This window comes from Streptomyces purpurogeneiscleroticus, assembly GCF_020024005.1.
GTDB classification, from domain to species: Bacteria; Actinomycetota; Actinomycetes; order Streptomycetales; family Streptomycetaceae; genus Streptomyces; species Streptomyces purpurogeneiscleroticus.
Window position 1 is genome coordinate 1 of sequence record NZ_NHSG01000368.1, and the last position, 56747, is coordinate 56747.

General features: G+C 72.2%; 49 protein-coding genes (1 of these 49 running past the window's edge). 24 read left to right on the forward strand and 25 right to left on the reverse strand.

What is annotated here, in order from left to right; all coding sequences use genetic code 11:
• Positions 1–117: 117 nt before the first annotated feature.
• Positions 118–1821: an amidohydrolase gene (locus tag CCS38_RS25870; protein ID WP_223735724.1), complete on the reverse strand. Its 1704-nt coding sequence runs from the start codon at positions 1819–1821 to the stop codon at positions 118–120.
• Positions 1822–1984: 163 nt separating this feature from the next.
• On the opposite strand from CCS38_RS25870, the gene CCS38_RS25875 reads away from it, so the two are divergent.
• The 3 genes from CCS38_RS25875 (at position 1985) to CCS38_RS25885 (ending at position 4808) form a co-directional block, all read left to right on the forward strand.
• Positions 1985–2980 carry a LysR family transcriptional regulator gene (locus tag CCS38_RS25875; RefSeq protein WP_223735725.1) on the forward strand — a complete coding sequence of 332 codons (996 nt, stop codon included), beginning with the start codon at positions 1985–1987 and terminating at the stop codon, positions 2978–2980.
• 113 nt (positions 2981–3093) lie between these two features.
• Positions 3094–4179 carry an S-(hydroxymethyl)mycothiol dehydrogenase gene (locus tag CCS38_RS25880; protein ID WP_223735726.1) on the forward strand — a complete coding sequence of 362 codons (1086 nt, stop codon included), beginning with the start codon at positions 3094–3096 and terminating at the stop codon, positions 4177–4179.
• Entirely contained in the window at positions 4179–4808 is a 630-nt protein-coding gene (locus tag CCS38_RS25885; RefSeq protein WP_223735727.1) for an MBL fold metallo-hydrolase, read from the forward strand. Before CCS38_RS25880 ends, CCS38_RS25885 begins: the two co-directional genes overlap by 1 nt.
• A 54-nt stretch (positions 4809–4862) precedes the next feature.
• Here CCS38_RS25885 and CCS38_RS25890 read toward each other — a convergent pair whose 3' ends face one another.
• Positions 4863–5801 carry a TIGR03619 family F420-dependent LLM class oxidoreductase gene (locus tag CCS38_RS25890; RefSeq protein ID WP_308050874.1) on the reverse strand — a complete coding sequence of 313 codons (939 nt, stop codon included), beginning with the start codon at positions 5799–5801 and terminating at the stop codon, positions 4863–4865.
• Positions 5802–5928: 127 nt separating this feature from the next.
• Between CCS38_RS25890 and CCS38_RS25895 the strand changes: the two genes are divergently transcribed.
• From CCS38_RS25895 to CCS38_RS25905, 3 genes are all read left to right on the forward strand, one after another.
• Positions 5929–6663 carry a type 1 glutamine amidotransferase gene (locus CCS38_RS25895; protein WP_223735728.1) on the forward strand — a complete coding sequence of 245 codons (735 nt, stop codon included), beginning with the start codon at positions 5929–5931 and terminating at the stop codon, positions 6661–6663.
• Positions 6664–7007: 344 nt separating this feature from the next.
• On the forward strand, positions 7008–9791 hold the full coding sequence (ppdK, locus tag CCS38_RS25900) for a pyruvate, phosphate dikinase (RefSeq protein ID WP_223735729.1): 2784 nt from the start codon (positions 7008–7010) through the stop codon (positions 9789–9791).
• Between the two features lie 482 nt (positions 9792–10273).
• Positions 10274–11281, forward strand: coding sequence for an ArsR/SmtB family transcription factor (locus tag CCS38_RS25905; RefSeq protein ID WP_223735730.1), 1008 nt, complete (start codon positions 10274–10276; stop codon positions 11279–11281).
• Here CCS38_RS25905 and CCS38_RS25910 read toward each other — a convergent pair.
• The 11 genes from CCS38_RS25910 to CCS38_RS25960 form a co-directional block, all read right to left on the reverse strand.
• Positions 11259–12419, reverse strand: coding sequence for an alkaline phosphatase PhoX (locus CCS38_RS25910; RefSeq protein ID WP_223735731.1), 1161 nt, complete (start codon positions 12417–12419; stop codon positions 11259–11261). The genes CCS38_RS25905 and CCS38_RS25910 overlap by 23 nt on opposite strands.
• A 141-nt stretch (positions 12420–12560) precedes the next feature.
• The gene (locus tag CCS38_RS25915) at positions 12561–13499 is read right to left on the reverse strand and encodes a TauD/TfdA dioxygenase family protein (protein ID WP_223735732.1); all 939 of its coding nucleotides are present in this window, start codon (positions 13497–13499) and stop codon (positions 12561–12563) included.
• 233 nt (positions 13500–13732) lie between these two features.
• On the reverse strand, positions 13733–14569 hold the full coding sequence (locus CCS38_RS25920; RefSeq protein WP_223735733.1) for a carbohydrate ABC transporter permease: 837 nt from the start codon (positions 14567–14569) through the stop codon (positions 13733–13735).
• A gap of 3 nt (positions 14570–14572) precedes the next feature.
• Positions 14573–15487 carry a carbohydrate ABC transporter permease gene (locus CCS38_RS25925; protein WP_223735734.1) on the reverse strand — a complete coding sequence of 305 codons (915 nt, stop codon included), beginning with the start codon at positions 15485–15487 and terminating at the stop codon, positions 14573–14575.
• Positions 15484–16752, reverse strand: a complete 1269-nt coding sequence (locus CCS38_RS25930; RefSeq protein WP_223735794.1) for an ABC transporter substrate-binding protein — start codon at positions 16750–16752, stop codon at positions 15484–15486. Before CCS38_RS25930 ends, CCS38_RS25925 begins: the two co-directional genes overlap by 4 nt.
• Before the next feature lie 139 nt (positions 16753–16891).
• Positions 16892–18067: a bifunctional 3-oxoadipate enol-lactonase/4-carboxymuconolactone decarboxylase PcaDC gene (pcaDC, locus tag CCS38_RS25935; protein ID WP_223735735.1), complete on the reverse strand. Its 1176-nt coding sequence runs from the start codon at positions 18065–18067 to the stop codon at positions 16892–16894.
• A 69-nt stretch (positions 18068–18136) separates the two neighbouring features.
• Positions 18137–19537 carry a 3-carboxy-cis,cis-muconate cycloisomerase gene (pcaB, locus tag CCS38_RS25940; RefSeq protein ID WP_223735736.1) on the reverse strand — a complete coding sequence of 467 codons (1401 nt, stop codon included), beginning with the start codon at positions 19535–19537 and terminating at the stop codon, positions 18137–18139.
• Entirely contained in the window at positions 19524–20102 is a 579-nt protein-coding gene (gene pcaG, locus CCS38_RS25945; RefSeq protein ID WP_223735737.1) for a protocatechuate 3,4-dioxygenase subunit alpha, read from the reverse strand. The genes pcaB and pcaG overlap by 14 nt, the downstream gene beginning before the upstream one ends.
• Positions 20102–20869, reverse strand: coding sequence for a protocatechuate 3,4-dioxygenase subunit beta (gene pcaH, locus CCS38_RS25950; RefSeq protein ID WP_223735738.1), 768 nt, complete (start codon positions 20867–20869; stop codon positions 20102–20104). Before pcaH ends, pcaG begins: the two co-directional genes overlap by 1 nt.
• Before the next feature lie 9 nt (positions 20870–20878).
• Positions 20879–21667 (reverse strand): CoA-transferase subunit beta, encoded by a 789-nt coding sequence (locus tag CCS38_RS25955; protein WP_223735739.1) that lies wholly within the window; start codon positions 21665–21667, stop codon positions 20879–20881.
• Complete coding sequence (locus tag CCS38_RS25960) at positions 21667–22509, reverse strand: CoA transferase subunit A (RefSeq protein WP_223735740.1); 843 nt, start codon at positions 22507–22509, stop codon at positions 21667–21669. Before CCS38_RS25960 ends, CCS38_RS25955 begins: the two co-directional genes overlap by 1 nt.
• A 118-nt stretch (positions 22510–22627) precedes the next feature.
• Between CCS38_RS25960 and CCS38_RS25965 the strand changes: the two genes are divergently transcribed.
• On the forward strand, positions 22628–23065 hold the full coding sequence (locus CCS38_RS25965) for a MarR family winged helix-turn-helix transcriptional regulator (protein WP_223735741.1): 438 nt from the start codon (positions 22628–22630) through the stop codon (positions 23063–23065).
• 67 nt (positions 23066–23132) lie between these two features.
• Here the strand turns inward: CCS38_RS25965 and CCS38_RS25970 are convergent, their stop codons facing one another.
• The gene (locus CCS38_RS25970; RefSeq protein WP_223735742.1) at positions 23133–23885 is read right to left on the reverse strand and encodes an IclR family transcriptional regulator; all 753 of its coding nucleotides are present in this window, start codon (positions 23883–23885) and stop codon (positions 23133–23135) included.
• Positions 23886–24080: 195 nt separating this feature from the next.
• On the opposite strand from CCS38_RS25970, the gene CCS38_RS25975 reads away from it, so the two are divergent.
• From CCS38_RS25975 to CCS38_RS26005, 7 genes are all read left to right on the forward strand, one after another.
• Positions 24081–25430: an MFS transporter gene (locus CCS38_RS25975; protein WP_223735743.1), complete on the forward strand. Its 1350-nt coding sequence runs from the start codon at positions 24081–24083 to the stop codon at positions 25428–25430.
• Between the two features lie 185 nt (positions 25431–25615).
• Positions 25616–27016 (forward strand): condensation domain-containing protein, encoded by a 1401-nt coding sequence (locus tag CCS38_RS25980; protein ID WP_223735744.1) that lies wholly within the window; start codon positions 25616–25618, stop codon positions 27014–27016.
• 71 nt (positions 27017–27087) lie between these two features.
• On the forward strand, positions 27088–27417 hold the full coding sequence (locus tag CCS38_RS25985; protein WP_223735745.1) for a hypothetical protein: 330 nt from the start codon (positions 27088–27090) through the stop codon (positions 27415–27417).
• 162 nt (positions 27418–27579) lie between these two features.
• Complete coding sequence (locus tag CCS38_RS25990) at positions 27580–28737, forward strand: acyl-CoA dehydrogenase family protein (RefSeq protein ID WP_223735746.1); 1158 nt, start codon at positions 27580–27582, stop codon at positions 28735–28737.
• An 11-nt stretch (positions 28738–28748) separates the two neighbouring features.
• Positions 28749–30362 carry a thiamine pyrophosphate-binding protein gene (locus tag CCS38_RS25995; RefSeq protein WP_223735747.1) on the forward strand — a complete coding sequence of 538 codons (1614 nt, stop codon included), beginning with the start codon at positions 28749–28751 and terminating at the stop codon, positions 30360–30362.
• A complete protein-coding gene (locus CCS38_RS26000) occupies positions 30359–31543 on the forward strand; it encodes a glutamate dehydrogenase (protein WP_223735748.1) in 1185 nt (394 codons plus the stop codon). Before CCS38_RS25995 ends, CCS38_RS26000 begins: the two co-directional genes overlap by 4 nt.
• Positions 31540–33747, forward strand: coding sequence for an acetate--CoA ligase family protein (locus CCS38_RS26005; RefSeq protein WP_223735749.1), 2208 nt, complete (start codon positions 31540–31542; stop codon positions 33745–33747). The genes CCS38_RS26000 and CCS38_RS26005 overlap by 4 nt, the downstream gene beginning before the upstream one ends.
• A 75-nt stretch (positions 33748–33822) precedes the next feature.
• On the opposite strand, the gene CCS38_RS26010 is transcribed toward CCS38_RS26005, so the two are convergent.
• Positions 33823–35388, reverse strand: a complete 1566-nt coding sequence (locus tag CCS38_RS26010; RefSeq protein ID WP_308050875.1) for an APC family permease — start codon at positions 35386–35388, stop codon at positions 33823–33825.
• Positions 35389–35535: 147 nt separating this feature from the next.
• On the opposite strand from CCS38_RS26010, the gene CCS38_RS26015 reads away from it, so the two are divergent.
• Complete coding sequence (locus CCS38_RS26015) at positions 35536–36144, forward strand: TetR/AcrR family transcriptional regulator (RefSeq protein WP_223735750.1); 609 nt, start codon at positions 35536–35538, stop codon at positions 36142–36144.
• Between the two features lie 229 nt (positions 36145–36373).
• Positions 36374–37759 (forward strand): FAD-binding oxidoreductase, encoded by a 1386-nt coding sequence (locus CCS38_RS26020; RefSeq protein ID WP_223735751.1) that lies wholly within the window; start codon positions 36374–36376, stop codon positions 37757–37759.
• Here the strand turns inward: CCS38_RS26020 and CCS38_RS26025 are convergent.
• The 6 genes from CCS38_RS26025 to CCS38_RS26050 all read right to left on the reverse strand — a co-directional run bounded on the left by CCS38_RS26025 (position 37737) and on the right by CCS38_RS26050 (position 45740).
• The gene (locus CCS38_RS26025; protein WP_223735752.1) at positions 37737–38675 is read right to left on the reverse strand and encodes an oxidoreductase; all 939 of its coding nucleotides are present in this window, start codon (positions 38673–38675) and stop codon (positions 37737–37739) included. The genes CCS38_RS26020 and CCS38_RS26025 overlap by 23 nt on opposite strands.
• Positions 38676–38864: 189 nt before the next feature.
• Complete coding sequence (gene nirD, locus CCS38_RS26030) at positions 38865–39242, reverse strand: nitrite reductase small subunit NirD (RefSeq protein WP_223735753.1); 378 nt, start codon at positions 39240–39242, stop codon at positions 38865–38867.
• The gene (nirB, locus tag CCS38_RS26035; protein ID WP_223735754.1) at positions 39239–41836 is read right to left on the reverse strand and encodes a nitrite reductase large subunit NirB; all 2598 of its coding nucleotides are present in this window, start codon (positions 41834–41836) and stop codon (positions 39239–39241) included. The genes nirD and nirB overlap by 4 nt, the downstream gene beginning before the upstream one ends.
• A gap of 2 nt (positions 41837–41838) precedes the next feature.
• On the reverse strand, positions 41839–43104 hold the full coding sequence (locus CCS38_RS26040; protein WP_223735755.1) for an NAD(P)/FAD-dependent oxidoreductase: 1266 nt from the start codon (positions 43102–43104) through the stop codon (positions 41839–41841).
• 110 nt (positions 43105–43214) lie between these two features.
• On the reverse strand, positions 43215–44408 hold the full coding sequence (locus tag CCS38_RS26045; protein ID WP_223735756.1) for a M20 metallopeptidase family protein: 1194 nt from the start codon (positions 44406–44408) through the stop codon (positions 43215–43217).
• Between the two features lie 30 nt (positions 44409–44438).
• Complete coding sequence (locus tag CCS38_RS26050; RefSeq protein WP_223735757.1) at positions 44439–45740, reverse strand: MFS transporter; 1302 nt, start codon at positions 45738–45740, stop codon at positions 44439–44441.
• A gap of 160 nt (positions 45741–45900) precedes the next feature.
• Between CCS38_RS26050 and CCS38_RS26055 the strand changes: the two genes are divergently transcribed.
• A complete protein-coding gene (locus CCS38_RS26055) occupies positions 45901–46917 on the forward strand; it encodes an Lrp/AsnC family transcriptional regulator (RefSeq protein ID WP_223735796.1) in 1017 nt (338 codons plus the stop codon).
• A 43-nt stretch (positions 46918–46960) separates the two neighbouring features.
• On the opposite strand, the gene CCS38_RS26060 is transcribed toward CCS38_RS26055, so the two are convergent.
• The gene (locus tag CCS38_RS26060; protein ID WP_223735758.1) at positions 46961–47833 is read right to left on the reverse strand and encodes an aldo/keto reductase; all 873 of its coding nucleotides are present in this window, start codon (positions 47831–47833) and stop codon (positions 46961–46963) included.
• A 71-nt stretch (positions 47834–47904) separates the two neighbouring features.
• Between CCS38_RS26060 and CCS38_RS26065 the strand changes: the two genes are divergently transcribed.
• On the forward strand, positions 47905–48690 hold the full coding sequence (locus CCS38_RS26065; protein WP_223735797.1) for a TSUP family transporter: 786 nt from the start codon (positions 47905–47907) through the stop codon (positions 48688–48690).
• 27 nt (positions 48691–48717) lie between these two features.
• Here CCS38_RS26065 and CCS38_RS26070 read toward each other — a convergent pair whose 3' ends face one another.
• Together CCS38_RS26070 and CCS38_RS26075 are read right to left on the reverse strand one after the other, a co-directional pair.
• On the reverse strand, positions 48718–49374 hold the full coding sequence (locus CCS38_RS26070) for a hypothetical protein (protein WP_223735759.1): 657 nt from the start codon (positions 49372–49374) through the stop codon (positions 48718–48720).
• 106 nt (positions 49375–49480) lie between these two features.
• Positions 49481–49810, reverse strand: coding sequence for a cupin domain-containing protein (locus CCS38_RS26075; protein ID WP_223735760.1), 330 nt, complete (start codon positions 49808–49810; stop codon positions 49481–49483).
• Positions 49811–49970: 160 nt separating this feature from the next.
• Here CCS38_RS26075 and cutA point away from each other — a divergent pair, with 160 nt between their 5' ends.
• The 4 genes from cutA (at position 49971) to CCS38_RS26095 (ending at position 52481) form a co-directional block, all read left to right on the forward strand.
• Positions 49971–50315, forward strand: coding sequence for a divalent-cation tolerance protein CutA (gene cutA / locus CCS38_RS26080; RefSeq protein ID WP_223735761.1), 345 nt, complete (start codon positions 49971–49973; stop codon positions 50313–50315).
• A gap of 96 nt (positions 50316–50411) precedes the next feature.
• A complete protein-coding gene (locus CCS38_RS26085; protein ID WP_223735762.1) occupies positions 50412–50924 on the forward strand; it encodes a gamma-glutamylcyclotransferase family protein in 513 nt (170 codons plus the stop codon).
• Positions 50925–50931: 7 nt separating this feature from the next.
• Entirely contained in the window at positions 50932–51933 is a 1002-nt protein-coding gene (locus CCS38_RS26090) for an adenosine deaminase (protein WP_223735763.1), read from the forward strand.
• Between the two features lie 92 nt (positions 51934–52025).
• Positions 52026–52481, forward strand: a complete 456-nt coding sequence (locus CCS38_RS26095) for a MarR family winged helix-turn-helix transcriptional regulator (RefSeq protein WP_223735764.1) — start codon at positions 52026–52028, stop codon at positions 52479–52481.
• Between the two features lie 33 nt (positions 52482–52514).
• Here the strand turns inward: CCS38_RS26095 and CCS38_RS26100 are convergent, their stop codons facing one another.
• Entirely contained in the window at positions 52515–54596 is a 2082-nt protein-coding gene (locus CCS38_RS26100) for a molybdopterin oxidoreductase family protein (RefSeq protein ID WP_223735765.1), read from the reverse strand.
• A gap of 219 nt (positions 54597–54815) precedes the next feature.
• Here CCS38_RS26100 and CCS38_RS26105 point away from each other — a divergent pair, with 219 nt between their 5' ends.
• Both CCS38_RS26105 and CCS38_RS26110 read left to right on the forward strand, forming a co-directional pair.
• Positions 54816–55643, forward strand: a complete 828-nt coding sequence (locus tag CCS38_RS26105) for a sirohydrochlorin chelatase (protein ID WP_308050876.1) — start codon at positions 54816–54818, stop codon at positions 55641–55643.
• A protein-coding gene (locus tag CCS38_RS26110) for a deoxyguanosinetriphosphate triphosphohydrolase (RefSeq protein WP_223735767.1) crosses the window boundary here: on the forward strand, positions 55640–56747 show its 5' portion. 329 nt of this gene lie beyond the right edge of the window; only the first 1108 of its 1437 coding nucleotides appear in the window; its start codon is at positions 55640–55642; its stop codon lies off the right edge, out of view. The genes CCS38_RS26105 and CCS38_RS26110 overlap by 4 nt, the downstream gene beginning before the upstream one ends.

Consider the following 56747-nt stretch of genomic DNA (forward strand, 5'->3'; position numbering starts at 1 on the left):
CGATGCCGCCCCGACGGCACGATCCCTCGGGCGACCCGCACCCAGTCCTCATAACTGCTGTCGAGCGTGGGGCTCATTGCGGCCTCCTTGTCTGGTGGTGGTGCTGCCGCGGCGCGGTCAGTGGGTGGTGTGGACGATCTCGCCGTTGAAGACGGTCATGGTGATCGGGAGGGAGGGGATGTCTTCCGGGGGTGTGTGGAGGAGGTCGCCTGCCAGGACGCAGAGGTCGGCGGATTTGGTGGGTTCCAAGGAGCCCTTCCAGGATTCGGCGAAGTCCTGGTGGGCGGCGTAGGTGGTGTAGGCGCGGAGGGCCGTTTGGAGGTCTACGCACTGGTCGGGGCCGCTGGGGCGGCCGGTGGCCTTGGAGCGGCGGAGGAGCATGGAGGAGACGCCGGCGCGCCAGTTCGGGTAGGTGATGGGGGCGTCGGAGCTGGCCGTGACGGGGATGCCGGCGTCGACGGCGCTGCGTACGGGCCATTGGTACGCCGAGCGTTCCGGGCCGACGACGGTGTCCATCAGGTCGGCTATGGCGTCCTTGACGCCGGGGTTCATGTTGGCGCCCCAGCCGTGTTTCGCGAGGGTGGCCAGGGCTCGGGGGGACGCGAAGTCGCCGTGGATGATGTAGTGGCGGGCGTCCGGGCGCGGGTGGTCGAGCTGGGCGGCGGCGAAGGCGTCCACGACGGCGTCGATGCCCGCGTCGCCGGTGATGTGGACGCCGAGTTGGTGACCCCTGATATGCGCCTGGCGGACGATCGCGCGGAGTTCGCCGACGCGCTGGGCGTGGGTGTGGCCGTGCAGGCAGAGGCTGCCGTGGCCGCCGCCGGTCGCGTACTCCTCGGACATCCAGGCCGTACGGCTGGGCGGTACCCCGTCGGCGAAGAGCTTGACGCCGAGGACGGAGAGGAGCCGGGGGTCGGCGCCGTCGCAGAGTCCTTCGAGGGCGGCCAGGCGGTCGGGGAGGTCGGCGGCCGCGCCGCCCATTTCGAGGGGGAGGAGCAGGACGCTGACACGGGCGCGGAGTTGACCCTCGCGTGCCATTCGCGCGTACACCTTCAGCGTCGCGGTGTCGGCCGAGCCGAGAAAGAGGCTCTTGCCGCCGGGGCCGAGGCCCGGCTCGGTGAAGCTGGTGATGCCCTCGGCGTGGCAGACGTCGATCGCGGCCCGGATCGCGGCCTCGCGGGCCGCCTCGGTCATGGCCGGGATGACGGTGTTGACCAGCTCCTGGGCGCTCTCGCGGAGGATGCCGGTGAGGGCGCCGTCGGCGCGCCGCTCGATGACGCCGCCGGGCGGTACGCCGGTGTCCTCGGTGATGCCCGCCGCCGCCAGGGCGCGGGAGTTGAGCCAGGCGGTGTGCCCGGAGAACTCGTACAGGAGGACCGGGTGGTCGGGGGAGACCTCGTCCAGGTCCCAGCGGGTGGGCGTGCGGGCGCCGTCCTTGCGGCACTCGTCGAGGTAGCCGATGTCCCAGCCGTTGCCGAAGATCCAGGTTCCGGGCGGCTGCCGGTCCGCCTGGGCGCGTACGGCCTCCCGGATGTCCGCGAGCGAGGAGACGGCGGGGGCCGAGACGTCGACGGCGAGCGGCGGGCGGGTGGCGCCGAACGCGCAGCCGTGGAGGTGCGAGTCGTTGATGCCGGGGAGGACGGTGCCGCCGGCGAGGTCGACGACCTCCGTACGCGGGCCGATGAGCGGGCGCAGCTCGGCGGTGGTCCCGGTGGCGGCGATGACGCCGCCGCGCACGGCGACCGCCTCGGCCGTACGGAACGCGGCGTCGAGGGTGAGGACCTGGCCGTTGAGGAGGACGAGATCGGCGGGAGCGGGCACGGCAGCTCCTTGTGGTGGCGTTCGTTTGGGGTCAAACTTAATGCGAGAGTGCGGGGGAGGCGCAAGAGGGCGGCAGGGGATTTTGGTGGGGCGCCGAGTGCCGTACGCTGCGGCATGCGCAACCCGTTCCGTCATGAGGTCCCAGCACCTACAGTGCTTAATCGTGGAACTCAGGCACCTGGAACACTTCGTCGCCGTCTCCGAGGAACAGCACTTCACGCGCGCCGCCGAACGGCTGCACATCGCCCAGTCCGGCCTCTCCGCCTCCGTACGCGCCCTGGAACGCGAACTCGGCGCCGATCTCTTCGCCCGCACCACCCGCCGCGTCCAGCTCACCGCCGCGGGGCGGGCCTTCCTCGTGGAGGCGCGCCGCACGCTGGCCGGCGCCGCGGCGGCGCGGGAGGCGGTTGCGGCCGTACGCGGCCTCTTCACCGGCACCCTCGCCGTCGGTACCGAGCAGTGCATGGGCATCGTCGACCCGGTCTCGCTCCTGGCCGACCTGCGCGGACGCCACCCCGGCGTCGAGGTCCACATGGTCCAGTCCGGCTCGGCGCACCTGCTGGGGGAGGTCCGTCGCGGCGCCCTGGACCTGGCGTTCGTCGTGTACGAAGGGCACGAGGAGGGCGTGCGCATCCGGCCCGTGGCGACCGAGCCGATGATGCTGCTGTGCCGCCCGGACCACCCGCTGGCCGCCGACGGCATCGTCGCCCCGGCCGTCGGGCCGGCCTCCGGCCCGCAACCGCTCGTCACCTCCGGCCCGCAGCCGCTCGCCACCTCCGGCCCGCAGCCGCTCGTCTCCCCGGCCCCGGCCCCGCAACCGCTCGCTCCCCAAGCACTCGCCGGCGAGGTCTTCGTGGACCTGCACCGCGACTGGGGCGCCCGGCGGGCCGCCGACGCGCTGTTCGCCGCCGCGGGCACGCGCCGCACGGTGGCGATGGAGGTCAACGACGTCTACACGCTCCTCGACCTGGTCGCGCGCGGGATGGGCGTGGCGGTCGTGCCCCGCCCGGTCACGCACAAGGACCAGGCGCGCGGGCTCGCCTCGGTGCCGCTCGCCGCCGACACGGTGTGGAACGTGGGCATCGCCGTGCCCCGCAGCGGCCGGCTCTCGCCCGCGGCCGAGGCGCTGCTGGCTTCCATTGAGCACGACAAGCGATGAATGCGATCAGAACTGGATGTTGGACGCGGTACCCGCGCGAGCGCGAGGGTGGTCCCGGGCGGGCAGGACAGGAGTCCCGTCCCAGCGAACTGACGTGGCGAAAGGCTGCTCCCATGGCGCAGGAAGTACGCGGAGTCATCGCACCGGGGAAGAACGAGCCGGTACGGGTGGAGACGATCGTGATCCCGGATCCCGGCCCCGGTGAGGCGGTCGTGCAGATCCAGGCGTGCGGGGTGTGCCATACGGATCTGCATTACAAGCAGGGCGGGATCAACGATGAGTTTCCGTTCCTGCTGGGGCACGAGGCCGCTGGTGTCGTGGAATCGGTCGGTGAGGGCGTTACGGATGTGGAGCCCGGCGACTTTGTCGTTCTGAATTGGCGTGCGGTGTGTGGGCAGTGTCGGGCGTGTCTGCGGGGGCGTCCGCAGTACTGCTTCGATACGCACAACGCCAAGCAGAAGATGACGCTGACGGATGGCACCGAGCTGTCGCCCGCCCTCGGCATTGGCGCGTTCGCGGAGAAGACGCTGGTGGCGGCGGGGCAGTGCACGAAGGTGGACCCGGGTGTCTCGCCTGCGGTGGCGGGGTTGCTGGGCTGCGGTGTGATGGCGGGTATCGGTGCGGCGATCAATACCGGCAATGTCGGGCGGGGCGACTCGGTTGCGGTGATCGGCTGTGGTGGGGTCGGTGACGCGGCGATCGCGGGAGCCCGGCTCGCCGGTGCCGCGAAAATCATCGCGGTGGACATCGACGACCGGAAGCTGGCGACCGCCGAGACGATCGGCGCCACGCACACGGTGAACTCCAAGGCCGCGGACCCGGTCGAGGCGATCCGCGAGCTGACCGGCGGCTTCGGCGCGGATGTGGTCATCGAGGCGGTGGGCCGTCCGGAGACGTACAAGCAGGCGTTCTACGCCCGTGACCTGGCCGGGACGGTGGTCCTGGTGGGCGTGCCGACGCCGGAGATGACGCTGGAGCTGCCGCTGCTGGACGTCTTCGGGCGCGGCGGGGCCCTCAAGTCGTCCTGGTACGGCGACTGCCTGCCCTCCCGTGACTTCCCGATGCTGGTCGATCTGCACCAGCAGGGACGGATCGACCTCGGCGCGTTCGTGACCGAGACGATCGGCATCGGCGACGTGGAGAAGGCGTTCGCGCGGATGCACGAAGGCGACGTTCTCCGCTCGGTGGTGGTGCTGTGATGGCGGCGCGCATCGAGCACCTGGTCACCTCCGGGACGTTCTCCCTCGACGGCGGTACCTGGGACGTCGACAACAACGTGTGGATCATCGGGGACGACAAGGAAGCAGTCGTCATCGACGCCGCGCACGACGCCGAGGCCATCCTGGGTGCCGTCGGGGACCGTCGCCTGCTGGCGATCATCTCCACGCACGCGCACAACGACCACATCGACGCCGCGCCGGAACTCGCGGACCGGGCCGCCTCCCCGGTCCTGCTGCACCCGGACGACTGGCCGCTGTGGAAGCTGACCCACCCCGAGCGGCTGCCGGACGGTGAGCTGGAGGACGGGCAGGTCTTCACGGTCGCCGGTACGGAGCTCACCGTGCTGCACACGCCGGGGCACGCGCCCGGCGCGGTCTGCCTGTACGCGCCGGCGCTGGAGGCCGTGTTCACCGGGGACACCCTGTTCGCGGGCGGCCCCGGCGCGACCGGCCGGTCGTTCTCCGACTTCCCGACCATCGTCGAGTCGATCAAGGAACGGCTGCTCGGCCTGCCGCCGCAGACGAAGGTGTTCACCGGCCACGGCGACAGCACCACCATCGGCGACGAGGCCCCGCACCTGGAGGAGTGGATCGCCCGCGGCCACTGAGCCGCCACCGCTCACCGCACACGGCCCCGCAGCACGAGCCCTCAGTACGGCCCCTCAGGACGTCAGCCGCTCCACCCGCCGCATCACCTCGCGGCAGAAGCGGCCGACGTCCTGCGGGTCGTCGGTGAACTGCGACGGCTTGATGCAGAACGTGCCGAAGCCCTGCGCCATCTGCTCCGGCACGCTCTCCAGCGCGCGGCCCAGGTCGGCGACCGCGTCCGGGCCGGGGAACACCGCCCGCGTACCGCCGATCATCTCCAGCTCGTCCATCGAGCGGCCGGCCTCCGCCATCGCCGCGCGCAGCTTCTCCAGCTCCTCGGGGGCCGGCCGGCCCAGTGGGTTGAAGCCGTGGCCGTAGCGGACCAGGCGGCGCAGCAGTGGTCCGTGCAGCGAGCCGCCCCCGAACCACAGCTCCGGGCCGCCGGGCCGGTACGGTTTGGGCTCCAGGTGGACGTCGGAGAAGGCGTAGTGCTCGCCCTCGTACGTCGCGGGGGAGGGGCGCCAGAGCGTTTCCCACGCCGCAAGGTGCTCGTCCAGCAGCTTGCCGCGCTTCCCGAACGGTACGCCCAGCGCCGCGTACTCGTCCCGGCTCCAGCTCACCGTCGGCAGGACGACCAGCCGCCCCTTGCTGAGCAGGTCCAGGGTGGCCAGCTCCTTGGCGAGGACGAGCGGGTGGCGGAGCGGGGCGAGGATCGCGCCGGCGACCAGCCGCAGGCGTGCGGTCACGGCCGCGATGGCGCTGAGCAGGACGATCGAGTTGGGCCAGGGGGTGCCCGGGTCCTGGTTGCCGGGGAGCGCGTACTCGCGGGGGTTGGGCATCACGCCGAGTGCGCCGGAGTCGGGGCCGAGGACAAGGTGCTCGCTGAGCATGACCGAGTCGAAGCCCGCGTCCTCGGCCTCGCGGGCCCAGCGGATCAGCGCTTCCAGGTCGCAGCGGCCGCCGGTCATGGTCCAGTTCTCGCTGAGGACGAGCAGCATGCGGGGGGACGGCACAGTGCCTCCAGGTCGGTCGGCGAGGGTTCTCCGGTGCCGTCCGACGTTATTGTTTGAGATCAAACGACACAAGAGGCCGGTGCCGGAACGGCGCGCGGCCGCAGGTCCCGAACCGAACGAGGTCTCCATGACGAAGCGCGCCCTGGTCATCGCCCACGACCACCTCTCCGCCGCCGGCCATGTCGGCGACCGGCTGGCGCAGCGCGGATACGCGCTCGACGAACTGCTCGTGGTCCCCGCCGAGCGGTACGCGACTCCGGACGTCGAGCCCCGGTTTCCGGCGGCCGCCGAATATGACCTGATCCTGTCGCTCGGCGCGCCCTGGTCGGTGAATCGCATGAACGAGTGGATACGGGCGGAGCTGGACCTGCTGCGGGACGCGCGGCGGTGGGGCATACCCGTGCTCGGCATCTGCTTCGGCGGGCAGCTGCTGGCCGCCTCGCTCGGGGGCTCAATTGAGCGCGCCCCGCGCTTCGAGCTCGGCTGGACGGAGGTCGAGGCGGACGAGCCGGAGCTGGTCGGGCCGGGGCCGTGGTTCCAGTTCCACGGGGACCGGTGGCTGCTCCCGGAGGCCGTACCGGACGAGGGTGGCGCCGGTCTGCCGCTCCGCGAACTCGCGCGCAACGAGGTCGCGTCGCAGGCGTTCGTCTGCGGGCGGTCGCTGGGGGTGCAGTTCCATCCGGAGCTGACGCCGGAGGTGCTGCGGGCCTGGTTCGACGGCGATGACACGGGTGTCGCGGAGTCGCTCGGCGCCGACCCCGATGCGCTGGTCAAGGAGGTGCGGGCGGCACTTCCCGAGGCGCGGGAGCGGGCGTACGCGCTCGTGGACGCCTTCCTGGAGCGGGTCGCGGCGGCGGGGTGACAGCGGTGTTACGTGTCCGCCGGCGGGTCCGAATCGTGGGATCGGAGGGCCTCGCGGCGCGTGATTCTCGCCACCCTTGATAAGGGTCGCGCTCAGATGAGCGATTCATCGGGGTTCTATGTCTCCAAAGCTGGCACTGGGTGCCATGAGTCTTGAGTTCAAGTGATCAAGAGAACCGTCGCGCTCCGTGCGGAACCGGCCATGATCACCCGCACCTTTCGGAGTCATGAGTTCAGAAGATGAATGCATGAGGCCGACATAGGCAACTTTCGATCTGTTGGCTGACGCCGGGTTACGGGCGTATGTCGACCGAGTGGACGTACCCATGCGCCTTCGATCTGGGTATGTTCCTCGCCGTCAGGGCAGCCCGTCCGCGAGGAGTCAGTCCCGTGTCGGAAACACAAGATCCCCACGTATCCCCGTCCGCCGACGCGGTGAAGTTCGTCTACGACTTCACCGAGGGCAACAAGGACCTGAAGGATCTGCTCGGCGGGAAGGGTGCGAACCTCGCCGAGATGACCAATCTGGGACTTCCCGTCCCGCCCGGTTTCACCATCACCACCGAGGCGTGCAAGGAGTACCTGGAGAGCGGCGAGGAGCCAGCGGCACTGCGTGCCGAGGTCACCGCGCATCTGGACGCGCTGGAGCGCCAGATGGGCAAGAAGCTCGGGCAGGCGGACAACCCGCTGCTCGTATCGGTCCGTTCCGGTGCGAAGTTCTCGATGCCCGGCATGATGGACACCGTGCTGAACATCGGGCTCTCGGACGAGTCGGTGAACGGCCTCGCGGAGCAGGCCGGTTCCGAGCGCTTCGCGTGGGACTCGTACCGCCGCCTCATCCAGATGTTCGGTAAGACCGTGCTCGGCGTGGACGGTGACCTCTTCGAGGAGTCGCTGGACGAGGCCAAGAAGGCCAAGGGCGTCAAGGTCGACGTCGAGCTGGACGCGGCCGACATGAAGAAGCTGGTCGGCCAGTTCAAGGAGATCGTCTCCAAGGAGACGGGCCGCGACTTCCCGCAGGACCCGCGCGAGCAGATGGACCTCGCGGTCCGCGCGGTCTTCGACTCGTGGAACACCGACCGGGCCAAGCTGTACCGGCGCCAGGAGCGCATCCCGGGCGACCTCGGCACGGCGGTCAACGTCTGCTCGATGGTCTTCGGCAACCTCGGCCCGGACTCCGGTACCGGCGTCGCCTTCACCCGCGACCCCGCCAGCGGCCACCAGGGCGTGTACGGCGACTACCTGCAGAACGCGCAGGGCGAGGACGTCGTCGCCGGTATCCGCAACACCGTTCCGCTCGCGGAGCTGGAGCAGCTCGACAAGAAGTCGTACGACGAGCTGATGCAGATCATGGAGACGCTCGAAACGCACTACAAGGACCTGTGCGACATCGAGTTCACCATCGAGCGCGGCAAGCTGTGGATGCTGCAGACCCGCGTCGGCAAGCGGACCGCCGGTGCGGCCTTCCGTATCGCGACCCAGCTGGTCGACCAGGGCCTGATCGACGAGGCCGAGGCGCTGCAGCGGGTCAACGGCGCGCAGCTCGCGCAGCTGATGTTCCCGCGCTTCGACGAGAAGGCGAAGACCGAGCTGCTCGGCCGCGGCATCGCCGCCTCGCCGGGCGCGGCCGTCGGCAAGGCCGTCTTCGACTCGTACACCGCGGTGAAGTGGTCGCGTTCGGGCGAGAAGGTCATCCTGATCCGCCGCGAGACCAACCCCGACGACCTCAACGGCATGATCGCCGCCGAGGGCATCCTGACCTCGCGCGGCGGCAAGACCTCGCACGCGGCCGTCGTCGCCCGCGGCATGGGCAAGACCTGTGTCTGCGGCGCCGAGGAGCTGGAGGTCGACACCAAGCGGCGCTGCCTGACCGCGCCCGGCGGCGTGGTCATCGAGGAGGGCGACGTCGTCTCCATCGACGGCTCGACCGGCAAGGTCTACCTCGGTGAGGTCCCGGTCGTCCCGTCCCCGGTCGTCGAGTACTTCGAGGGCCGGATGCACGCCGGTGCCGATGACGCCGACGAGCTGGTCAAGGCCGTGCACCGGGTCATGGCGTACGCGGACCGGGTGCGCCGGCTGCGGGTACGCGCCAACGCCGACAACGCCGAGGACGCCGCGCGCGCCCGCCGGTTCGGCGCCCAGGGCATCGGCCTGTGCCGCACCGAGCACATGTTCCTCGGTGAGCGGCGCGAGATGGTCGAGCGGCTGATCCTCGCGGACACCGGCGAGGAGCGCGAGGCGGCCCTCGCCGAGCTGCTGCCGCTCCAGAAGGGCGACTTCGTCGAGCTCTTCGAGTCGATGGACGGGCTGCCGGTGACGGTGCGGCTGCTGGATCCGCCGCTGCACGAGTTCCTGCCCGACATCACCGAGCTGTCGGTGCGCGTCGCGCTCGCCGAGTCCCGCAAGGACTCCAACGAGAACGACCTGCGGCTCCTCCAGGCCGTGCACCGGCTGCACGAGCAGAACCCGATGCTGGGTCTGCGCGGCGTCCGCCTCGGCCTGGTCATCCCCGGCCTGTTCGCCATGCAGGTACGGGCGATCGCGGAGGCCGCGGCCGACCGCCGGGCCGCCAACGGCGACCCGCGTGCGGAGATCATGATCCCGCTGGTGGGCACCGTCCAGGAGCTGGAGATCGTCCGCGAGGAGGCCGAGCAGATCATCGCCGAGGTCGAGCGCGCCCGCGGCGTGGACCTGGGGCTCAGCCTCGGCACGATGATCGAGCTGCCCCGTGCGGCCCTCACCGCCGGGCAGATCGCCGAGTCCGCCGACTTCTTCTCCTTCGGCACGAACGACCTCACGCAGACCGTGTGGGGCTTCTCCCGGGACGACGTGGAGGCCAGCTTCTTCACCGCGTACCTGGAGAAGGGCATCTTCGGCGTCAGCCCGTTCGAGACGATCGACAAGGACGGCGTGGGCTCGCTCGTACGGAACGCCGCCGAGGCCGGCCGGGCCACCCGCCCCGACCTCAAGCTCGGCGTGTGCGGCGAGCACGGCGGCGACCCCGAGTCGGTGCACTTCTTCCACGAGGTGGGCCTGGACTACGTGTCCTGCTCGCCGTTCCGCATCCCCGTGGCGCGCCTGGAGGCGGGCCGCGCGGCGGCGGAGTCCAAGGGCAGCGACAGCCGCTGACCCGAGCCGGGGCGCGGGCACAGACCTGACCCCCTGAGCGCGTCTGCCGGCCGGTGCACGAAACACCGGTCGGCAGGCGGTACAACGGCCGGCTCGCCGGCCGCGGACGACCGGAGCCGCTGTATGGGCCCCCGACCCTCAGCCTGTGGGCGGCTCCGGATCGCTGAAACGAGGGCGGCACCTGTGCGGAGGTGCCGCCCTCGCCTTTTCCGGACTCCCCCCTCGGGAGCTGCCGCCGCCAGCTCGGCCCGGGCGGCGGCCTTCGGCGGGTAGCGGGACGGCCGGTGATGACTCGTCACCCCCCACGGGTCCGAGCAATCCGTGCCATCCGTATCGCCACCGAATTGAGCAACAGCATTCCGGGAGTTCGCCTCCGACGCGACCCTTTTCAAGTCTGGCCAAAAGGACGTGGTAACCCCACGTGGCCGTGTGCATACTCAGGTGCTCGGGGGCCGACAACGGATGGCGATGGTGGGGTTTCGGTGCTGCGCGTCCATTTCAGTGGACCGGATCTGGCCCGCGTGCGGATTGCCGCACGCCCTGATGTGCTCTGGGAGACCGTTTTAAGTTTTCACCGACTTCGCGACCGGCAGGGTGGTACGGCCCTGAACGAATGGCGTACGGAAACCCGCTCCCGGTTGAATGGTGAAACACGTTATCTCGCCCCGCTGATCCCTACCAAGGGATATTTTCCCGATTTCCTGACGCCCCCCGAGGGACTGCTCGGAATCGATGACGCACTCGCCGCGCTCAAGGCGACACCGGCCCCCCGATTGCACCGGGATCTCACCCGGCTGACCGAGGGCCGCCCGCCCCAGCCGTGGGTGCGCGACCTCGCCCAGGGCGACACCCGGCCGCTGCACCGGCTGGCCGGCGTCCTGCGGCACTACCACGACGCGGCCATCGCGCCGTACTGGCCGCACCTCCAGGCCCGTATCGAAGCGGACCGGGCGAGCCGCGGCCGGGCCCTGCTGGACGGCGGCGCCGACCGGCTGCTCGGCTCGCTGCCGCCGATGATGCGCTGGCGCCCGCCCGTCCTGGAGACGGACTATCCGGTCGACCGCGATCTACGGCTGGACGGGCGCGGGCTGCTGCTGGTCCCGTCGTTCTTCTGCCGCCGCACCCCGGTCACCCTGCTCGACCCGGAGCTCACACCCGTCCTGGTCTACCCCGTCGAGCACCAGGCGCCGCGCCCCACGGCCCCCGCGGCGCCGGGCCGTTCGCTCGGCAGGCTCGTCGGCCGCACCCGCTCCGCGATCCTGCGCGGCATCGGCGGCGGCTGCACCACCAGCGAACTGGCCCGGCGCGCCGAGGTGTCGCTGGCCTCCGCGAGCCAGCACGCGACCGTGCTGCGGGAGGCCGGACTGCTGGTCACCCTGCGCCAGGGCAATGCGGTACTGCACACCCTCACGCCCTTGGGCGCCGCCCTCATACGCGGCGGCGCCCCGGCGGATCCGGTACCGGCGGCTACGCCCGGAACGGCCCCGTGACCTCGTAGGTGATGCCGCCGGACGAGCTGCCGGTCGTGCCGCGCTGGCTGGAGAAGTACAGCCGCTTGCCGTCCGGCGAGAACGCCGGGCCGGTGATCTCGGAGCCCGACTGGCCGTTGATCCGCAGGAACGGTGCCACGACGTCGTCCGGCGTGATGACGCAGATCTCCATGTTGCCGCCGTCCTCGGCGACGTAGAGGTCGCCGGAGGACGCGCCGGTGACGTTGTCGACTCCGGTCAGCGGCGCGTTGCCGCCGCTGACCAGCGAGTCGTCGTACGCCAGCTCGTACGTGTTGTTCGCCAGGTTCAGCTGCCAGAGGCGGTTGTCGCCCTTGGTGGTGAACCACACCGTGTCGTTGGCGTAGTGACAGCCCTCGCCGCCGTTGAAGTGCTTGGCGCCGGAGACCTGGGTACGGGTGGTGGCCGGCGAACCGTCCGGGTCGGGCACATTCGCCCAGCTGAAAGAGCCGGAGGTGGCGGTCCCCGCGACCAGCACCTGGAGCTGCCCGGCCGACAGATCGCCCCAGGTGGTCGGCACGAAGCGGTACAGACAGCCGTCCGACTCGTCCTCGGTCAGATAGATCACCTTGCGCACCGGGTCGGCCGCGGCCGCCTCGTGCTTGAACTTGCCGAGCGCGTCCCGGCGGACGGCCGCCTTCGCCCCGAACGGGTCCGTCTCGTACACCGCGCCGAGCGAGACCTCCTCGCAGGAGAGCCAGGTGTTCCACGGCGTTCTGCCGCCCGCGCAGTTCTGCCGGGTGTTGGACAGGATGCGGTACGCGCCGGTGATCGCGCCGGTCGCGCCGAACTTCACCGCGCTGACGCCGCCGCCCGGATTGATCTCCGAGTTGGAGACGTAGATCCAGCCCGTGCCGTCGGCGAAGCAGGCACCGCCGTCGGGGGCGTTGTGCCAGGTGTAGCCGGTGCTGCCCACCTGCCGGCCGGACCGGGCGATGACCCGGCTGGTGAAACCGGCGGGCAGCTGGATGCCGTTGGCGTCCGCGGCGCCGAGCGCACCGTACGGGCCGGAGCCCGGCTGGGCGGGGGCCGCGTACGCGGCACCGGGCATCAGGGTCCCGCCGAAGGCGGCCGCCGAGGCGCCGATGACGGCCCCGCGCAGGAAAGTACGACGTTCCACGGTCACTCCACGTGTGTCGTGAGACCCCGGCCGCCGGGCGGCGGCCGGGGTGACGCGAACTGCACCGTAAGAGGCCCGAGTTGACGTGGCCTCAACAAGCGGTAACGGGAGGCCGGACAGTCCTGCTGAGGCCGCACAGTCCTACTGCGGCCGGTCGCCCGCGATCGCGACCCGCTCGGCGACCCGCCCGTGCGGGGCGTAGTCGGCCACCGCATAGTGCTGCGTCGCCCGGTTGTCCCAGAACGCCACGTCGCCCGCCTGCCAGCGGAACCGCACCTGGTACTCCGGCACATGGGCCTGCTGGAACAGCAGCCGCAGCATCCGGTCGCTCTCCGCCCGGTCCCAGCCGACGATGCGGGTGGTGAAGGAGGTGTTGACGAAGAGCATCTTCCGGCCCGTCTCCGGGTGGCGGCGCACCACCGGGTGCTCGACCGGCGGGAACTGCTCCTGGAGCGGGGCGAGCCGCTCGGCCGGGTAGAAGCGCGAGAAGCCGGGGATGAAGTCGTGCACGGCGCGGGCGCCGTGGATGCGGTCCTTCACCTCCTGCGGCAGGTTGTCGTACGCGGCCGCCATGTCCGCCCACATCGTGTCCCCGCCGAACGGCGGCACCTCGCGCAGCTGGAGCACCGCGCCCAGCGCGGGCCGCTCCCGGAAGGTCACGTCCGTGTGCCAGACGTTCTCGAAGGTGGGGGCCGTGGGGTCCTTCTTGTCGAACCGCACCACCTCCTCGCTGGCCCCGCGCGCCAGCAGCGGATTGGTCTCCAGCTCACCCCAGTTGCGGGCGAACGCGGCCTGCGCGCCGGAGGTCAGGTGCGCGCCGCGGAAGAAGAGCACCTTCCACTCCAGCAGGGCCCGGTTCAGCTCGGCGCGGAGCGCGTCGCCCAGCGGCCGGGACAGGTCCACGCCGCGGATCTCGGCGCCGATGGTGCGGCCCTGCGGTACGACCTCGAAGCGCTCGTACGGCCGGTCCTCCCAGCCTTCGGGCAGCCGGTTCAGGACGCGTACGCCTTCGTAGAGGCCGTCGGCGGGGATGCGGTGGTCGCGCAGGGCAGGGGCGGTGGGTACGGCGATGGCCGTCATCTGATCCTCCTGAAGAGACAGAGGTGTGCAGGAAGGAGAAGGGTGAGAAAAGGGAAAAAGGGGGAGAAAGCCGGAGCGAACGGCTCAGCGGCAGGAACAGACCGGGGGAGAACCCACCCGGCCACGGCGGCTCAGGAAGCTGAGACCGCGGGGCGCGCACTCACCGCGGGGGCCGCAGAACTGCGGCTCCTGCTCACGGGAGGTCGGTCGCGCCATCATGCTGGCACCGTACATCAATCGTCGATGCCTGTCCGCTCCACCCCCGCGACGATGTACCGCTGGAGCAGGAAGAACACCAGGATCAGCGGCAGGATCGAGACCGCGGCCGCGAGGAACAGCTCGTGGAGATTGACGTTCTGCGCGGTGGTGAACGTCGACAGCGCCACCTGCACCGTCCACGCCTCCCGGTCCTGGCCGATCACCAGCGGCCACAGGAAGGCGTTCCACGCCCCGATGAAGACGATCGTGCCGACCGCCGCGAACACCGGCCGCGAGTTCGGCACCACCACGCGCCAGTACGTCCGCCAGTACCCCAGCCCGTCCACCCGCGCCGCGTCCTCCAGCTCGCGCGGGAAGCCGAGGAAGTACTGCCGGAAGATGAAGCACGCAAAAGCGGAGAAAAGGGTGGGAATGATCAGGCCGCGCAGCGTCGAGATCCAGCCGAGGGAGGAGACCAGCACGAAGCTGGGCACGAAGGTGACCGCGGCCGGGACCATGAGCGTGCCGAGGATCGCGTAGAAGACCGCGTTCGCGTGCCGGTACGGAATGCGGGCCAGGCCGTACCCGGCCAGCGAGGCCAGCAGCAGCGTGCCCAGCGTCGTGGCCACCGCGATCACCGTGGAGTTCAGCAGCGCCCGCGCCATCGGCAGATTCGGGTCCGCGGACAGCTCGGCGATGTTGCCCCACTGCAGCGAGCGCGGGAAGAACGTCCAGTCCGGCGCGGTGATGTCCGCCTCGGTCGCCAGCCCGTTGCGCAGCAGCAGGTAGAACGGGATCAGGAAGAGCAGCGCGAGGGCGATCAGCAGGACCAGCCGCAGGGCCCGGCCCGCCCGGATGAGTGCCTGGTCCACCGGTCAGTCCTCCTTGCGGCCCAGCCCGAACCAGCGGGCCTGGACGATGGTCGCCACCGCGATGATCAGCGCGAGGATCACCGCGCCCGCGCTGCCGAGCCCGAGGTTCTGCTCGCTGCCGAGCGCGATGTAGTACAGGTAGACCAGCGGCGGCCGGGCGTACGGCGGATACCCGCGGGCGTCGGAGAGCAGGTTGTAGAACTCGTCGAACGCCTGGAAGGCGTTGATGACGAGGAGCAGGACGACGGCCACCGAAGTCGCCCGCAGCTGCGGGAAGGTGATGTGCCGGAACGTCTGCCAGCCGGGCTTCGCGCCGTCCACCGCGGCCGCCTCGTACAGCCGCGGGGAGATCCGCTGCAGCCCGGCCAGGAAGAGGATCATGTAGAAGCCGGCCTGGAGCCAGAGCCGTACGGTGACGATCACCAGCCAGTACCAGGGCGGATCGGTCGTCGACAGCCACGCCGTCTGGTCCGCGCCGAACCACCCCAGCACGGTGTTGACCAGCCCGAACCGTACCCCGTTGAAGATCGACAGCTTCCACACCAGCGACGCGACGACATAGCTGCACGCGGTCGGCAGGAAGAAGACCGACCGGAAGAACGCCTGCGCGAACCGCACCCGGTTCACCATCAGCGCCAGCCCCAGCGACAGCACATACGTCGCCGGCACGATGAACGCCGAGAACAGCAGGAACGTCCCCAGGCTGCTCAGGAACGCGTCGTCGCCCAGCATCGCGACGTAGTTGTCCAGTCCGACGAACTTCGTCGGCGTCACGGTGTTGTGCGCGTCGAAGAAGCTGAGCCAGACGCTCCACAGCAGCGGCACGTACGTGAACAGGGCCAGCCCGACCGCGAACGGACCGACGAACACCCAGAACCACAGATTCCGGTTCTGGGGGCCCAGCAGCGTGCGGATCACTTCTTCTTGACCCGGTCCAGCTCGGCCTCGGTCTTCCGTACGACCGTCTTCAGCTCCGTCTCCGGGTTCGCGCCGTCCTTGATGATGCGGCTGACCGCGTCCTGGTAGGCGGTCTTCGCGGCGGTGGTCCACAGCAGCGGCTCGGCATAGCCGAGATCGGTGGCGTACGCGACGGCGTCGGCGGCCGCGCCCGCGCGCAGCTCCTTCGCCTTTTCGGCGAGGGAGAGCCGGGCCGGGATGTGGAAGCCGTAGGAGAGCGCGAAGTCGCGCTGGTAGTCCGTGCGGTCGATCCACAGCCACTTCGCGAAGGTCACCGCCTCCCTCTTGTGCTTGCTGCGCGCGCTGACCGCCGAGCCGTACGCGCCGACCGGCACCGCGTTCTTGCCGCCGGAGCCGTCCTTCGGGAACGGCAGCACCCCGAAGTCGTCCCCCAGCGCCTTCTTCACCTCCGGCAGCGCCCACAGCCCCGACCACTGCATCGCGGTCAGGCCCTGGGTGAGCGCGTCCGGGTCGGACCAGTCGGTGGGCGCGCCGAGGAGGAGGGACTTGTCGGCGTACAGCTCATGGATCTTCCCGAGCGTCCGCGCGGCGGCCGGGTCGTCGAAGCCGACCTTGCCGTCCTCGGTGACGATGGACAGCCCGGCGGCGTACAGCGGGGTGCCGCCGAGCGCGCCCGCGCCGCCGTCGTTCCCCAGGAACAGCCCCTTGACCTTGTTCTTCTTGCCCTTGGCGGTCAACTCGCGGGCGGCGTCGACCAGTTCGTCGAGCGTGCGGGGCGGCCGCACCCCGGCGTCCTTCAGCAGGCTCTTGCGGTAGTAGAGCAGCTGCATGTCGATGACCTGCGGGATCGACCAGATCTTGTCCTGCCAGATCTTCGGCGCGAGGACGGCCTGATTGAAGTCGTCCTTGACGGGCTCGACGGCGGAGGTCAGATCGACGACCTGGCCGCCGCGGATCTGGTCCAGCGTCGGGCCGTTGACCTCGAAGACGTCGGGCCCGGAGTCGGTCAGCAGGGCGGCCGCGGTCTGCCGGTCGTAGTCGCCGGGCCGCCACTGGACGGTGACCTGCGCCTTGTCGTACGCATCGGCGTACCGTTTCACCGCCTGCTCGGTGCCGGGCTCACCGTACTGGTGGTACCACTGGCTCAGCTCCGGGCCCGAACCTCCGCCGCTCCGGCCGGTGTTGGAGCCGCAGGCCGCCAGTGCGCCGGTGAGCGCGATACCGCCGCCGGCCGCCAACAGCCGCCGTCTGCCGATGTCCGTCATGCCTGCTGTCCCCCAGCGCTCGATGATCGACCCGGTGCGGCGACCACTCTGCCGCACCGGTGTGATGCACGCATGGCAACAACATGAAACGCGCGGGGGATCATTCCGGCCGGGGCTGTACGCACCCCCGCCGCGCAGGTCACTCCAGCTCGGCGAGCACCTCCTGTGCGATGCCGAAGGCGGCGTTGGCGGCCGGGACGCCGCAGTAGATGGCGCTCTGCATCAGGACCTCGCCGATCTCCTCGGGGGTGAGGCCGTTGCGTACCGCGGCCCGTACGTGCATGGCCAGTTCGGCGTGGTGGCCGTGGGCGATCAGCGCGGTCAGCGTGATGCAGCTGCGGGTGCGGCGGTCCAGGGTGTCGCCGGTCCAGATCTCGCCCCAGGCGTAGCGGGTGATGAAGTCCTGGAAGCGGGCCGTGAATGGGGTCTTCCCGGCCTCGGCGCGGTCCACGTGCGCGTTGCCGAGGACGGCGCGGCGGACGGCCATGCCGGCGGCGTGCCGGCCCGCGTCGTCGGTGGGTGCCTCGGCCGGTTCGGCGCCCGCGTCCGGGCCGGGCGTGAAGTGCGCGGCCAGCGCGGCGGTCACCGGGCCCGGCCGGTCCACGCCCGCGAGGTGGTGGGCGTCCGCGACCTCGGTGAGGCTCGCGCCCGGGATGCCGTCGGCGATCTCGCGGGCGTGCGCGGGCGGCGTCGCCGGGTCCTCGCGGCCGGCGACGACCAGCGTGGGCACGGTGATGCCGGAGAGCCGGTCCCGGACGTCGTACGAGGCCAGCGCCTCGCAGCAGGCGGCGTAGCCGGCCGGGTCGGTGTCCAGCAGGTCCTTGATCAGCGCCTGCCCGCGGTGCGCCGCGGCGAACTCGGGCGCGAACCAGGTGCCCGGACGGCTGGCCGCCATCGCCTCCGTGCCGTCCTTGCGGACCAGCGCGGCCCGCTCCCGCCAGGTCTCCGAGCCGCCGAAGTGCGCCGAGGAGCACACCACGGCCAGCCGGGTCAGCCGCTCGGGGTGGTCGGCGGCCAGCGTCAGGCCGACCGCGCCGCCGATGGAGATCCCGGCGTACGCGAAGGTGTCCCAGCCCTGCGCGTCGGCCAGCCGCAGCACGAGCCGGGCCAGGTCGGCCATGGTCGCCTCGGCGGGCACCAGCCCGGCCGCCGAACCGCCGTGCCCCGGCAGGTCCCAGCGCAGCACGCGGTGGGTCCGGGTCAGGGCCGCCAGCTGCGGCTCCCAGACGTCGAGCGAGGTGCCGATGGACGGGCCGAGGATCAGCGGCGGCGCGTCCTGCGGTCCGTCGAGCCGGTGGTGGGGGAGCTCGGTCATGTGCGGGCCTCCTCGGGGGAGTTACGGGTACGGGTACGGATGGGGAGCGGGTGCCCGGCGGGGCGGCGGTCAGGCGCCCGTTGGTCCCGGCCGGCGCAGCGCGCGGGCGGTGAGGACGGCGGCGGAGCCGGTGTACGCGGCCGGGTCGGCCAGCGCGGCCAGCTCCTCCGGGGGCAGCGCGCCGGACACCTCCGGGTCGGCCCGCAGCACGTCGGCCAGCGTGCGGTCCTCCTCGACGGCGGTGCGGGAGGCGCGGGTCAGCGCGGCCTTGGCGGCCTGCCGTCCGAGTACCGGCGCGAGCGCGGCGGACAGCCGCTCGGCGGCCATCAGCCCCTTGGTCCGCATGAGGTCGGCGCGCATCCGGTCGGGGAACACGCGCAGGCCCTCCGCCAGCCCGGCGGCCTGCTCGGCGGCGCCGCCGGCCAGCCGCAGCAGCTCGCGCAGCGGCTGCCATTCGGCGTGCCAGGCCCCGGCCGGTCGCTCGTCCTCGGCGGCCAGCGAGCCCAGTACGGTCGCGGCGAGCCCGGGAGCCTGGCGCGCCGCAGCGGCGATGAGGGTGGCGCGCACGGGGTTGGCCTTGTGCGGCATCGCGGACGAGCCCCCGCCGCTGCCCTCGGCGACCTCGCCGCACTCGGTACGGGAGAGCACCAGCACATCCGCGGCGATCTTGCCGAGCGCGCCGACGGCGAAGGCGAGCGCCGACGCCAGGTCGGCGACGGGCGTCCGCAGCGTGTGCCAGGGGATCGTCGGCTCGTCGAGCCCGGTCTCCACCGCGTACGCGGCGATCAGCCGCTCCCCGTCCTCCGGCGCGAACGTCTCCGACAGCGCGCCGAACGCGGCCAGCGTCCCGGCCGCGCCGCCCAGCTGGGCCGGCAGCCGGACCGCGGCCAGCCGCTCATAAGCGTCCAGGACCAGCGCCCGCCAGCCCGCCGCCTTCAGCCCGAAGGTGGTCGGCACGGCGTGCTGGGTGAGGGTGCGGCCCGGCATGACCGTGTCGCGGTGCGCCTCCGCCAGCCCGTACAGCGCGGTCGCCGTACGGTCCAGGTCACCCAGTACCGGCGCCACCGTCCGCCGCGCGACCAGCATCGCGGCGGTGTCCCAGATGTCCTGGCTGGTGGCGCCCCGGTGGACGTACGCGGCGGTGTCCGGCGCGCTCTCCTTCACGGCCGCCGTGAGGTCCGCGACCAGCGGGATCACCGGGTTGCCGCCGGAGCGGGCACGCAGCGCGAGGTCGCGCACGTCGAACCGGCCGGCGCGGGCCGCGGCCGTCACCGCGTCGGCCGCGGCCGCCGGGGCCTCGCCGAGCGCGGCCTGCGCCCGGGTGAGCGCGGCCTCCGCGTCCAGCATGGCCTGGAGGAACGCGGCGTCTCCGGTCGCGGCCTCGGCGGCCGAACCGGCCCGGACGGGGGCGAGCAGCCCCACGTCGTCCGGCCCGGCGACGGATCCCTCGATGGGGTCAGTCGAAGGCAAGGAAGACCGTCTCCTTGTCGCCCTGGAGGTGGATGTCGAAGCGGTACGTGCGGTGCTTGTCCGCCTCGGCCCTGGCGAGAAGAGTCTCCCGCCGCGCGGGCTCCAGACCCGACAGCAGCGTGTCGCCGGCGGGTTCGTCGAGGTAGGCGCGGGTGAAGAGGTGGTGCAGCAGGCCGCGCGCGAAGACGCAGACGGAGAGGTACGGCGCGCCGCCGGGCGGCAGCGTGCGGATCGCGTAGTGGCCGTCGGCGTCGGTGGGCACCCGGCCGAAGCCGGTGAAGTCCACGCCGTTGCGGCCGTAGTAGCCGCCGGTCACCGGGTCGCGGCGGAGCGAGCCGGGCGCTCCGGTGAGCGAGCCGTCGGGGGCTGCCTGCCAGAACTCCAGCAGCGCGTCCGGGACGGGCTCACCGGCACCGTCGTACACATATCCGTGCACGGTGATCGTGTCCGGGTGCCCGGCGGGGGCGATCTCGCCGCCGTCGGGGAAGGGCAGCGCGTACCCGTAGAAGGGGCCGACGGTGTGCGACGGCGTGGGGGCGAGCGCGGGGGTGTGCTGCTCGGACATCAGCGGCCCTCCTCGATCCAGGTGGCGGACGGACCGTCCAGGACGATGTCCCAGCGGTAGCCCAGCGAGAACTCCGGCTGGGACAGGTCGTGGTCGTAGGTGGCGATCAGCCGCTGCCGGGCCGACTCGTCGGTCACCGAGCGCAGGATCGGGTCGTACGGGAACAGCGGGTCGTTCGGGAAGTACATCTGCGTGACCAGGCGCTGGGTGAACGCGTCGCCGAAGAGGGAGAAGTGGATGTGGGCGGGGCGCCAGGCGTTGGTGTGGTTCCGCCAGGGGTAGGCGCCGGGCTTGATGGTGGTGAAGGAGTAGCTGCCGTCGTCGCCGGTCAGCACCCGCCCCACACCCGTGAAGTTGGGGTCCAGCGGCGCGGGGTGGTCATCGCGCTGGTGGGCGTACCGGCCCGAGGCGTTGGCCTGCCACACCTCGACGAGCTGGCCGCGCACGGGACGGCCGCGGCCGTCCAGCAGCCGCCCGGAGACGGTGATCCGCTCGCCGAGCGGCTCGCCCGTGTGCTGCCTGGTGAGGTCGTTGTCGAGGGCGGTGACGTCGGTGTTGCCGAAGGCCGGGCCGGACAGCTCGACGGTCTCCGGGTCGCCGTGCACCGCGACCAGCGGCTGCTTGGGGTGGCGCAGCGCGCTGGAGCGGTACGGGGCGTAGTCGCGCGGCGGGTGGTGCGCGGCGGGCGCGCCGCCGGCCCGCGCCTTGTCGTACGCGTCCTGCAGCTCGGCCACTTCACGGTCGATGTCGTGCTGGGTGAGTGCCATGGTGGTCTCCTACCTCTTCCCTGCTGCCTTGAGTGCGCGCAACGCGGCCAGCTCCTCGGCGGTGGGCGGCGCGGTGGTGCCGACCTCGTCCGCGATCCGCAGCTCCCAGCCGGTGGCGGCTCGTACCTGGTCGACGGTGACGCCGGGGTGCAGCTCGGTGAGGACCAGCTCGGCGGTCTCCGGGTCCGGGCGCAGCACGCCGAGGTCGGTGATGACGGCGGTCGGGCCGGCGCCCGGCATGCCGAGCGTGGCGCGGTCCTTGGGGCCGGAGCCGTGCCCGAGGGTGGTGACGAAGTCCAGTGCCCGTACGAAGTTACGGGTGGAGTGGCGCAGCACCATCAGGACCTTGCCGCAGTTGGAGGCGATCTCCGGGGCACCGCCCGCGCCGGGGAGGCGGCCCTCGGGCTTGTCCGGGCCACGGTTGACCAGGGTGGTGTTGATGTTGGCGTACCGGTCGACCTGGGCGGCGCCGAGGAAGCCGACGTCGATCCGGCCGCCCTGCAGCCAGTAGTTGAACATCTCCGGTACCGGCACCACCGCGTCGGCGGTCTCGGCCAGTTCGCCGTCGCCGATGGACAGCGGGAGCGCGGTCGGCTTGGAGCCGATCGTGCCGGACTCGTAGATGAGGACCAGGTCCGGATTGACGGTGGCGCGGGCCAGGTTGGCGGCGGTGCTGGGCAGGCCGATGCCGACGAAGCAGGTCTTCGCGCCGGCCAGCGCGCGGGCCGCGTTGACCTCCATCAGCTCGTCGCGGGTGAACTGGGGGAACTCCGTCTCGGTGACGGGCGCTTCGGACATCAGGCGTTCGCTCCTTCGGCGTCGGCCACGGGCGCCTGAGCGTCGCGCACATGCGTCTCGATCCACTGGGTGAAGGCGTCGCGGTCCCGCGCGATGGGGTCCCACGCCTGGTAGAAGGCGTTGTCGCGGACGGTGTAGCCGGTGGCGTACGAGGGGTGGGCGCCGCCCGGTACGTGTACGACCGCGTCCAGTACCCAGGTGGGCAGGACGACGCCGCCGGGGCGCGGCTCCAGGGTGTCGACGATCTCCTCGACGGTGACCAGCACCCGGCTCGCGGCGAGCGCGGCCTCCTTCTGCACGCCGGTCAGGCCCCACATCTGCACGTTGCCCGCGCGGTCGGCCTGCTGGGCGTGGATGACGGTGACGTCGGGGTTGAGCGCCGCGACGGCCGCCAGCTTCTCGCCGGTGAACGGGCAGGTCACGGTCGAGACGGTGTCCGTACGGCTGGGGATGTCGCTGCCGCGGTAGCCGCGCAGGACGGCGAACGGGAGCTTGGAGGCGCCCGCGACGTAACGGTTCGCCATGCCGGCGTGGCTGTGCTCGTCCAGCTCCAGGGGGCGCGGCCAGCCGTTCTCGACGGCGTCGCGGAAGCGGTGCAGGGAGCCGACGCCGGGGTTGCCGCCCCAGGAGAAGACCAGCTTCTTCACCAGGCCCGCGCCGATCAGCTGGTCGTAGATGACGTCCGGCGTCATCCGGGCGAGGGTCAGGTCGGTGATGCCCTGGCGGATGATCTCGTGCGCCGCCGCGAACGGGATCAGGTGGGTGAAGCCCTCCATCGCGACGGTGTCCCCGTCGTGAATGAGGTCCGCCACGGCGTCGTGGAGGCTGCGAATCTCGGCCATCATCACTCCGCTAGTGGAAAATGCTCAGTGCACTGACTAAATCTTCAGTGGGCCGTAGACTTCCACCAAGGTTCTGATTCGTCAATGGTTCGCTGATGGTTCGCTCACGGGAGGCTCGATGGCTGCGGTCGATCTGAACACCCATCCCGGGCATCTGGCCCGCCGCCTGCAGCAGGCGCATTCGCTGCTGTGGGGCGCGATGGTGTCCGAGGAGATCACCTCGCCGCAGTTCGCCGTGCTCAACGCGCTGGTCGAGAAGCCGGACATCGACCAGCGCACGCTGAGCGAGCACGTTCACCTGGACCGCTCGACCATCGCCGACGTGGTCGCCCGGCTGGTACGGCGCGACCTGGTGGAACGGGTGCGCGACCCGCACGACGGCCGCCGCAACGTACTCAAGCTCTCCGACGAGGGCGCCCGTCTGCACCGCAAGCTCGTCACCCGCACGACCCGCATGAACCGGGTCTTCCTCGCCCCGCTGGACGAGGGCGAGCAGGAGACGCTGCTGCGCCTGATCGGCCGGGTCGCGGACGCGGCGGAGGAGCTGCGGGGCTAGCGGTCCGGGGGCTGCGTTTCTGAGGCCGCCGGGGCGTGGTCCGGTCCGTACGGCGGACCGCCGGCGCTCAGCCCGTGACGGGCAGGCCGCCGGCCACCGTGCGGGCCGCGGCCGTCAGGGACGCGACGAAGAGCGGCACCCGCTCGGCGGTGAAGCGCGCCGACGGGCCGCCGAAGGACAGCGTGGCGACCACCTCGCCGCCGCGCGAGCGCACCGGCACGGCCACCGACGACAGCCCCTCCTCGTGCTCGCCGTGGCTGACCGCGAACCCGGCACGCTCCGCCTCGGCCGCCCATTCCGTCAGCGTCCGGGCGTGCTTCGTGCCGTGCGGGGAGCGCCGCGCGACCCGCTCGACCAGCGATGCCTCCGCGTCGATCAGCAGGACCTTCGACGGCCCGCCGGCCCACAGCGGCAGCTCGTCCCCGACCCGTACGACGTGCCGCAGCGCCTGCGGGCCCTCCTCCTGGGCGATGCAGATCCGGTGCACGTCCCGCCGTACGTACAGGTGCACCGTCTCCCGGTGCTCGGCGGCCAGCTCGCGCAGTGCGCGCCGGGCGTTGGCCGGCAGCCGCCAGCCCTGGTCCGCCAGCCGGACCCAGCGCAGGAAGGTCGGGCCCGCCGTGTACCGGCCGTGCTCGTCCAGCCACAGCAGGCCGTTCATGCGGAGCGTCTGCAGCAGGCGGAGCGCGGTGGTCTTGGGCAGCCCGCTGCCCGCGACGATCTCCCGGAGGGTCAGCGCCGGGCGTTCCTCGCCGAAGAGTCCCAGGATGTCGATGGCCCGCTGAACCGTCCGCATGCCGCCGCTCTCGCTCTCGCTCATGGCGCCCAGTATGGATCCCGGTCCACTGTGCGGACCAGAGGTCACGCAGTCCTCCGGTTACTCGCCGGCAACCTCTTGTAGATAGTCAGCACACGTTCTATCGTCACCGCAGCCCGGACCGAGTGGTCCGTACAGCGGACCAGATCCCGCCGCGGACCCCGGTCCGCACCGCGGATCGGACGAAGGAGTCCTCGCATGAGCGCGACGATGCGCCCCGCACCACCCGTCGTACCGGAAACCGCCCGCCCCGCGCTCAGCCGCGCCCGGTACGGGCTGCTCGCCTGTCTCTTCGTCATCACGGCGATCAACTACCTCGACCGTACGAACCTCTCGGTCGCGCTCCCGCACATCAAGGACGAGCTGCACCTCTCCGGCACCCAGCAGGGCCTGCTGCTCTCCTCCTTCGGCTGGGCGTACCTGCTCCTCCAGGTGCCCGCGGGCCGGCTCATCGACCGGATCGGCGCCAAGCTCGCCTTCGGGTACGCGCTGGTGGGCTGGTCGCTGGCGACCGTCGTGGTCGCGACGGCGCGCAGCTTCGTCCCGCTGGTCGGCATCCGCGTCGCGCTCGGTGCCTTCGAAGCGCCCGCCTTCCCGTCCAACAACCGCCTGGTCGTGAACTGGTTCCCGGGCCGGGAGCGCGGCCGCGCCACCGCCACGTACACCTCCGGCGAGTACATCGGCCTGGCCGTCGCCGCGCCGGTGCTCTCCCTGCTCACCGTGCACTTCGGCTGGCGCTCGGTCTTCGTGATCACCGGCGCCGTCGGCCTGCTCTTCTCCGTCGTATGGTTCGCCAGGGTCTACGACCGCCCCGAGCACAGCCCGAAGGTGAGCGCGGCGGAGCTGGCGCACATCCGGCAGGCGGACGAACTGGAGTCCGCCGAGGAGATCGCCGCGGCCAAGGAGCAGGCGGCGGTGCTGGACACCAGCGTCTGGGCCGACCTGCGGGTCCTGCTGAGCAACCGGCGGCTGTGGGGCATGTACATCGGCCAGTTCGCCAGCGCCTCGGTCCTCTTCTTCTTCCTCACCTGGTTCCCCAGCTACCTGGTCGAGGAGAAGCAGATGGGGATCATCAAGGCCGGTTTCTGGGCCTCGGCGCCGTACCTCGCGGCACTGGTCGGCACGATGGCGGGCGGCGCGTGGTCCGACCGGATGCTGAACTCCGGGCGGTTCTCTCGTACGTTCGCTCGCAAGGCCCCCGTGATGATCGGTTTCGTACTTGCCTCGGTCATCGTCTGTGCGAACTTCACCAACTCCGTACCGCTGGTGATCACGTTCATGTCCATCGCGTTCTTCGCGCAGGGCCTGATGCAGAACAGCTGGGCGCTCTTCTCCGACGCGGTGCCGCGCCGGCTCACCGGCACCGGCGGCGGCGTCTTCAGCTTCGCCGCGAACGCGGGTGGTGTGCTGACGCCGCTGGTCATCGGCGTGATCGTGGACCGCACCGGCTCGTTCGCCTGGGCGCTCGGCTACATCGCGATCGTCGTCCTGGTCGGCCTGCTGGCATACGCCCTGCTCATCGACAAGGTGGAGCGCGTCGAGGGCTGAGCCTGAAGGGCCCTTTTTGGATCCCTTGTTCGGGCGGCCCTCGTCCGGGCGCTTGTCATGGCCCCCGTTTCTGTCGGCATTCCGGCTCGTTGGGTGAAGGAGCGGGTCCGGGTCGTGGCCGCCAATGCCGCCCGCCCCGGCCGCGCGAGCGGCATGGCAACTGACAGGCAACGAAAAGAGCCATAGTGCTTCAGGTACCCATCGAAGATGTGGAGATCGCCCCGGGACACGTCTTTGAGTGGTCGGTGGTGGAAACGAGAATGCACGGCTCGGCCGAATCCGACCCGCCGCACGAGACCACCACGTACAACCAGGCGAAACATTTCGCGGTCGCCCAGGACTCGCGCAGCACGGACGATTCCGTATCGGCTTACGTGGCCGGGTCGTTCGAGATCTCCGGGCCGCTGGACCGGGACGCGCTGGAAGCCGCACTGCTGCATTTCGTGCGCCGGCACGAGGTGTTGCGCTGCACATTCCAGCAGCTCGCCGGTGACTTGTCCTGCGACGCGCTGGCGCCGGAGGACATCGAACTCAAAACGGTCGACGTGGGGCCGGTCGGCTCCACCGCCGGAATCCGCACGTATCTGCACGAGTTCTTCCAGCGGGTCGACACGCTGTCCTGGCCGCTGATCATCATGGGCGCGGTGGTCAGGGACGACTCCACCACGGTGTACTTCGCCTGCGACCACCTGGTGACCGACGGGCTGTCGACGCCGATCGCGGTGCACGACATCGCCGACGCGTACGCGGCCTACGCCGGCGGCGAGGAGCCCGACTTCTCCGAGGTCGGCAGCTACGTGGACTTCAGCCGCGAGCAGCGCGGCCGCAACGGGACCATGGCCGCGGAGGACGAGCGGCTGGACCACTGGAAGGGGTTCATGGCGCGGGGCGGGAACTTCTTCCCGCCGTTCCCGCTCGACCTCGGCGTCGAGCCGGGCTGCCTGTATCCCACGGTCAACGAAACGGAAACGCTTCTGCCGGCGGACGGGGCCGCGGCGCTGGACGACCAGTGCCGGGCCGTCGACGGGCGGCTGTTCATGGGGCTGCTGGCCGCGGTCGGGGTGTCGCTCCGGAAGGAGGGCGGGCCGTCGGTCTACCGGGGCCTCATGCCGGTCAACGAACGCGGCCGGGGCGCCTATGCGCACACCATGGGCTGGTTCATCAACACCATGCCGATGGAATTCCCGGTGCCGGAGGGCGCGGAGTTCGCGGAGGTGATGGCCGGTGTGCGGGACGCCTTCGCCGAAATGCAGCGCCATGCCGACGTACCGTTCGTACAGGCATGGCGGCTCCTCGCGCCGCGCGAGTACACCGCGCTCCGCTACTGGCCGTATGCCGTGAACTTCTTCTCGTACCTGGATTTCCGCAAGGCGCCGGGTGCGGAACACCACGCCGCGCGGAACGCCAGGAAGCACCTGTGGGCCTCGCGCAGCAACGGCATCTGTTTCTGGTTCCACCGCAACGACGCCGGCCTCCACATGAACTCCATTTACGTGGACACTCCGCAGGCCCGGGTCACCAAGTCGGCCCTCGGCGGCACGCTGGAACACACGCTGAAGAACATGGCAGAAGCGGGCACGTTCTAAAGGGAATGGTGTTGGTCCGCTCAGTGGACCAAGTGGCCCGGTGTGTGGTCCTGCCTCGCTACCCTGATCGCATGACCCTGACACCGGAACTCCCCGCCGCCACCGCCGGCGACTGGTGGGTCACCACCGACCAGTCGCTGGGCCTCGCCCAGCAGCACAGCGCCGCCGCGCGCACGGCTCCCGACCTGCTGGCCACCCTCGCCGAGATCGGCCGGGTGCGGGCCGCCGCCGATTCCGCGCTCGGTGCCGCCGTGCGCGCGCTGCTCTCCTCCGGGCATGACTGGGAAGAGATCGCCGCCGCGCTCGGCCTGCCCGACGCGGCCGCCGCCCGCCGGGACACCGCGGAAGCGCTGGACCGCGCCGACCGCGCACTGGACCAGCGCCTCGGCCGCCACGGCTGAGTACGGGCGCCCCGGCCGTCACGGCTGACGCCGCACACCGCTCTCCTGTACCCAGCCCGCTGACCGACGATTCAGTCGGCGGGCTCATTGACATGCCCGGCTCCCGCTCCAAATACTGACTCACGATTCAGTAAGCGTGCCGTTGCCGCAGAGGGAGAGCCCATGTCAGAGCTGCCCACCGAGCTGGTCCCGCTGACCCCCGAGCAGCGGGACATCATCGACCTCACCCGCGCGTTCGCCCGCGACGAGATCCGGCCGCGCGCCCGCGACGTGGACGAGGCCGACACCAGGACCCCCTGGGATCTGTGGCGCAAGGCCGCCGAGGTCGGCATCACCGGCTTCATGCTCCCGGCCGAGTACGGGGGCGGCGGCTTCACCGACGTCTCCACCCAGGCGCTCGTGCAGGAGGAGCTGTGCGCGGGCGACCTCGGCATCGGCAACCTCCTCTGCTCCAACGGCTTCTTCGCCGACCCGGTGCTGGAGCTCGGCACCAAGGAGCAGCAGCGGACCTGGCTCACCCCGCTCACCGGCCCCGACACCCCCATGACCGCCCTGGCCACCACCGAGCCCGGCGCCGGCTCCGACGCCGCCTCGATCACCACCACCGCGACCCGCACTTCCGGCGGCTACCGGATCAACGGCCAGAAGGCGTGGATCTCGAACGCCGGCGAGGCCGACCTGTACGTCGTCTTCGCCAAGACCGACCCCGCGCTGCGCGCCCGCGGCGTCACCGCGTTCCTGCTGCGCAAGGACACCGAGGGCGTCGAATTCGGCGCGCCCATGCGCAAGATGGGGCAGCGCGCGATCGTCTGCCGCGAGATCTTCTTCCGCGACGCGTTCGTACCGGACGAGAACCGGCTCGGCGACGAGGGCCAGGGCTTCCACGGCCTCATGCGGACGTTCGACATCTCGCGCGCGATCCTCGGCGCGGCCGCGACCGGTATCGCGCGCGCCGCCTACGAGTACGCCCGCGACTACGCCACCACCCGGCAGCAGTTCGGCAAGCCGATCATCGAGCACCAGGCCGTCGCCTTCCGCCTCGCGGACATGCGGACCCGGGTCGAGCAGGCCCGGCTGATGACCTGGCGCGCGGCCAAGCGGCTGGACGCCGGGCTGGACGCGACCACCGAGGCCGCGATGGCCAAGCTCACCGCCTCGGAGACCGCCGCGTACTGCACCTGGGCCGCGGTCCAGACGCTCGGCGGCTGGGGCTACTCGCGCGAGTACCCGGTCGAGCAGTGGATGCGCGACGCCAAGCTGGAGGAGATCGAGGAAGGCACCTCGGACATCATGCGGCTCGTCATCGCGCGGGGGATGTGATGACGGCGGCCATGACGGGCGGCCGGGCCGTCGTGCGTGCGCTGGCCGCGCACGGCGTCACGCAGGCGTTCGGCATCCCCGGCACGCACAACCTGGAGATCTACCGGCACCTCGACGCGTACGGCATCGCGCACCTCAACCCCCGCCATGAGCAGGGCGCGGGCTACGCCGCCGACGCGTACGCACGCGTCACCGGCCGCCCCGGCGTCGCGCTCACCACCACCGGCCCCGCCCTCCTGAACATCGCGGCGGCGGTCGGCCAGGCGTACTCCGACAGCGTCCCGCTGCTCGTCGTCTCGCCCGGGATGCCGCTGCGCCACCCGCGGCAGTCCACCGGGCTGCTGCACGAGATGCGCAGCCAGACGGACGCGCTGCGGGCGGTCGCGGCGGTCAGCCACCGGGTGTCGACGGTGGCGGAGATCGGCGCGGCGGTCGCCCGCGCGTTCACGCTCTTCCGTACGGGGCGGCCGCGCCCGGTGCACATCGAGGTGCCGCTGGACCTGCTGACGGCGACGGAGGCACCCGGCCCGGTACGGCTCGCGCCGCCCTGCGTGACGGTGGGCGCCGATGCCGGCCCGGTGGCCGAAGCCGCGGAGGTGCTGCGTACGGCCCGCCGTCCCGCTCTCGTCCTCGGGGGCGGAGCCCGGGCCGCTGCCCCCGAATGCCGAGCGTTGGCAGAGCAGTTGGGGGCCCTCGTGGTGACCACCGCCAACGGCAAGGGCATCGTCCCCGAGACCCACCCCCTCTCTCTGGGCGTCTCGCTGCAGAGCCCGGTGGTGCAGCGCCGGCTGGCGGCGGACTGCGACGCGGTGCTTGCGGTCGGCACGGAGCTCGCCGAGTCGGACGTATGGACGGCCGAGCCGCTCGCCCTGGGCGGCCCGCTGATCCGCGCGGACATCGACCCGGCCCAGATGTACGGGGTGCTCCCGGCCGACATCGCGCTGGTGGGGGAGGCGCGGGAGACGCTGCGGGCACTGATCGAGAAGGTACGGGCGCCGATCGGGGAGGCGGGGAGCGAGCGGGACACGAGTGCGGCCGCACGTACGGCCGCCGCGCTTCGTGCCGAGCGGGACGCGGAGACGGCCGAGCGGGACGCGCGCTGGCTGCCGTACCTCCGGGTGCTCCGCGAGGTACTGGACCCGGACGCCGTGCTCACCTCCGACAGCGCCCAGTGCTGCTACTACGGCGCGATCCCGCACCTCCCGCTCGGCCCCGAGGGCCGCTTTCTGCACCCGACCGGCTTCGGCACCCTCGGGTACGCGCTGCCCGCCGCCATCGGAGCCAAGGCCGCGGACCCGGGGCGGCAGGTGGTCGCGCTCAGCGGCGACGGCGGGCTGCAGTTCTCCGTACAGGAGCTGGCCACCGCCGTACAGACCCGACTGCCGCTCCCTGTGGTCGTGTTCGACAACGGGGGGTACGGCGAGATCCGCGACGAGATGGTGGCGCGGGGCGACCGGCAGGTCGCCGTCGATCTGCCGCCCACCGACCTGGCCGCGCTGGCCCGTGCGTACGGCGGCCACGGCGCACGGGCGACCACCCCCGAGGAGCTCGCCGACGCCCTCGGCAAGGCACTCGCCACCCCCGGCCCCACCGTCATCACCGTCCCCGAGGAGCCCGCCCGATGAACCGGTCCGCCCCCCTGACGTCCCTCACCTGGACCGATCACGAGACCGGTCACCAGGGTCACCTGGTCATCGACCGGCTCGTGCGCGGCGTCTCCAGCGGCGGCCTGCGGATGCGGGCCGGCTGCACCCTCGACGAGGTGACCGGGCTCGCCCGCGGCATGACCATGAAGGAGGCGCTGCACTACAACCCGGAGGGCCGGCACATCCCGCTCGGCGGCGCGAAGGGCGGCATCGACTGCGACCCGCGCGCGCCGGAGGCGTACGGCGTGCTCGTGCGCTACCTGCGCGCCATGCGCCCGTACATCGAGCACTTCTGGACGACCGGCGAGGACCTGGGGCTGACGCAGGACCTGGTCGACAAGGCGGCGGACGAGGCCGGGCTGGTCTCCTCCATCCAGGCGGTGTACCCGCTGCTGGACGACGAGACGGCCGCCCGGCAGCGGCTCGCCGACGCCTTCGCCATCGACGTGGACGGCATCGGGCTGGACGAACTGGTGGGCGGCTGCGGCGTCGCGGAGGCCGCGCTCGCGGCGCTGGACAGGGCGGGCGTCCCGTATGCGGGCACCCGGGTCGCCGTGCAGGGGCTGGGCACCATGGGCGGCGCGACCGCGCGCTTCCTCGCCCGCGCCGGGCTGCGCGTCGTCGCGGTCGCCGACGTCAAGGGAACCATGGCCAACCCGGACGGGCTGGACGTCGAGGCGCTGCTCGCCGCGCGCGACGCGCACGGCACGGTGGACCGCGCGGCGCTGCGCCCCGGAGACCGCGAACTGCCGGGTGACGCCTGGCTGTCGGCGGAGGCGGAGATCCTTGTACCGGCGGCCGTCTCGTACGCCATCGACGCCGGGAACCAGGCCGGCATCGCCGCGCGTTGGGTGGTCGAGGCGGCGAACATGCCGGTACGGGAGGAGGCCGAGGCGCTGCTCACCGCCCGCGGGGTGACGGTGCTGCCGGACGTCGTCGTCAACTCCGGTACGAACGCCTGGTGGTGGTGGACGCTCTTCGGGGACATCGGTGCCGACGCGGACGAGGCGTTCGCGTACACACGGCGGTCGATGCGGGCCCTGATCGACCAGATGCTGGCGCGCGCCGAGGCGGTCGGCTGCACGCCGCGCGCCGCCGCGCACGGCATCGTGGCGGACCGGCTGCCGGTGATCGCGGAGCGGTTCGGGTGGTACCGATGACGGGCGGCCGGACGGCCGGGGAGCCGGGCAGGGCCGACCCGACGGTCCCCGAGGGCGAGCCGCTGGGCTCGGCCCCGACGGCCCCGGAGGGCGAGCCTCTGGGCTCGCTCTTCGATCCCCGTTCCGTGGCCGTGGTCGGGGCCTCGGCCAATCCGGAGAAGTGGGGGTACTGGCTCGCTGCCGGGGCGCTCGCGGGGCGCGGGCGCCGGGCGGTGCATCTGGTCAACCGGCGCGGCGGCGCGCTGGACGGCGTGCCCTTCCTGCCGGACCTCGCCGCCCTGCCGAGCGCACCGGAGCAGGTGGTGGTGGCCGTGCCGCCGCACCAGGTGCGGGCGGTGGTCGCCGAGGGCCTGGCGGCCGGCGCCCGCTGCTTCACCGTCATCACCTCCGGCGGCACGGGCGCCGCCGCGGAACGGGCGCTGGCGTCCGAGGTCACCGCGCACGGCGCCCGGCTGCTCGGCCCGAACTGCATGGGCGTCGTCGACACCACCAGCGACCTCCGCCTGAGCTGGGGCGACTTCCCGGCCGGGCAGGTCGGCCTGGTCTCCCAGAGCGGCAATCTCGCGCTGGAGATCGGCCGCCTGCTGGCCCGCGCCGGGCAGGGCTTCTCGCGCTTCGTCTCGCTCGGCAACCAGCGGGACATCGACGCCACGGACGCGCTGTTGGCGCTGGTGCGCCATGAGCCGACGCGCGTGATCGCCGCGTACGTCGAGGACTTTCGCGACGGGCGGCGGCTGGCCCGGGCGCTGGCCGCGGCGCACGCGGCGGGCAAACCGGTCCTGCTGCTGACCGTGGGCGGTAGCACCGCGTCGGGCCGCGCTGCGGCCTCCCACACGGGTGCGCTTGTCAGCGCCCGCGCCACGGTCGCCGCCGTCTGCCGGGACGGCGGTGCGCTGCTGTTGGACACAGCGGGCGAGGTGGTCGACACGGCGGTGTGCCTGCTGGCTACGCGCGGGCGCGCCGCAGGGGCAGCCCCTGCTCCTCCGCCGGCGGCTTCCCCACCGTCGTGGCCGCTCGCGCAGTTCCCCGCGCCCCTAAAAGCCCGCCCCCGTGTCGCTGTTCTCGCCGACAGTGGGGGGCAGGGGGCCCTTGCCGCGGATGCCTGTGCTGCCCGCGGTCTGGACGTGCCGGCGTTCTCCGCCGCCACCGCCGAAGCCGTCGCGGCCCACCTCCCGCCCAACGCCGCCTCCGGTAACCCCGTCGACCTCGCGGGCGCCGGCGAGGCCGACCTCGGTAGCTACGCGCGCCTCGCTCGTACGCTGCTGACCTGCGGTGAAGCCGATGCTGTGGTCCTCACCGGCTACTTCGGCGACTACGCGACCGGCAATCCGGCGCAGGCCGCGCGCGAGACGGAGGTGGCCCACGAGCTCGCCGACGCGGCCGCGTCCTCCGGCCGCCCGCTCCTCGTCCACACCATGGCCCGCGACACTCCGGCCCTCGCCGTCCTGCGGGAGCACGGCGTCCCGGTCTACGAACGCATCGAGCAGGCCGCCGCCGCCCTTTCCGGCCTGGCCCGCCTCCGTACGGCACGCCTCAGGCCACCCCTGCCCACCCCGCCTCCGGCCCTGTACCGCGTCCCTGACGGCGACTACCGGACCACCCGCGACCTGCTCTGCGCGTACGGACTGACGTTCCCCGCCGCCGAGTTCGTCCGCACCGCCGACGAGGCCGCGGCGGCCGCGCACCGCGTCGGCTTCCCGCTCGTCCTGAAGGCGATGGGGCTGGCCCACAAGACGGAGGCCGGCGGAGTGGCACTCGGCCTCGCCGACGAGCCCGCGCTCCGTACCGCCTTCGCCCGCATGCGCGCGGCCACCGGCGCGACCCGGTATGCCGTCGAGGCCATGGCCACACCTCCGTACGCGGTCGAACTGATCGCCGGTGTACGGCGCGACCCCGCCTTCGGCCCGGTCCTCATGGCCGGCATCGGCGGCGTACGCGCCGAACTCCTCGCCGACACCGCACTCGCGCCGGCCCCGCTCACCCCCAACCACGCCCGCGACCTGCTGCTCTCCCTGCGCCACGCCCCGCTGCTCACCGGCTGGCGAGGCGCCCCCGCCGTCGACCTCGACGCCGCGTCGGCCGCCCTCTGCGCCCTCGCCCACGCCGCCGCGGAACACCCGGAACTCACCGACATCGAGATCAACCCGCTCCTCGTCCACCCGGGCGGCGCGGTGGCCCTGGACGCCGCCGCCGTACTGAGCTGAATTCACGACCACCGGAAACCCGCAACCACCGGAGGGGCCGCCCGCACACCGCGGACGGCCCCTCCGGCGCTGAGGTCACCCCTTCGCGCGCCGCGTCTTCGTGCCCAGCGCGTAGAACACCAAGCCGATGACCAGGAACAGGGCCAGGGGCAGTACCTGGCTGAGCGTGTAGGCGAGCCGCTGGCCCGCGAACGACGGGGGCAGGGAGTCGGCCGCGTCCCCCGCCGTGCCGAACCAGCCGACTCCGAAGCCGGGCCAGATCAGGACCACGACCGTGAAGGCGACGAGGCCCGTTGCCAGTGTGGTGACCACCCATGCGCCGACGCGGCCGCCCGGTACGGCGTAAGGCCGCACCGTGTCCGGGTACTTGCGGCGGAGTACCAGCAGGCTCGGGAAAGTGATGACGTACGAGATGAATGTGGTGGAGATGGTCAGGCCCAGGCCCGCCGCGAAGTATTTCTCGCCGTCGCCTTCGGTGAGGTTCAGGGCGAGGACGAAGAGGAGGGAAGCGAGAACCGCCGACAGCAGATTCACCCGGATCGGGGTGCCGCGCTTTTCGTCGATTCTGCCGAGCCAGGCCGGTCCCACGCCGTCCGCGCAGGCCACCGCCTGTGCCCGGTGCGCACCCATCGCCCACGTCACGCCGCTGGTCAGCAGCCCGATGATGAGCCCGGCCGCCGCGATCCCGCCGAAGATGGAGCCCGCCCCGCTCAGCGTGACGGTGCCGTCGGCGGCGATATGGCCCCCGTACACCGTGAATACGGCCTTGCACGCGTCGATGAAGCCCCCGAGGCTGCCGATCTCCTTTGCGGGGAGAACGAACAGGATTCCCAGGATGGGGCCGCCGTACAGGACGATCGAGGCCAGGCCCGAGCGCAGGATCGAGAGCGGAATGTCCCGGCGCGGGTTGGTCATCTCCTCGGCCGCCGAACTCGGCAGCTCGAATCCCACGTAGTTGAAAATCAGCACGGGGACGAGTGCGATGAATCCCGCGTACGTCGGGGCGAATTCACTCGCGGGCAGTGCGTGCACCCCGTGCTCGAATGCGAAGACGACCACGGAGATCAGGAAGAAGCCGAGCAGCACGATGCGCGCGACGGCCCCCGCGATCGGGACCCACTTGCCGAACCGTACGGCCTGCACGACGGCGAGCGCGCCGCCCCAGATGAAGATCAGCCCGGCCGCGTACTTCCACACGCCCGGCAGCGGCGTGAAGAACTCCTCCCACGTCGTCAGCGCGATGATGCAGAGGCTGCCGCCGACCCAGACCGGATTGGAGATCCAGTACAGGATCTGGTTGAGGCCGGCCGTCAGGCGCCCGAAGGCGAGCCGGGTCCAGACGTACGGGCCGCCCTGTACGGGGAACGCCGATCCCAGCTCGGCCACCAGCAGCCCGTACGGCAGGAAGAAGGCGAGGGCGAGGATCGCCATCCAGGTCAGCCCCTGCGGGCCCTGCGCCGCGACCGAGCCGATCGTGTCGAGCCCGACCAGCGTGCAGATCAGGAAGAACAGCACGTCCAGCCGCCGCAGATCCTTCCGCAGCCGGCCGCGCTGCTCGCCCCAGCCCTCGGAGAGGTCGGGTGCGTCGGGGCCTTTGCGGCCCTGTGGAGCGGACAGCGGTGGCGTCTCTGTGTCTCTCACGGCGGACTCCCTGCGACGACGCGGGCGGGATGACGAAGCGGAACGCTCCAACTAACTGAACGCACAGTCAGTAATGGGAAGGGACTGTGGCCCCGCAGCCGGGCGGTGTCAAGGGTTCTCGCACGCCGCCGCCTGTAGGCTGACGGCGTGGCAAGAGTCCGGTTGAACGTGGCGGAGCGGCGCGAAGAGCTGCTGCGCGCCGCGATTGAGCAGATCGAGGCCCGTGGTGTCGCGGCGGTCCGCGTCTCCGACGTGGCCTCGGCGCTGGGCGTCTCCAACGCGCTCGTCCTGTACCACTTCTCGACCAAGGAGAAGCTTGTCGCGGCGGCGTTCGCGCACGCCGCGGAGGCCGATCTCACCCACCTCCGGCGTCTCCTCGGCCGCCGCACGACCGCGGTGCGGCGGCTGCGCGCGGCGGTGCGGTGGTATGCGCCCACCGGGCAGGCGAAGGGGTGGCGGCTGTGGATCGAGGGGTGGGCGGCGGCCCTCCGCGATCCGGTCCTGCGGGAGACGGCCGGGGGCCTGGACCAGCAGTGGAAGAAGGCCCTCGCGGATGTCATGGCCGAGGGCGCGGCGGCGGGCGAATTCGACTGCCCCGACCCCACGGCATCGGCGTGGCGCCTCACGGCGCTCCTGGACGGTCTGGCCGTCCAGATGACGTCCTACGAAGGCCCGCTCTCCCGCGCGTCGATGCTGGAGTGGGCGGAGGAGGCGTTGGCCCGCGAGCTGGGCCTGACGCGCGGAGCCCTCAAGTAGCCGCGTACGCGAAGAATTCCGACCACGTACGGGCGCCGACGGTCAAGTGCGGCCCCTTCACGTCCTTGGAGCCGAGCGGCGGCTCGTCGAATGGGGCATCCCCTATCGACTCTTGCCGACCGCTGGAACATTCGCCCCCGCAGCCCCTTCGGTAAAACCCTCGTGGCCGAGCTGGAATTGCCGGTGAACGGGCATTGCCGGAGTGCGCCTGCGGCGGGAAGCTGACGCCATGAACGCGGAAACTCTGGAAGCACTGAGGGAATCGGTGCGGGGGCCTGTTATCGGTCCGGAGGATTCCGGATACGACGAGGCCCGCAAGGTGTACAACGGGATGATCGACAGGCGTCCCGATGCGATGGTCCGGTGCTCGGACGCCGCGGACGTCATGAGCGCGGTGCGGACCGCTCGCGAGAAGGGGCTCGAACTCGCCGTGCGCGGCGGGGGACACAGCGGGCCCGGACTCGGCGTCCAGGACGGCGGCGTCACCGTCGACCTGTCGCCGATGCGGTGGGTGCGGGTCGACCCCGGCGCGCGGACCGCGCAGGTCGGGGGCGGGAGCCTGCAGTCCGACCTCGACCACGCCACACACGCCTTCGGCCTCGCCGTGCCCTCCGGCACCGTGTCGTGCACGGGCCTGGGCGGGCTGACGCTCGGGGGCGGGCACGGGTACCTCACACGGAAGTACGGCCTGACCGTGGACAATCTGCTGGCCGCGGATGTCGTACTGGCCGACGGCAGCTTCGTCACCGTGGACCAGGAGAATCACCCTGATCTTTTCTGGGCGTTGCGCGGCGGGGGCGGAAATTTCGGTGTGGTGACCTCCTTCACCTACCGGCTGCATCCGGTGAGCACGGTAGGCGTCGGAATCACGGTGTGGCCGGCCGAGCGTACGCGTGAAGTACTGGCCTGGTACCGGGAATTCCTGCCGCGGCAGGGCGAGGATCTGTACGGCTTCTTCGCGGCGCTGAATGTGCCGCCGGGGCCGCCGTTCCCCGAGGAAATCCACGGGCGGAAGATGTGCGGGGTGGTGTGGTGCTGGACGGGTGAAACGGAGCGGTTGGGCGAGGCGCTCGCCGCCGTCCAGGAACCCGGAAAGCCTGCCTTCCATTTCGCGGAGCCCATGCCGTATCCGGAGCTGCAGTCCATGTTCGACCCGCTGTTGCCGCCCGGACTGCAGTGGTACTGGCGCGGGCACTTCTTCGACCGCATTCCGGATGCCGCGCTGGACGCGCACCTCACGTACACGCAGGGGCTGCCGGACGGACTGTCGACCATGCACCTGTATCCGGTCGACGGGGCCGCGCACCGGGTCGGGAAGGACGAGACTGCGTGGAACTACCGGGACGCCCTCTGGTCCGGGGTTTTCGCCGCCATCGACCCCGACCCGGCCAACGCGCAGACGATCAAGGAGTGGTGCGTCGGGTACTGGGAGGCACTGCGCCCGTACTCGATGGGCGGCGGCTATGTGAACTTCCTCGGCGAGGGAGAAGGGGAGGACCGGGTCCGGGCCACCTACGGCGACCACTACGACCGGCTCGCGCGCGTGAAGCGGACGTACGACCCGGACAACTTCTTCCACGTGAACCAGAACGTCAGGCCCGCGCCGCCGCAGTGAAGTCGTAGGTCACGCCTGTCAGTTGTTCCGAGGCCGTCCACAGGGCGTCCGACGTGGTGTCGTCCTGCGTCCACGGGGCGCGGAAGGACGGCGCGGGGGCGCCGCGGAGGCCGCCCTGCGGGCCGATGAACGCGTCCGGCTTCATGTGCGGGGCCGTGGCCGCGCACAGGGCCGGGAGCGCGCCGGTCTCGGCGGGCTGGGCGAGGACGCGGTTGCCGAGGGCGACGACGCGCTCGGCGCGGGTGCGGCCCTCCATGCGGACGCCCGCGGTCTGGAGGTTGGTGGCGGCGTAGCCGGGGTGCGCCGCCACGGCGAGTACATCTGCGCCCGCGCGGGCGAGACGGTCGGCCAGCTCGTGCGTGAAGAGCAGGTTGGCCGACTTGGAGCGGCCGTAGGCGATCCAGCGGCGGTAGCGGCCGTGCTCGTAGTTGAGGTCGGCGAGGTCGACATCGGCGAGCGTGTGAAGGCCGCTGGAAACCGTGACGACGCGGGCGCCGGGGGTGGCGAGCAGCGCGGGCAGGAGCAGGCCGGTCAGCGCGAAGTGGCCGAGGTGGTTGGTGCCGAACTGCATCTCGAAGCCGTCGGCGGTGCGGCGGTGGGGGAGGGCCATCACGCCGGCGTTGTTGATGAGCAGGTCGAGGCGGGCCGGGGCCAGGTCGGTGGCGAAGGCGCGTACGGAGGCCAGGTCGGCGAGGTCGAGGGGGCGGAATTCGACGTCGGAAGCGGGGACCTCGGCGTGCAGCTGGGCGACGGCCGCGGCGCCGCGGTCCTTGTCGCGGCAGGCGAGGATCACCCTGGCGCCGCGGCGGGCGAGCTCGCGGGCCGTGACGTAGCCGAGGCCGCTGTTGGCCCCGGTGACGACGGCCTGCTTGCCGGTGAGGTCGGGAATGTGGGACGTGTTCCAGCGGCGGGCCATTCTGGACTCCTCGGTGCGCGTTGCTCGACGGTGCTCCTCGGCCGGGGCCAGCGTACGACGTACGTCCCGTGGGCCGGACGAGGGGCCTCCGGCACGCCCGCCGCGTATGCGACCGCCCCGCCCCGCACCTGGCAGGGCAGGGCGGCGCGGGGCGGGGCGGTCGGTCTCGGACCGGCTCGGGGCCGGGGATCAGGCGGCCGCGGCGGCCTCCGGGGCCACGCGCGTCTCGTACACCGGGACCGAGACCGCCGGGTCGTCCAGGCAGGCGCCCGTCTCCAGGTCGAAGCGCTGCTTCAGGAGCGGGGAGGCCACGTACGGGCGGCCGTCGGCGGAGCCGGTGAGGCCGCGGGAGAGGACGCAGGCGCCGGTGAACGGGTCGCGGTTGCCGATCGCGTACGGACGGCCCGCGCGGTCCAGGAAGACCGCGGCCTGGCCGCCGTCGGGCAGCAGCACGGCCACGCCGCGCCCGGGGACGAGCCCGGAGGGGGCGCAGACGGTGAGCCAGCCGCGGTCGGTGCGCAGTTCGATCGTGCCGGTCGTCAGCGGGCGTTCGAGGGTCTCGGTCATCGGGCGACAGTCCCTTCCAGGGTGCGTACGGGGAGCGTGGGGCCGGCCAGCAGGTCCAGGTCCGGCTTCATCTGGTCCCGCTCGGGGACGAAGCGGACGGACGGGTCGGGCGCGTCCGGCGCGTTGACGAAGGAGACGAAGCGGGCGAGGCGCTCGGGGTCGTCGAGGGTCTCGGCCCATTCGTCGCGGTAGTGGGTGACGTGGTCGGCCATCAGGGCCTCCAGCTCGTCACAGAGGCCGAGGGAGTCGTGGACGACGACGTCACGGACGTGGTCCAGGCCGCCGTCGATGCGCTCCAGCCAGGCGGAGGTGCGCTCCAGGCGGTCGGCGGTGCGGATGTAGAACATCAGGAAGCGGTCGATGAGGCGGATCAGCTCGGCGTCGGACAGGTCCTGGGCGAGCAGGTCGGCGTGGCGCGGGTCGGCGCCGCCGTTGCCACCGACGTACAGGTTCCAGCCGTTCGAGGTCGCGATGACGCCGAAGTCCTTGCCGCGGGCCTCGGCGCACTCGCGGGCGCAGCCGGAGACCGCGGACTTGAGCTTGTGCGGGGAGCGCAGGCCCCGGTAGCGCAGCTCCAGGTCGATGGCCATGCGGACGGAGTCCTGGACGCCGTACCGGCACCAGGTCTGCCCGACGCAGGACTTCACCGTGCGCAGCGCCTTGCCGTACGCGTGGCCGGACTCGAAGCCGGCGTCGACCAACCGGGCCCAGATCCGGGGGAGTTGGTCCACCCGCGCGCCGAACATGTCGATCCGCTGGCCGCCCGTGATCTTCGTGTACAGCCCGAAGTCCCGCGCCACCTCGCCGATGACGATCAGCTTCTCGGGGGTGATCTCGCCGCCGGGGATGCGCGGCACGATCGAGTACGAGCCGTTGCGCTGGAGGTTGGCGAGGAAGTGGTCGTTGGTGTCCTGCAGCGCCGCCTGCTCGCCGTCCAGGACGTAACCACTGGCCCCGAGGGTGGGCGCGAGCGAGGCGATGATCGAGCCGACGGCCGGCTTGCAGACCTCGCAGCCGTCGCCGTCCTTCGCGCCGTCCCGGCCGTGCGAGGCGAGCAGCTCCTCGTACGAGGTGAGGCGCAGGGTGCGGACGATCTCGTACAGCTCGGCGCGGGTGTGCGGGAAGCAGCCGCACAGGCCCTTGTCGACGGTGACGCCGTTGAGCTCCAGCTCGTCGTTGACCAGGGTGGTCAGCGCCTTCACGCAGGAGCCGCAGCCGGTGCCGGCCTTGGTGCACTTCTTGACCTCGGGGACCGTGCCGCAGGAGTGCTCGGTGACGGCGGCGCGGATGGTGCCCTTGGTGACGTTGTGGCAGTTGCAGATGACCGCCTCGTCGGGGAGCGCGGAGGGGCCGATCGAGACCGGGCCGCCGGTGCCGGCGGGGAGGACCAGCTGCTCGGGGGAGACGGGCGGGACGCTGCCGGTGAGCGGGCGCAGCGTGCCGTACGCCTCGGCGTCGCCGACCAGTACGCCGCCCAGCAGCGTGCCGTCCTGCCCGATGACCAGCTTCTTGTAGACGCCGGAACGGGAGTCGGCGTACACCACGTCCAGGCAGCCCTCGGCGGTGCCGTGCGCGTCGCCGAAGGACGCCACGTCCACGCCGAGCAGCTTGAGCTTGGTGGAGGTGTCGGCGCCGGTGAAGCCGTTGGTCTCCTGCGCCGCGATGGCGGACGCGGCGGTCTCGGCCATCTCGTAACCGGGCGCGACCAGGCCGTACACCCGGCCGTCGACGGCAAGCGCGCACTCGCCGATCGCGAAGACCGCCGGGTCGGCCGTCGTACGGCACTGCTCGTCGACCTTGATGCCGCCGCGCTCGCCGACCTCCAGGCCGCACTCGCGGGCCAGCTGGTCGCGCGGCCGGACACCCGCGGAGAAGATCACCATGTCGGTGTCGATGCGCGAGCCGTCGGACAGCTCCATGCCGGTCACCGCGCCGTCCTCGCCCGCGGTGATCTCCTTGCCGCCGACGCCGGTGTGCACGGTGACGCCCATGTCCTCGATGGTGCGGCGCAGCGCCTCGCCGCCGCCGTCGTCGACCTGGACGGGCATCAGCCGGGGCGCGAACTCCACGACGTGGGTGTCCACGCCCAGGCCCTTGAGCGCGCCCGCCGCCTCCAGGCCGAGCAGGCCGCCGCCGACGACCGAGCCGGAGGAGACGTTCTTGGCGTACTCCTCGATCTCCAGCAGGTCCTCGATCGTCCGGTAGACGAAGCAGCCCTTGCTGTCCTTGCCGGGGACCGGCGGGACGAAGGGGTAGGAGCCGGTGGCCAGGACGAGCTGGTCGTACTGGACGGTGAAGCCGGAGCGGGCGGTCACCGTGCGGGTGGCGCGGTCGACGGTCTCGGCCGGGTCGCCCAGCCGCAGTTCGATGCCGTGCTGCTCGATGAAGTCCGCCTCGACCAGAGAGAGGTCCTCGGGGCTGCGGCCGGAGAAGTACGAGGTGAGCTGGACCCGGTCGTACGCCGGGCGGGGCTCCTCGCACAGGACGACGACGCGTGCGGCGTCACCGGTCAGACCCCGGTCGGCGAGGGCCTCCAGGAAGCGCTGGCCGACCATCCCATGGCCGATGAGCACGATCGTGGGAGTGGCAGTCATGGTCAGTGGCCTCCATCGTTGGTGAGCAGGTGGAGCACGGGAGCGGCGGGCAGTGGTTCGTCGCCCTCCCAGGTACGGGCGAGCGCGCCGACGGTGCCGAGATCGCCGAGGAGAATGCCGCCGACCAGCCGGTCGCCGCGGACGACGACCCGGCGGTACGCGCTGCGGGTGGCGTCGCTGAGGCGGATGACGTCGTCGCCGGGGGCGGGGACGGTCTCGCCGAAGGCGGCGAGGTCGAGGACGGCGGCGGGACCGGATCCGGGGCCGGAACCGGCGCCCGGCGCGCCCAGGGTCAGCCTGGTGAGCGCCCGCGTACCGCGGTAGGAGCGCGGCGCGTCGTCGAGCAGCCGCGCCGCCAGCAGGTCGGCCTGTTCCAGCGCCGGTCCGGCCAGCCCGTAGGTCACTCCGTCGTGCTCGGCGCAGTCGCCGATCGCGAAGATGTGGGGGTCGTCGGTGCGCAGCGCGTCGTCGACGACGATGCCGCGGCGGACGGTGAGCCCGGCGGCCGCGGCGAGGCCGGTGCGGGGGCGCACCCCGCAGGCCAGGACGACCAGGTCGGCGTCGAGCGCGTAACCGTCGGCCAGCTCGACCGCGCGGACCGCGCCGTCGCCGGTGCGCAGGCCCCGGACGCGGCACTCGGTGTGCACCTCGACGCCGAGGTCGTGGAGGTGGGCGCGGAGCAGGTCACCTGCCGCGTCGTCGAGCTGGCGCTCCATCAGGTGCTCGCCCTGGTGGGCCAGTACGACCTGGGCGCCGCGCTCGGCGAGCGCCCGGGCGGCCGAGACGCCGAGCAGTCCGCCGCCGATGACGACCGCGCGGCGGCCCTCGGCGGCTTCGAGCGCCCGGCAGTCGTCCAGGGTGCGGAACGGATGGACGCCGCGGGGGAGTTCGTCGGCGCCGGGCGCGAAGAGGCCGCGCAGCGGGGGCAGTACGGGGTTGGACCCGGTGGCCAGGACGAGGATGTCGTACGGGACGGCGCGGCCGTCGTCGCAGTGCACCTGCCGGACGTCCCGGTCGACGCGGACCGCTCGTACGCCGCTGAGCCAGCGGGTTTCGGGGACCGCGGGCAGTGCGATCACCTCGGGGGTGTAGCGGCCCGCCAGTACCTCGGCGAGCAGCACGCGGTTGTACGGCGCGTGCGGCTCCTCGCCGATCACGGTCACCGTGTACCGCGCGTCGCCCTGGCTGTCGCCGGGGTCGAGCTGCCGCGCGAGCCGGGCGGCAGCCATGCCGCCGCCGATCACCACCACGCGCTGTTTCGAGGTCATGCACAGCAGCGTGCGACGCGGCTGTTACCCGTCCGCATCCCGGTCGTTTCCACCGGGGAACGCTGCTCTCCTCACACGGCGGGGTGCCGTGTGAGGAGAGCGACGGCGCGCTATGCGGCCTTCGTGAGGCGGCGGGCCGCCAGCTCCGCGTAGACCGCGGCGCCGTCCGCCAGCACCGCGTCGTCGAAGACGGCGAGCGGGGAGTGGTTGTTCGGGGCGGTCTCGGGGTCGGCGCCGGGCGGCGGGGAGCCCAGCGTCAGCATCGCGCCGGGTACCTCGGCGATCACCCGGGAGAAGTCCTCGGAGCCGTGCAGCGGCTGCGGCAGCGGCGCGTAGAACTCCTCGCCGAGCGCTTCCCGCACCGTGTGCGCCACGAAGTCCGCCTCGGCGTGATCATTGACGGTCACCGGGTACTGCTCGACGAATTCCGCGTCCACCCCGACGCCGTACGCCTGCGCGATGCCCCGGCAGACCTCCGGCGAGCCCTCCCTGACCTTGCGCTGTGCCTCGGGCGAGAAGCTGCGGACGGTCGCGTGGAAGGTGGCGGTGTCCGGGATGACGTTCTGCTGGGTGCCGGCGTGGAAGGTGCCCACCGTCAGCACGACCGGGTCGAAGATGTCGAAGGTGCGGGTGATCCACGCCTGGAGCGCGGTGACCATGGCGCAGGCGGCCTGCACGGGGTCCTTCGCGCGGTGCGGCATCGAGCCGTGGCCGCCCTCGCCGTTGACGGTCACCTTCAGGACGTTGGACGCGGCGAGCGCCGGGCCGCCGCGGGTCCCGAAGACGCCGCTCCGCAGGCCGGCGGACATCACGTGGATCGCGTACGCGGCGTCCGGGCGGTTGCCGGAGGCATCCAGTACGCCCTCCGCCAGCATCTGCCCGGCGCCGTCGAAGCCCTCCTCGCCGGGCTGGAACATGAAGACCACGTCGCCCGCGAGGCGGTCGCGGTGCGCCGAGAGCAGCTTGGCGGCGCCGGTGAGCATGGTGGTGTGCAGGTCGTGGCCGCAGGCGTGCATCCGGCCGGTGTCGGCGGCGAAGTCCAGACCGGTCTTCTCGGCCACCGGCAGCGCGTCCATGTCACCGCGCAGCAGCACCGTGGGGCCCGGCTGCGCGCCGCGCAGTACCGCCGTCACCGAGCTGAGGCGCTCGCCCGTGCTGATCTCCAGCGGGAGGCCGTCCAGCGCCGTCAGGACCGTCTCCTGGGTGCGCGGCAGGTCGAGGCCGACCTCGGGGATGCGGTGCAGCGTGCGGCGCAGCTGTACGAGATCGCCGGAGAGGGCGCGGGCATCGTCCCGCAGATTCATTTGTGCTCCTTCACGTGGGGGTGGGAGAGATCAGCGCTCGGAAGTCGAAGACGTGAGCGGGCGGATCAGGAAGGTGCCCGCGAGCGAGACGGCGGCGGCCCCCGCGGCCCACCAGGGCACCAGCGTCAGATGCCCGGCCTTCGCCATGGCCTGGGCGAGCAGCGGGAACGTGCCGCCGAACAGCCCGATCGCGATCGTGTACGGCACGCCCATCGCGACCACCCGCACCGCGACCGGGAACAGCTGCGCGAACAGCACGTTGGTGAGGCCGATGGGCGCCGCGATCAGGGCCAGGTACACCACGGTGACCAGCCACATCGGCACGGCGCCGTGGGCCAGCGCCAGCATCAGCGGCACGGTGGCCAGGGCCAGCAGGGACAGGCCGATGCGCAGGGTACGCAGCGCGCCCAGCCGGTCGGCGAGCCGGCCGACCACGACCATGGACGCGACCAGCAGCACCAGCGGGGCCAGCATCGAGGCGGCCGACTCGGTGCCGGAGACGACGCCGAGCTGCTGCGCGTACTGGGGGAGGTAGGTGGTGCCGTAGTAGTACCCGACGGTCGCGCCGATCGAGATCAGGAAGACGGCCGCCATGTTGCGCAGGTTCGACCGGTACAGCGCGCGCCGCTCGGCGGCCGTCGGGCCCGCCGCGTCGGCCTCGAACTCGGCGCTCTCCTCGACGCCGCGCCGGATCCACAGCGCCAGCAGGCCCAGCGCCGCCGCGACCAGGAAGCCGATCCGCCAGCCGCCGCCGCGCACACCGTCCTCGCCGAACGTGACCAGCAGCAGCGTCAGCACGCCGAAGGAGAGGATGTTGCCGATCACCACGCCCGAGTACGAGATCGAGCTGTACAGGAAGCGCAGGTGGCGCGGGGCGGTCTCGGTGACGTACGCGGCGGCGCTGGGGTTCTCGCCGCCCATCGACAGGCCCTGGACCAGCCGCAGCACGATCAGCAGTACGGGAGCGGCGACGCCGATCAGCGCGGCGGACGGCAGCACCGCGATCAGCACGCTGGCGCCGGAGATGATCGTCATGCTGAGGGTGAGGGCGAACCGGCGGCCGCGCGAGTCGGCGAACCGGCCCACGACATAGCTGCCGAAGGGCCGTACGACGAAGCCGACCGCGAAGCCCACGTAGGCGGCGAGCAGCTTGGTCACCGGGTCGTCGCCGGGGAACATCGCCGCGGCGAAGTACGGGGCCAGTACGGCGTAGATGGCCCAGTCGAAGGACTCCACGACACCGCCGACCGTAGCGGCGAGCAGCGCCTTGCGCCCGTTGCCGTGCGCCGTGTGTGGGGTGTCCGCGGCTCTTGCCGTGACCGCTGATGTCATCGCCGACCTCGTCTCATGGGGTCTCCTGTGCCCGGACGACCGAACGTCCGGTTTCAGGCGGTGCCGAATGGCTCGAATGAGTCGCCATGCTGGCCAGCGGCCGAACGGAGAGAAACGGATTACCCTCAAAACGCAGGAAAGCTTCGTGGAGGCGGTGACCATGCAGGAAAACATCCCCATGGACCTGAGCGGGCTCGACGCCCAGCTGGTCCACGCCCTGCAGATCGCGCCGCGCGCCTCGTGGCAGACGCTCGCCCCGGTACTGGGCATCGATCCGGTCACCGCGGCGCGCCGCTGGAGCCGCCTGGAGAAGGCCGGGCTCGCCTGGGTCACCGCCTATCCGGGGGCGCGGCGGCTGGACCGGATGTGCGTGGCGTTCGTCGAGATCGACTGCGTGGCGGGCAGCGTCGAGACGGTCACGCAGACGCTGGTACGGCTGCCGCAGGTGGCCACCGTCGAGCAGATGGCCGGCGGCCGGGACCTGGTGATCACCGTCTTCGTGCCGGGTCTCGCCGCCCTCTCCGACCTGCTGCTGCGGCGCATCGCCGGGCTGCCGGGCGTCACCGCCACCCGCGCGTCCATCGCCACCCGGGTCTACGGCGAGGGCAGTCGCTGGCGGCTGCGGGCCCTGGACGCCCGGCAGCGGGAGGCGCTGCGCACCGCCGAGGCGCCGCAGGGCGCCGCCGCGCCGCTGGACGCGCAGGACCGGGCGCTGATCACGGAGGTGTCCCGGGACGGGCGGGGCAGCGCGGTGGACATCGGGCGCGCGGTCGGGCTGAGCGCGCCCACGGTACGGCGCCGGCTCGGCCGGCTGATCGCGGACCGGGACATCGCGCTCCGCTGCGAGGTGGCCCGCGTGCTGACCGAGTGGCCGATCTCGGCGACCCTGTGGGCGAGCGTCCCCGCCACCCACCTCGCCGAGACCGCACGGGTTCTGCTGGGCCTGCCCGAGGTGCGGCTGTGCGTCGCCGTCACCGGGCCGCAGAATCTCCTCTTCACGCTCTGGCTGCAGTCGGTCCAGGACGTGCAGCGGCTGGAGATCCAGCTCGGCGAGCGGCTGCCGCACCTCCAGCTGCACGACCGGGCGATCGTCCTGAAGCAGTCCAAGCTGATGGGGCGGGCGCTGGACGACCGGGGGCGGGCGGTGGACGTGGTGCCGGTGGATCCGTGGGCGTGACCCGGCGGCCGGGCCGGGGCTCAGCCCGCCGCGTTCCTGCGGGTCAGCGGTCCGCCGCGTCCTCCAGCAGCTTCATGTCGGCCGGGCTCAGGGCGAGGTCCGCGGCGGCGAGGTTCTCCTCCAGGTGCGCGAGCGAGCCCGTACCGGGCGTGGGGAGCAGGACGGGGGAGCGGTGCAGCAGCCAGGCCAGCGCGATCTGCCCGTGACTCGCGCCGTGCCGCTCCGCGACCAGGTCCAGGGCGCGCGCTGCGCCGCCGGTCAGCCCGCCGTTGCCGAGCGGGAACCACGGCAGGAACGCGATCCCGTGCCGCTCGCACAGCCCCAGCAGCTCCTCCGAGCCGCGGTCGAGGAGGTTGTAGCGGTTCTGCACGGAGGCGATCGGGGCCAGCGCCAGCGCGGCGGTCAGCTCCGCCGGGCGGACCGTGTCCAGGCCGAGGTACCGGATCTTGCCCGCGTCCCGCAGCTCCAGCAGCGTGCCGATCTGGTCGGCGAGCGGCACCTTCGGGTCCAGCCGGTGCAGCTGGTACAGGTCGATGGTCTCCCGGCGCAGCCGCCGCAGGCTCGCGTCGCACATGGCGCGCAGCGACTCGGGCCGCCCGTCGATGTGCCAGGCGTCCGCACTCGTACGGACCACGCCGCCCTTGGTGGCGATCACCAGGCCCTCGGGATACGGATGCAGCGCCTCGGCGACCAGCTCCTCGGCCACGGCGGGGCCGTAGTTGTCGGCGGTGTCGATGAGGTTCACGCCGCGCTCGACCGCGCGCCGCAGCACCGCCACCGCGTCCCGCGGGTCGGCGTGCCGTGGACCCCAGTAACCCGGTCCCGCCAGCTGCGCCGTGCCGTAGCCGAGCCGCCGCACCGGCAGCCCGCCACCCAGGGAAAAGATCTCGGCCGGGGAAAATATCTCGGAGTCCATGACTTCACACCCTAGATCCCCGCAGGTCCGCAACTCGCCACCCTGGAACGGCCGGTGGTCCGTAAGATCACCTGGTGCCTGACATATCCATGACCACCCTGCTCCTGCTCTGCCTGGCCGCGCTGGCGGCCGGCTGGATCGATGCCGTGGTGGGCGGCGGCGGGCTGATCCTGCTGCCCGCGCTGCTCGTCGGCCTTCCCCACGTACCGGTCGCCTTCGTGCTCGGTACCAACAAGTCGGCGGCGGTGGTCGGCACTACGGGCGCGGCCATCACATACGTACGCAAGACGCCGCTGGATGTCCCGTCCGCGGTGCGCATCGGGCTGGCCGCGGCGGGCGGTTCGCTGGGCGGCGCGTTTCTCGCGGCCGGTCTGGACAGCGCGGTGCTGCGCCCGCTGATCATGATCGTGCTGGTGGGTGTGCTCGCGTTCGTGCTGCTCCGGCCGTCCTTCGGGACCGCGCCCGCGCCGTCGGGCCCGGTCACCCGGCAGCGGGTGATCGCCGCCGTGCTGATCGCCGGGCTCGGCATCGGCTTCTACGACGGGCTGGTCGGGCCCGGTACCGGCGCGTTCCTGGTCATCGCGCTGGCGGCGATCCTGCACATGGACCTGGTGACCGCGTCGGCGACGGCGAAGGTCGTCAACGTCTGCACCAACATCGGTGCCCTGGCGATGTTCGCGTACCAGGGCACCGTGCTGTGGGGGCTGGGCGCGCTGCTCGCGGCGTTCAACCTCGCGGGCAGCACGGCCGGCGCCCGGATGGCGCTGAAGAAGGGCGCCGGATTCGTGCGCGGCGTGCTGGTCGTGGTCGTCGCGGGGCTGCTGTGCTCGATGGCGTACGACCAGTGGCTGGCCTGAGCGCCGGTTTCCCGATCCGGCAGGCGCTCAGAGCTTGTTGAGGGCCTGCCGGAGGGTGGCCTTGAAGGCCGGTACCGGCGCGTGGTCGAACGTACCCATCTCGCCCCACCGCACGACCGTGACCGTACGGCCCGAGCGGCCCACACCGAAGAGGTGGATGCCCGGCTCGGAGTCGGGGATCGAGGTGTGGATGCCGTACACCCGGCCGCCGTCCGCCGCGGTGACCGTGCCGTAGTTCTTCCAGGAGGCGGTGCCGCCGGGCTTGTCGTGCAGCCAGTCGCCGGCGCAGCGCGCGACCTTCTGGCGCAGCTTCGCCGCGAGCCGTTGCGCGCTGTCCTCGTTGGCCGTCACCACGCTGACCTGCACAGCGCTCGTGTCGTACTCGGTGTGGAAGCTCCGGTGGTACGTGCCGGTGCCGCCGGGCACTACGCCCCCGTCGAGGCAGAACGGCTCCGGGTCCGGCAGCCCCGGCATGACCTTCGAGGCGTACCAGGGCGAGGACGCGTGCGGCGGGAGCTCGCCGGGTGCGAGGAAGCGCGGCGGTGCGGTGGCGGCCGGGGCGGCGACGGCCGCGGTCGCGCCGACGGCGGTGGCGGCCAGCACGGCTGCGGCGGCGGTGAGCGCGGTACGACGGCGTACGGAGCGGCGGCGTACGGAACGGCGGCGTACGGAACGGATACGCATGGACGAGACCTTTCCCCCGAAACGGAACTCTCGTCGGTAAGACCGCCGGAACGGGGCGAAGGTTGTGCCGCCCGCCGTGCTCACACGCCGTCGGCGTGCGCGGTGCTCACATGCCGTCGACGTGCGTCACCGAGGTCAGCAGCACGGCGGAGTTCTCCACGGCCGTCACGCCGTGCTTCTCGCGCGGGATCTGTGCGACCTGCCCGGCGATCATGTCCTGCGTGCCGCGGTCCGTCGTGATCTGCACGTGCCCGTGCAGGATCTGCATGCTGCCGGCCGGCGGCGAGACGTGCTCGTCCAGCGAGGCGCCGCCGACCAGCGCGATCACGGTCTGCCGCAGCGGCCCGTCGTGCAGGAAGAGCCGCGCGCTGCGGCCGTGCGGGTCGGCCTTGGCGTCGTCGAGCTGCTGGCGGGCGAGGGCGGTGAGGTCGTCCATGAGGGGCCCTTCGGTCGCGGACGTGCGGCGGTCCGGTGGCGTGGTCCTGTCCCCATCCTCGCGGGTGCGCCGGGCGCCGCAAGTCATCGGCGCGCCGTGGTACCCGTGGATGCGGAAGGATCAGGTACCCGCCCGTCCGCGACCCAAAAGGACCGTTCCCGTGACCGATCTGCCCGAGCAGACCGCACCGCCCGCATTCCTGACCGTGCTGACGACGACCGACGCGGCGCAGAAGGCCGAGGCGCTGGCCCGCGGCGCGATCGAGGCGCGCCTGGCAGCGTGCGCCCAGGTCAGCGCGCCGGTCACCTCGGTGTACCGATGGGACGGCGGAATCGAGACCAGCGAGGAGTGGCAGGTGCTGCTCAAGACGACCGGCAACCGCTACCAGGAGCTGGAGGAGTACCTCCGCGGCGCGCACGACTACGACACCCCGGAGATCATCGCGACCCCGATCATCCACGGCGGCGCCGACTACCTGGCGTGGATCGAGGAGGAGACCCGGTAGCGGATCTCCTCGCCGTCCTCCCGACCTCCCCGTCAGCGACGTGCGGCGGCCTGGCATGGTTGCAAGTGGGAAGAACGAACACGAGGAGAACGACCCATGAGTGACCGGCCCGCCGAGCGGCTGCCCTTCTTCGTCTACGGGACGCTGCGCCCCGGAGAGGCCAATCACGCCTGGGCGCTGCGCGGCCGCACCGCGGCGGAGCGGCCGGCGCTGATCCACGGGGCGCTGCTGTACGACGGCCCCGGTTATCCGTACGCGGTCCAGGGCCCCGCCGACGCGGTGGTGCACGGACACGTCATCACGCCCGCCGAAGGCGCGTACGACGAGGTGCTGGCGGTCCTGGACCGGCTGGAGGGCTACACCCCCGGCGCGCCGGGCAACGACTACGACCGAGTCGTGTGCGAGGCGGTCCTGCCGGACGGCGGCACCGTCCGCGCCTGGGTGTACCTCGCCGCCGAACCCCTGGCCGGCCGCCTCCGCGCCGCCGGCACCCCGGTCCCCGGTGGCGACTGGCTCGCCACCGGCCGACGTGCCGCGGGCCCGGTGGGCCCCGGCGTCGCCGCCAACGAGGGCCGCGCCTTCGCCGCCACCGCACAGGAAGGTGCCTGAGCCGACCATGAAGACCCCCCACCCGCCGGTCCCCAAGGCCGAGCTGCATCTGCACATCGAGGGCACGCTGGAGCCCGAGCTGGCGTTCGCGCTTGCCGCGCGCAACGGTGTCGAGCTGCCGTACGCCTCCGAGGAGGAGCTGCGGCGTGCGTATTCGTTCAGCGATCTGCAGTCGTTCCTGGACCTGTACTACGCGCTGATGGCCGTGCTGCGGACCGAGGAGGACTTCGCCGATCTCGCGAACGCCTATCTCGCGCGCGCCAAGGAGCAGGGCGTGCGGCACGCGGAGATCTTTTTCGATCCGCAGGCGCACACCGCGCGCGGCGTGCCCATCGGGACCGTCATCGAGGGCCTGAGCAGGGCCCTGGACGCCGCTCAGCAGACGTACGGCATCACGACCCGGCTCATCATGTGCTTCCTGCGGGACGAGAGCGCGGAGTCGGCGCTGGAGACCTTCGAGGCGGCGCGCCCGTACCTGGACCGGATCACCGCGGTCGGGCTGGACTCCGCAGAGGTCGGCAACCCGCCGTCGAAGTTCCGCGAGGTGTACGCGCTCGCGCGGGAGGCCGGGCTGAAGTGCGTGGCGCACGCCGGTGAGGAGGGCCCGCCCGCATACGTGTGGGAGGCGCTGGACGTGCTCGGGGTGGACCGGGTCGATCACGGGGTGCGGTGCATGGAGGACGCGGACCTGGTGGCGCGGCTGGCCGCCGAGCAGGTGCCGCTCACCGTCTGCCCGCTGTCCAACGTCCGGCTGCGGGTGATCGACGACCTCGCCGACCACCCGCTGCCCGCCATGCTGGACGCGGGCCTGCTGGTGACGGTCAACTCCGACGACCCCGCCTACTTCGGCGGGTACGCGCACGACAACTTCACGGCCGTACGCGACGCGCTGCGGCTGGACGAGGAGACGCTGCGCACGCTGGCCCGTAACTCCTTCACGGCCTCGTTCCTGGACGATGCGACGCGCGCCGCGTACTTGAAGGAGGTCGACGCGCACCGGGGAGCCTGACGGTCGGGTTCGCCCGGCCTCGAGCCTGCTTGACCTCAAGTCCGCTTGAGCTTCTAGCTTCGTCCTCAACCGAACGGAAAGAGGGCGGAGCCATGGAGTACTCCCACAGCGACACCGAACTGATCCGGCAGCCCATCGGTTACTGGAGCTGGGCCGCGTCCCACGCGGTCGTGACCCGTATCCGCGGCGCCCTCGCGGAGCTGGGCATCAGCCAGCCGCAGTGGTGGGTGCTGAACCAGGTCGCCCCGGCGCCGGACGGCCGGTCCCGCGGCGAGGTGACGGAAATGCTCAAGGGCTACCTCGAGGTCGACGGTGCGCTGGAGGAGGAGATCGACACGACGGTCGCCCGCGGCTGGATCACCCAGGACGCGGACGCCACGCTGCGGATCACCCCGGAGGGCTCGGCCCTGTACGCCAAGGCCGCCGCCCTCCAGGAGCGGTTGTGGACGGAGCGCCACGAGGGCATCACCGACGAGGAGTACCTGATCACGCTCAAGGTGCTCCAGCGCTTCATCCACAACACCGGGGGCCACGCCTGGCATCACTGAAGCCCTCCGACTGAAGCCCTCAGCTGAAGCCCTCTAAGGGCCCAGCGGTGTCAGCCGGACCGCGCAGACCTTGAACTCCGGCATCCGGGAGGTGGGGTCCAGGGCCGGGTTGGTGAGGGTGTTGGCGCGGCCCTCGCCCGGCCAGTGGAACGGCATGAAGACCGTGTCGGAGCGGATGGTGCCGGTCAGCCGGGCGGGGGCCACGGCCCGGCCGCGCCGGGACTCCACGGCGACCCGGTCGCCCTCGCCGATGCCGTACCGCTCGGCCAGCAGCGGGTGGATCTGCACGAAGGGGCCGGGCGCCGCGGCGTTCAGCTCCGCCACGCGCCGGGTCTGCGCGCCCGACTGGTACTGCGCCAGCACCCGCCCGGTGGTCAGCAGTACCGGGTACTCGGCGTCGGCCTCCTCCGCCGACGCGCGGTGCGAGACCGGCACGAAGCGGGCCCGGCCGTCCGGGGTGGCGAACCGGTCCAGGAAGAGACGAGGGGTTCCCGGGTGCGTCTCCTCGGGGCACGGCCAGAAGACGCCGTCCTCCGAGGCGATGCGCCGGTAGCTGATCCCGGAGTAGTCCGCCGCGCCGCCCTCCGAGGCGCGGCGCAGCTCCTCGAAGACCTCCTCCGGATCGGCGGGGAAGCCCTTCTCGTGGCCCAGCCGCGCCGCCAGCCCGTGCAGCACCTCCAGGTCCGTGCGGACACCGGGCGGCGGGTCCAGGGCCCGGCGGCGCAGCAGTACGCGGCCCTCCAGGTTCGTCGTCGTACCGGTCTCCTCCGCCCACTGCGTCACCGGCAGCACCACATCGGCCAGCGCCGCCGTCTCCGAGAGGACCACGTCCGCGACGGCCAGGAAGTCCAGCGAGCGGATGCGCTCCTCCACGTGGGCCGCGCGCGGCGCGGAGACCACCGGGTTGGAGCCCATCAGGAGCAGCGCGCGTACCTCGGTGCCGAGCGCGTCCAGCAGCTCGTACGCGCTGCGGCCCGGACCCGGCAGGCTGTCCGGGGAGACGCCCCAGACGCCCGCCACGTGCTCCCTGGCGGCCGGGTCGTCGAGCTTGCGGTAGCCGGGGAGCTGGTCGGCCTTCTGGCCGTGCTCGCGACCGCCCTGGCCGTTGCCCTGGCCCGTCAGGCAGCCGTACCCGGACAGCTCCCGGCCGGCCCGGCCCGTGGCCAGGCACAGGTTGATCCACGCGCCCACCGTGTCGGTGCCCTTGGCCTGCTGTTCGGGGCCGCGCGCGGTGAGCACCATCGAGGAAGCGGCGTCGCAGAACAGCGCGACGGCCTCGCGCAGTTCCGGCACCGGCACGCCCGTGATCCGCTCCACCAGCTCCGGCCAGTGGGCCATCGCGGCGGCCCGCGCCTCGGGCCAGCCGGTGGTGCGCTCCGCGATGAACGCCTCGTCCGTGCGGCCCTGGGCGACGACGAGGTGCAGCAGGCCGAGGGCCAGCGCGAGGTCGGTGCCGGGGCGCGGGGCGAGGTGCAGGTCGGCCGCCTCGGCGGTCTTCGTGCGGCGCGGGTCGACGACGATCAGCTTGCCGCCGTTCTCGCGCAGTTCGGTCAGGTAGCGCAGCGCGGGCGGCATGGTTTCGGCCAGGTTGGAGCCCACCAGGATCACGCACCCCGTGCGGGCCACGTCCGCCAGCGGGAAGGGCATGCCGCGGTCGAGGCCGAACGCGCGCCCGTGCGCCGCGGCCGCCGAGGACATGCAGAACCGGCCGTTGTAGTCGATCTGCGAGGTGCCGAGCGCGACCCGCGCGAACTTGCCCAGCGCGTACGCCTTCTCATTGGTCAGGCCGCCGCCCCCGAAGACGCCCACCGCGTCGTCCCCGTATACGGTCCGCGCGCTGCCCAGTCCTGCCGCGACCCGGTCCAGGGCCTCGTCCCAGGTGGCGGGGCGCAGCGTCCCACCGTCCCTGACCAGCGGTTCCGTCAGCCGTACCCGCTGGTCGAGCACCTCGGCGGCGGTGCGGCCCTTGCCGCACAGCGCCCCACGGTTCACGGGGAAGTCCGGGCGCTCGACCACCTGTACTGTGCCCTTCTCCGGGCGCAGCGACATTCCGCACTGCAAGGAGCAGTACGGACAGTGCGTGTCGACCGTGCCGGTCGTGACGTCGGCGTTCATACGGTCACGGTGCAACGCGCGCGTTTCCGCCGCCGCCCCCTGGTGTTACATGCCCGGCACGGGTCCCTCCCCGAAGCGCGGCGGAACCCGTGAGGGGGGAGAAACGACTCGTCACCCCTGCGCAATGCTCCGGCAACTCTCCGCTGCCAGGCTCCCTCCATGACGGCGTCGAACGCGCACCTTCCCGCAGCGTTTCCCTTCGACAGTACGGCGCAGCTCATGACAGAGATCACCACACAGCTCAGCACCCAGCTCAGCCGGGTCAGACTCCACAGCCGCCGCACCTTGCCGTGCGGCCCCGCCAGTACAGCGACGCCGCCGACGCTCGTCGCGGTCGCCCACGGAAGCCGTGATCCCCGCGCCCTGGAGACCGTCACCGCACTGCTGGACCGGGTGCGCGCGATGCGCCCCGGCCTCCCGGTGCGCCTGGGGCACATCGAACTGAACGAGCCGCTGCTGCCCGACACGCTGGCCGGGCTGGACGGCGACGCGGTCCTCGTGCCGCTGCTGCTGGGCCGCGGCTACCACACCAAGTCCGACATACCGGCGATGGCCGGTGTCGCGCCACGCGTCAGAGCCCGTATCGCGGCGCCGCTCGGACCGCACTCGCTGCTCGCCGAGGCACTGCACGACCGGCTGACGGAGGCCGGGACGCGGCCGGAGGCGCCCGGCACGGGGATAGTCCTGGCCGCGGCCGGCTCGCGGGACCCGGACTCGGCCACCGACACCGGGCGCACCGCCCGGCTGCTCTCCGTACGGCTGGGCGGCGTGCCCGTCGTACCGGGCTACGCGGCGGGCGCCGGCGCCACCGTGGAGGAGGCCGCCGCGGCCCTGCGGGCGCGCGGCCTGCGGCCCGTTCTCGCCTCGTACTTCACCGCGCCCGGCCGCTTCGCCACCGCCTCCGCCGCCGTCCTCGGGCCCGCCGCAGCGCCCCTCGGCGACCACCCGGCCCTCGCCCGTCTCGTCCTGCACCGCTACGACCAGTCGCTCCGCTCGCGTACCGCTTCCGACCGAGAGGGGGCCGGTGCGGCTACCGTCGCGGTATGACGGGTACGACCCCCAACTCACCAGAACCACGGGCAGGCCGCGCGGCGCACCGTGCCGGGCGGCCCGTGGGCACCTCGTACGACAACGATCTGTACAACGGTGACCGGTACGACGCCGCGTACGACGACGCCGACATCGAACGCTGGGGCGCCGAGCCGGACAAGCGGCCCGGCCGTACGGCGTTCCAGCGGGACCGCGCGCGGGTGCTGCACTCCGCCGCGCTGCGCAGACTGGCCGGCAAGACCCAGGTGGTCACGCCCGGCGTCGCCGCGTCCGGTACCGGCGCGCACGCCTGGGACGCGACCCCGCGCACCCGCCTCACGCACTCCCTGGAGTGCGCGCAGGTGGGACGGGAGCTGGGCGCGGCGCTCGGCTGCGACCCGGACCTGGTCGAGACCGCGTGCCTGGCGCACGACCTCGGCCACCCGCCCTTCGGGCACAACGGCGAGCAGGCGCTGAACGAAGTCGCCGCGCCCTGCGGCGGCTTCGAGGGCAACGCGCAGTCCCTGCGGCTGCTGGCCCGGCTCGAACCGAAACGGTTCATCACCGCCGACGACGGCCGCGTCGTCAGCGTCGGCCTCAACCTCACGCGCGCCGCCCTGGACGCGGCGACCAAGTACCCCTGGGGGCGCGGCGGCCACCCCGAGGACCCGCGCTCGCGCAAGTTCGGGGTGTACGCGGACGACCTGCCCGTCTTCCGGTGGCTGCGGCAGGGCGCCCCCGAAGGCGCGCGCAGCTTCGAGGCGCAGGTCATGGACTGGTCCGACGACGTCGCCTACTCGGTGCACGACGTGGAGGACGGGCTGCACGCCGGACACCTGGACCCGGCCGTGCTGTACGCGGACCCCGAGCGCGCCGAGATCTTCGCGGTGGCCGCCGACCGGTACGCGCCCGGCGCCGGCGACGCGGAGCTGGGCGCCGCCCTGGACCGGCTGCTGGAGCAGGAGTGGTGGCCGCACGGCTACGACGGCTCCGCGGTCGCCCAGGCACGCCTGAAGGACGCCACCAGCCAGCTGATCGGCCGGTTCTGCCTGGCCGCCGAAGCCGCCACCCGCGCCGCGTACGGCACGGGGCGGCTCACCCGGTACCGCGCCGAGCTGGTCG

Coding starts and splice junctions, on each gene's coding strand:
- CCS38_RS25960 (WP_223735740.1), bottom strand. CDS start 22,509: ATGGCCGAGATTCGCAGCCTCCACGACGCCGTGGCGGACCTCATTCAC.
- pcaDC (WP_223735735.1), bottom strand. CDS start 18,067: ATGACCGAGCTCCCCCACCACCGGCTCGACGGACCGCAGGACGCGCCG.
- nirB (WP_223735754.1), bottom strand. CDS start 41,836: ATGACTGCCACTCCCACGATCGTGCTCATCGGCCATGGGATGGTCGGC.
- CCS38_RS25985 (WP_223735745.1), top strand. CDS start 27,088: ATGACCCTGACACCGGAACTCCCCGCCGCCACCGCCGGCGACTGGTGG.
- CCS38_RS26045 (WP_223735756.1), bottom strand. CDS start 44,408: ATGAATCTGCGGGACGATGCCCGCGCCCTCTCCGGCGATCTCGTACAG.
- ppdK (WP_223735729.1), top strand. CDS start 7,008: ATGTTCCTCGCCGTCAGGGCAGCCCGTCCGCGAGGAGTCAGTCCCGTG.
- CCS38_RS25955 (WP_223735739.1), bottom strand. CDS start 21,667: ATGTCCGAAGCGCCCGTCACCGAGACGGAGTTCCCCCAGTTCACCCGC.
- pcaH (WP_223735738.1), bottom strand. CDS start 20,869: ATGGCACTCACCCAGCACGACATCGACCGTGAAGTGGCCGAGCTGCAG.
- CCS38_RS25880 (WP_223735726.1), top strand. CDS start 3,094: ATGGCGCAGGAAGTACGCGGAGTCATCGCACCGGGGAAGAACGAGCCG.
- CCS38_RS26060 (WP_223735758.1), bottom strand. CDS start 47,833: ATGGACTCCGAGATATTTTCCCCGGCCGAGATCTTTTCCCTGGGTGGC.
- CCS38_RS26075 (WP_223735760.1), bottom strand. CDS start 49,810: ATGGACGACCTCACCGCCCTCGCCCGCCAGCAGCTCGACGACGCCAAG.
- CCS38_RS25930 (WP_223735794.1), bottom strand. CDS start 16,752: ATGACGGACATCGGCAGACGGCGGCTGTTGGCGGCCGGCGGCGGTATC.
- CCS38_RS25995 (WP_223735747.1), top strand. CDS start 28,749: ATGACGGGCGGCCGGGCCGTCGTGCGTGCGCTGGCCGCGCACGGCGTC.
- CCS38_RS25975 (WP_223735743.1), top strand. CDS start 24,081: ATGAGCGCGACGATGCGCCCCGCACCACCCGTCGTACCGGAAACCGCC.
- CCS38_RS26085 (WP_223735762.1), top strand. CDS start 50,412: ATGAGTGACCGGCCCGCCGAGCGGCTGCCCTTCTTCGTCTACGGGACG.
- CCS38_RS26095 (WP_223735764.1), top strand. CDS start 52,026: ATGGAGTACTCCCACAGCGACACCGAACTGATCCGGCAGCCCATCGGT.
- CCS38_RS25915 (WP_223735732.1), bottom strand. CDS start 13,499: ATGACGGCCATCGCCGTACCCACCGCCCCTGCCCTGCGCGACCACCGC.
- CCS38_RS25885 (WP_223735727.1), top strand. CDS start 4,179: ATGGCGGCGCGCATCGAGCACCTGGTCACCTCCGGGACGTTCTCCCTC.
- CCS38_RS26105 (WP_308050876.1), top strand. CDS start 54,816: ATGACAGAGATCACCACACAGCTCAGCACCCAGCTCAGCCGGGTCAGA.
- CCS38_RS26020 (WP_223735751.1), top strand. CDS start 36,374: ATGAACGCGGAAACTCTGGAAGCACTGAGGGAATCGGTGCGGGGGCCT.
- CCS38_RS26000 (WP_223735748.1), top strand. CDS start 30,359: ATGAACCGGTCCGCCCCCCTGACGTCCCTCACCTGGACCGATCACGAG.
- CCS38_RS25970 (WP_223735742.1), bottom strand. CDS start 23,885: ATGAGCGAGAGCGAGAGCGGCGGCATGCGGACGGTTCAGCGGGCCATC.
- CCS38_RS26050 (WP_223735757.1), bottom strand. CDS start 45,740: ATGACATCAGCGGTCACGGCAAGAGCCGCGGACACCCCACACACGGCG.
- CCS38_RS26005 (WP_223735749.1), top strand. CDS start 31,540: ATGACGGGCGGCCGGACGGCCGGGGAGCCGGGCAGGGCCGACCCGACG.
- CCS38_RS25990 (WP_223735746.1), top strand. CDS start 27,580: ATGTCAGAGCTGCCCACCGAGCTGGTCCCGCTGACCCCCGAGCAGCGG.
- CCS38_RS26070 (WP_223735759.1), bottom strand. CDS start 49,374: ATGCGTATCCGTTCCGTACGCCGCCGTTCCGTACGCCGCCGCTCCGTA.
- CCS38_RS25895 (WP_223735728.1), top strand. CDS start 5,929: ATGACGAAGCGCGCCCTGGTCATCGCCCACGACCACCTCTCCGCCGCC.
- nirD (WP_223735753.1), bottom strand. CDS start 39,242: ATGACCGAGACCCTCGAACGCCCGCTGACGACCGGCACGATCGAACTG.
- pcaG (WP_223735737.1), bottom strand. CDS start 20,102: ATGTCCGAGCAGCACACCCCCGCGCTCGCCCCCACGCCGTCGCACACC.
- CCS38_RS26040 (WP_223735755.1), bottom strand. CDS start 43,104: ATGACCTCGAAACAGCGCGTGGTGGTGATCGGCGGCGGCATGGCTGCC.
- CCS38_RS26090 (WP_223735763.1), top strand. CDS start 50,932: ATGAAGACCCCCCACCCGCCGGTCCCCAAGGCCGAGCTGCATCTGCAC.
- CCS38_RS26025 (WP_223735752.1), bottom strand. CDS start 38,675: ATGGCCCGCCGCTGGAACACGTCCCACATTCCCGACCTCACCGGCAAG.
- CCS38_RS25965 (WP_223735741.1), top strand. CDS start 22,628: ATGGCTGCGGTCGATCTGAACACCCATCCCGGGCATCTGGCCCGCCGC.
- CCS38_RS26100 (WP_223735765.1), bottom strand. CDS start 54,596: ATGAACGCCGACGTCACGACCGGCACGGTCGACACGCACTGTCCGTAC.
- CCS38_RS26055 (WP_223735796.1), top strand. CDS start 45,901: ATGCAGGAAAACATCCCCATGGACCTGAGCGGGCTCGACGCCCAGCTG.